45 protein-coding genes and 2 pseudogenes (1 of these 47 running past the window's edge) are annotated in these 57,671 nt (G+C 39.9%); 23 read left to right on the plus strand and 24 right to left on the minus strand.

Annotation, left to right across the window (positions count from 1 at the left end; all coding sequences use genetic code 11):
* Positions 1-55 precede the first annotated feature (55 nt).
* The 3 genes and pseudogenes from AC5JMK_RS08710 to AC5JMK_RS08720 all read left to right on the plus strand — a co-directional run.
* Positions 56-577 (plus strand): annotated as a pseudogene (locus tag AC5JMK_RS08710) (RNA-guided endonuclease InsQ/TnpB family protein); the annotation flags it as partial.
* Between the two features lie 232 nt (positions 578-809).
* Positions 810-1,013, plus strand: a complete 204-nt coding sequence (locus AC5JMK_RS08715; RefSeq protein ID WP_096676922.1) for a type II toxin-antitoxin system HicB family antitoxin — start codon at positions 810-812, stop codon at positions 1,011-1,013.
* Positions 1,010-1,219, plus strand: coding sequence for a type II toxin-antitoxin system HicA family toxin (locus AC5JMK_RS08720; RefSeq protein ID WP_096676923.1), 210 nt, complete (start codon positions 1,010-1,012; stop codon positions 1,217-1,219). The genes AC5JMK_RS08715 and AC5JMK_RS08720 overlap by 4 nt, the downstream gene beginning before the upstream one ends.
* Positions 1,220-1,237: 18 nt before the next feature.
* On the opposite strand, the gene menD is transcribed toward AC5JMK_RS08720, so the two are convergent.
* Positions 1,238-3,013: a 2-succinyl-5-enolpyruvyl-6-hydroxy-3-cyclohexene-1-carboxylic-acid synthase gene (gene menD / locus AC5JMK_RS08725; protein ID WP_495909896.1), complete on the minus strand. Its 1,776-nt coding sequence runs from the start codon at positions 3,011-3,013 to the stop codon at positions 1,238-1,240.
* 99 nt (positions 3,014-3,112) lie between these two features.
* On the opposite strand from menD, the gene folB reads away from it, so the two are divergent.
* From folB to AC5JMK_RS08745, 4 genes are all read left to right on the plus strand, one after another.
* Complete coding sequence (gene folB, locus AC5JMK_RS08730; protein WP_096676925.1) at positions 3,113-3,472, plus strand: dihydroneopterin aldolase; 360 nt, start codon at positions 3,113-3,115, stop codon at positions 3,470-3,472.
* A gap of 538 nt (positions 3,473-4,010) precedes the next feature.
* Positions 4,011-5,312, plus strand: a complete 1,302-nt coding sequence (locus AC5JMK_RS08735) for a diguanylate cyclase domain-containing protein (RefSeq protein ID WP_096676926.1) — start codon at positions 4,011-4,013, stop codon at positions 5,310-5,312.
* A gap of 201 nt (positions 5,313-5,513) precedes the next feature.
* The gene (locus AC5JMK_RS08740) at positions 5,514-6,797 is read left to right on the plus strand and encodes an ABC transporter substrate-binding protein (RefSeq protein WP_096676927.1); all 1,284 of its coding nucleotides are present in this window, start codon (positions 5,514-5,516) and stop codon (positions 6,795-6,797) included.
* 247 nt (positions 6,798-7,044) lie between these two features.
* On the plus strand, positions 7,045-7,944 hold the full coding sequence (locus tag AC5JMK_RS08745; RefSeq protein ID WP_096676929.1) for a carbohydrate ABC transporter permease: 900 nt from the start codon (positions 7,045-7,047) through the stop codon (positions 7,942-7,944).
* A gap of 253 nt (positions 7,945-8,197) precedes the next feature.
* On the opposite strand, the gene mnmE is transcribed toward AC5JMK_RS08745, so the two are convergent.
* Positions 8,198-9,580 carry a tRNA uridine-5-carboxymethylaminomethyl(34) synthesis GTPase MnmE gene (gene mnmE / locus AC5JMK_RS08750; protein ID WP_096676930.1) on the minus strand — a complete coding sequence of 461 codons (1,383 nt, stop codon included), beginning with the start codon at positions 9,578-9,580 and terminating at the stop codon, positions 8,198-8,200.
* A gap of 500 nt (positions 9,581-10,080) precedes the next feature.
* Between mnmE and AC5JMK_RS08755 the strand changes: the two genes are divergently transcribed.
* Complete coding sequence (locus AC5JMK_RS08755; RefSeq protein WP_495909897.1) at positions 10,081-10,272, plus strand: hypothetical protein; 192 nt, start codon at positions 10,081-10,083, stop codon at positions 10,270-10,272.
* A gap of 158 nt (positions 10,273-10,430) precedes the next feature.
* Here the strand turns inward: AC5JMK_RS08755 and AC5JMK_RS08760 are convergent, their stop codons facing one another.
* Positions 10,431-11,159 carry a Uma2 family endonuclease gene (locus AC5JMK_RS08760; protein ID WP_495909898.1) on the minus strand — a complete coding sequence of 243 codons (729 nt, stop codon included), beginning with the start codon at positions 11,157-11,159 and terminating at the stop codon, positions 10,431-10,433.
* A 113-nt stretch (positions 11,160-11,272) separates the two neighbouring features.
* Here AC5JMK_RS08760 and AC5JMK_RS08765 point away from each other — a divergent pair, with 113 nt between their 5' ends.
* Positions 11,273-11,473 carry a hypothetical protein gene (locus AC5JMK_RS08765; RefSeq protein ID WP_096676933.1) on the plus strand — a complete coding sequence of 67 codons (201 nt, stop codon included), beginning with the start codon at positions 11,273-11,275 and terminating at the stop codon, positions 11,471-11,473.
* A gap of 88 nt (positions 11,474-11,561) precedes the next feature.
* A pseudogene (locus tag AC5JMK_RS08770) lies at positions 11,562-12,044 on the plus strand (MEKHLA domain-containing protein).
* Positions 12,045-12,068: 24 nt separating this feature from the next.
* Here the strand turns inward: AC5JMK_RS08770 and AC5JMK_RS08775 are convergent.
* The 4 genes from AC5JMK_RS08775 to AC5JMK_RS08790 form a co-directional block, all read right to left on the minus strand.
* Positions 12,069-14,246, minus strand: coding sequence for a GumC family protein (locus tag AC5JMK_RS08775; RefSeq protein ID WP_495909899.1), 2,178 nt, complete (start codon positions 14,244-14,246; stop codon positions 12,069-12,071).
* A 218-nt stretch (positions 14,247-14,464) separates the two neighbouring features.
* Positions 14,465-15,760, minus strand: a complete 1,296-nt coding sequence (locus AC5JMK_RS08780) for a polysaccharide biosynthesis/export family protein (RefSeq protein WP_495909900.1) — start codon at positions 15,758-15,760, stop codon at positions 14,465-14,467.
* 187 nt (positions 15,761-15,947) lie between these two features.
* Positions 15,948-16,709 (minus strand): LuxR C-terminal-related transcriptional regulator, encoded by a 762-nt coding sequence (locus AC5JMK_RS08785; RefSeq protein ID WP_096676938.1) that lies wholly within the window; start codon positions 16,707-16,709, stop codon positions 15,948-15,950.
* Positions 16,710-16,910: 201 nt separating this feature from the next.
* Positions 16,911-17,615 (minus strand): cyanoexosortase B system-associated protein, encoded by a 705-nt coding sequence (locus AC5JMK_RS08790; RefSeq protein ID WP_096676939.1) that lies wholly within the window; start codon positions 17,613-17,615, stop codon positions 16,911-16,913.
* Positions 17,616-17,779: 164 nt separating this feature from the next.
* Here AC5JMK_RS08790 and AC5JMK_RS08795 point away from each other — a divergent pair, with 164 nt between their 5' ends.
* From AC5JMK_RS08795 to hetI, 4 genes are read left to right on the plus strand one after another with little or no spacing between them, the layout of a single operon-like run.
* Positions 17,780-17,956: a DUF6888 family protein gene (locus AC5JMK_RS08795; protein ID WP_096676940.1), complete on the plus strand. Its 177-nt coding sequence runs from the start codon at positions 17,780-17,782 to the stop codon at positions 17,954-17,956.
* On the plus strand, positions 17,953-18,222 hold the full coding sequence (locus AC5JMK_RS08800; RefSeq protein WP_096676941.1) for a DUF6887 family protein: 270 nt from the start codon (positions 17,953-17,955) through the stop codon (positions 18,220-18,222). The genes AC5JMK_RS08795 and AC5JMK_RS08800 overlap by 4 nt, the downstream gene beginning before the upstream one ends.
* A complete protein-coding gene (locus tag AC5JMK_RS08805) occupies positions 18,219-18,470 on the plus strand; it encodes a type II toxin-antitoxin system RelE family toxin (RefSeq protein ID WP_495909901.1) in 252 nt (83 codons plus the stop codon). Before AC5JMK_RS08800 ends, AC5JMK_RS08805 begins: the two co-directional genes overlap by 4 nt.
* A 40-nt stretch (positions 18,471-18,510) precedes the next feature.
* Positions 18,511-19,233 (plus strand): 4'-phosphopantetheinyl transferase HetI, encoded by a 723-nt coding sequence (hetI, locus tag AC5JMK_RS08810; RefSeq protein WP_495909914.1) that lies wholly within the window; start codon positions 18,511-18,513, stop codon positions 19,231-19,233.
* A 16-nt stretch (positions 19,234-19,249) separates the two neighbouring features.
* Here the strand turns inward: hetI and AC5JMK_RS08815 are convergent, their stop codons facing one another.
* From AC5JMK_RS08815 to AC5JMK_RS08835, 5 genes are all read right to left on the minus strand, one after another.
* Positions 19,250-19,864: an ATP-dependent Clp protease proteolytic subunit gene (locus AC5JMK_RS08815; protein ID WP_495909902.1), complete on the minus strand. Its 615-nt coding sequence runs from the start codon at positions 19,862-19,864 to the stop codon at positions 19,250-19,252.
* An 85-nt stretch (positions 19,865-19,949) separates the two neighbouring features.
* On the minus strand, positions 19,950-20,294 hold the full coding sequence (locus AC5JMK_RS08820) for a cupin domain-containing protein (RefSeq protein WP_495909903.1): 345 nt from the start codon (positions 20,292-20,294) through the stop codon (positions 19,950-19,952).
* 10 nt (positions 20,295-20,304) lie between these two features.
* Positions 20,305-21,168, minus strand: a complete 864-nt coding sequence (locus tag AC5JMK_RS08825; RefSeq protein WP_096676946.1) for a hypothetical protein — start codon at positions 21,166-21,168, stop codon at positions 20,305-20,307.
* Between the two features lie 25 nt (positions 21,169-21,193).
* Complete coding sequence (locus AC5JMK_RS08830; protein WP_096676947.1) at positions 21,194-21,751, minus strand: SRPBCC family protein; 558 nt, start codon at positions 21,749-21,751, stop codon at positions 21,194-21,196.
* Complete coding sequence (locus tag AC5JMK_RS08835) at positions 21,736-22,071, minus strand: ArsR/SmtB family transcription factor (protein ID WP_096676948.1); 336 nt, start codon at positions 22,069-22,071, stop codon at positions 21,736-21,738. The genes AC5JMK_RS08830 and AC5JMK_RS08835 overlap by 16 nt, the downstream gene beginning before the upstream one ends.
* 711 nt (positions 22,072-22,782) lie before the next feature.
* Here AC5JMK_RS08835 and AC5JMK_RS08840 point away from each other — a divergent pair.
* Both AC5JMK_RS08840 and AC5JMK_RS08845 read left to right on the plus strand, forming a co-directional pair.
* The gene (locus AC5JMK_RS08840) at positions 22,783-23,412 is read left to right on the plus strand and encodes an HPF/RaiA family ribosome-associated protein (RefSeq protein ID WP_096676950.1); all 630 of its coding nucleotides are present in this window, start codon (positions 22,783-22,785) and stop codon (positions 23,410-23,412) included.
* Positions 23,413-23,582: 170 nt separating this feature from the next.
* Positions 23,583-23,984: a hypothetical protein gene (locus tag AC5JMK_RS08845; RefSeq protein ID WP_096676951.1), complete on the plus strand. Its 402-nt coding sequence runs from the start codon at positions 23,583-23,585 to the stop codon at positions 23,982-23,984.
* Between the two features lie 96 nt (positions 23,985-24,080).
* Here AC5JMK_RS08845 and AC5JMK_RS08850 read toward each other — a convergent pair whose 3' ends face one another.
* From AC5JMK_RS08850 to AC5JMK_RS08890, 9 genes are all read right to left on the minus strand, one after another.
* Complete coding sequence (locus AC5JMK_RS08850) at positions 24,081-25,085, minus strand: NAD-dependent epimerase/dehydratase family protein (protein ID WP_096676952.1); 1,005 nt, start codon at positions 25,083-25,085, stop codon at positions 24,081-24,083.
* Positions 25,086-25,359: 274 nt separating this feature from the next.
* Entirely contained in the window at positions 25,360-26,865 is a 1,506-nt protein-coding gene (locus tag AC5JMK_RS08855) for a thioester reductase domain-containing protein (RefSeq protein WP_096679107.1), read from the minus strand.
* Positions 26,866-26,870: 5 nt separating this feature from the next.
* Positions 26,871-28,532, minus strand: coding sequence for a PfaD family polyunsaturated fatty acid/polyketide biosynthesis protein (locus tag AC5JMK_RS08860; RefSeq protein WP_096676953.1), 1,662 nt, complete (start codon positions 28,530-28,532; stop codon positions 26,871-26,873).
* Positions 28,533-28,696: 164 nt separating this feature from the next.
* Complete coding sequence (locus tag AC5JMK_RS08865) at positions 28,697-33,304, minus strand: PfaB family protein (RefSeq protein ID WP_495909904.1); 4,608 nt, start codon at positions 33,302-33,304, stop codon at positions 28,697-28,699.
* 209 nt (positions 33,305-33,513) lie between these two features.
* Positions 33,514-35,253, minus strand: a complete 1,740-nt coding sequence (locus AC5JMK_RS08870; RefSeq protein WP_096676955.1) for an SDR family NAD(P)-dependent oxidoreductase — start codon at positions 35,251-35,253, stop codon at positions 33,514-33,516.
* Between the two features lie 140 nt (positions 35,254-35,393).
* Positions 35,394-35,930, minus strand: coding sequence for a peptidase associated/transthyretin-like domain-containing protein (locus tag AC5JMK_RS08875; protein ID WP_096676956.1), 537 nt, complete (start codon positions 35,928-35,930; stop codon positions 35,394-35,396).
* A 104-nt stretch (positions 35,931-36,034) separates the two neighbouring features.
* A complete protein-coding gene (locus tag AC5JMK_RS08880) occupies positions 36,035-41,482 on the minus strand; it encodes a beta-ketoacyl synthase N-terminal-like domain-containing protein (RefSeq protein WP_495909905.1) in 5,448 nt (1,815 codons plus the stop codon).
* A 269-nt stretch (positions 41,483-41,751) separates the two neighbouring features.
* On the minus strand, positions 41,752-42,030 hold the full coding sequence (locus tag AC5JMK_RS08885) for a hypothetical protein (protein WP_096676958.1): 279 nt from the start codon (positions 42,028-42,030) through the stop codon (positions 41,752-41,754).
* A 771-nt stretch (positions 42,031-42,801) separates the two neighbouring features.
* Entirely contained in the window at positions 42,802-44,151 is a 1,350-nt protein-coding gene (locus tag AC5JMK_RS08890) for a ParB/RepB/Spo0J family partition protein (protein WP_096676959.1), read from the minus strand.
* Between the two features lie 841 nt (positions 44,152-44,992).
* Between AC5JMK_RS08890 and AC5JMK_RS08895 the strand changes: the two genes are divergently transcribed.
* From AC5JMK_RS08895 to AC5JMK_RS08920, 6 genes are all read left to right on the plus strand, one after another.
* Positions 44,993-46,192 carry an ABC exporter membrane fusion protein gene (locus tag AC5JMK_RS08895; RefSeq protein WP_096676960.1) on the plus strand — a complete coding sequence of 400 codons (1,200 nt, stop codon included), beginning with the start codon at positions 44,993-44,995 and terminating at the stop codon, positions 46,190-46,192.
* A gap of 88 nt (positions 46,193-46,280) precedes the next feature.
* On the plus strand, positions 46,281-47,459 hold the full coding sequence (gene devC, locus AC5JMK_RS08900) for an ABC transporter permease DevC (RefSeq protein WP_096676961.1): 1,179 nt from the start codon (positions 46,281-46,283) through the stop codon (positions 47,457-47,459).
* Positions 47,460-47,585: 126 nt separating this feature from the next.
* Positions 47,586-48,593: an NAD-dependent epimerase/dehydratase family protein gene (locus tag AC5JMK_RS08905; protein WP_096676962.1), complete on the plus strand. Its 1,008-nt coding sequence runs from the start codon at positions 47,586-47,588 to the stop codon at positions 48,591-48,593.
* A gap of 9 nt (positions 48,594-48,602) precedes the next feature.
* Entirely contained in the window at positions 48,603-49,073 is a 471-nt protein-coding gene (locus AC5JMK_RS08910) for a DUF2141 domain-containing protein (protein WP_495909906.1), read from the plus strand.
* 186 nt (positions 49,074-49,259) lie between these two features.
* Entirely contained in the window at positions 49,260-50,519 is a 1,260-nt protein-coding gene (locus tag AC5JMK_RS08915) for a glycosyltransferase family 2 protein (protein ID WP_495909907.1), read from the plus strand.
* A 134-nt stretch (positions 50,520-50,653) separates the two neighbouring features.
* Entirely contained in the window at positions 50,654-51,931 is a 1,278-nt protein-coding gene (locus AC5JMK_RS08920; RefSeq protein WP_096676965.1) for a glycosyltransferase, read from the plus strand.
* Between the two features lie 208 nt (positions 51,932-52,139).
* On the opposite strand, the gene AC5JMK_RS08925 is transcribed toward AC5JMK_RS08920, so the two are convergent.
* The 3 genes from AC5JMK_RS08925 to AC5JMK_RS08935 form a co-directional block, all read right to left on the minus strand.
* Complete coding sequence (locus tag AC5JMK_RS08925; RefSeq protein WP_096676966.1) at positions 52,140-53,693, minus strand: GMC oxidoreductase; 1,554 nt, start codon at positions 53,691-53,693, stop codon at positions 52,140-52,142.
* Positions 53,694-54,062: 369 nt separating this feature from the next.
* The gene (locus tag AC5JMK_RS08930) at positions 54,063-54,896 is read right to left on the minus strand and encodes an SDR family NAD(P)-dependent oxidoreductase (protein ID WP_495909908.1); all 834 of its coding nucleotides are present in this window, start codon (positions 54,894-54,896) and stop codon (positions 54,063-54,065) included.
* A 689-nt stretch (positions 54,897-55,585) separates the two neighbouring features.
* Positions 55,586-56,821 carry a tetratricopeptide repeat protein gene (locus AC5JMK_RS08935; RefSeq protein WP_096676967.1) on the minus strand — a complete coding sequence of 412 codons (1,236 nt, stop codon included), beginning with the start codon at positions 56,819-56,821 and terminating at the stop codon, positions 55,586-55,588.
* Between the two features lie 182 nt (positions 56,822-57,003).
* On the opposite strand from AC5JMK_RS08935, the gene AC5JMK_RS08940 reads away from it, so the two are divergent.
* Positions 57,004-57,671 carry the 5' portion of an SDR family NAD(P)-dependent oxidoreductase gene (locus AC5JMK_RS08940; protein ID WP_096676968.1) on the plus strand. Its footprint extends 82 nt past the window's final position, so the window shows 668 of its 750 coding nt (coding positions 1-668); the start codon lies at positions 57,004-57,006; the stop codon falls past the right edge of the window.

Below are 57,671 nucleotides of genomic sequence, written 5' to 3' on the forward strand. Positions count from 1 at the left end.
ATCGCTACACTCTTTATAAAATAAGCTTTTCCAGTTATTTTGTCGCCCCGTCAGAGCTAGGGTATACGAACAGGTTAGCAATGTCCGTCAAGACTACCTACACAAACTGTCTAGAAAGATAGTTGATAACAATCAAGTAGTTGTAGTCGAAAACTTAAACGTCAAGGGCATGGTACGTAACCACAAACTAGCTGCATCTATATCTGATACTGGATGGGGAGCCTTCGTCAACTTCTTGAGCTGCAAATTAGAGCGTAGTGGCGGGAAGTTGATAGAAATAAATCGATGGTTTCCTAGTTCCAAGCTTTGCTCTGATTGCCATTATCAAATCAACGAGTTACCGCTAGATATCAGGACTTGGACTTGTCCAAGTTGCGGGACACATCACGACAGAGATGGTAATGCTGCTATGAATATTAGAGCAGAAGGTATCAGAATGCTGTCCTCCTCTGGGACGGGGGAGGCTAACGCCAATGGAGAGGATGTAAGACCAATTCGCGGACGTAAATCCAAGATGAGGCATTCCTCCGTGAAGTTGGAAGCCCACACCATACCCAGTAGGGTTGGTGTTGGGTAGTTCACAAAACGTCTGTAACTCGGAAAGCGATCGCACTTAATAATCAATCTTGATTTCAACAATTCCTGTTGAGAGCAAAGAGTAGAGCTATTTTATTCAAAAACAATACCGCGATAAATTTCCGCCATTGGTAATTCAATTCCAACTGAAATGCGATAACGGTTTTGCTCCAAGGAGCTTTCCCTTGCGGGAGTAATGTTAGCATAATCCCAATAACTAACTCGATAGGTGTATGAAAATTAAAGCAATCATTCATCCAGCAGAAGAAGGGGGCTATTGGGCAGAGGTTCCTGCACTTCCCGGTTGTATTACTGAAGGAGATACGATAGAAGAGGTGATGGCTAATTTAAAGGACGCTATTGAAGGCTGGCTCGATGTTGCTAATAGTCGTCACGCAATTGACTCAACAGATCAGGTTGTCGAAATTGCTGTATGAAATCTATTTCTGGAAAGCGACTGTGCAAGATTGTGGAACAAAAAGGTTGGGTTTTGCGAAGAATTACTGGCAGTCATCATATCTATGAAAACCTCGAAGTAGAGCAAATTCTGTCAATTCCTGTTCATCGAAATCAAGATTTGAAAGTTGGAACCTTGAGAGCTTTGATGAAAATAGCCCAATTAACTGAGGAAGATATACTCTGATTTTGATGTTGAAGGATTTTAAAATTTGGCAAACTTACCCAAATTTTCCTGACGCCATTTGGTGTCTAGTTTGCGATTTGTTCGTAACTCTAACACCCTAATGCCATTGTTAGGTAGAGGATTTAATTCTGTTTGCAATTGTTTCCAGTTAGTAATCAATTCATATTCCACACCATAGGTAGCACATAATTGAGCAAAATCAATATCTTGGGGTGTGGCAAAAAATTCTTCAAATGGTGGTTCAAACTTGGCAATAGGCAACATTTCAAAAATGCCGCCACCATTATTGTTCACTAATACAATTGTTAAATGTCCAACGAATTTATTTCTAATTAAAAAGCCATTTGTATCGTGCAATAGTGCCAAATCTCCAGTTAACATAACGCTGCTTTGATGACGATGAGCAATTCCTAAAGCAGTAGATAATGTCCCATCTATACCATTTGCGCCTCGGTTAAAAAAGGGTTGTATACCAGAGTGATTGGGTTGCCAGAAATATTCTACATCTCGCACGGGCATACTATTGGCAATAAATAGAGGTGTTTCTGGCGGTAAACTTTGGGAAAGTAACCAAGCAATTTTACTTTCTAATAAATCGTCTATATTTTTAAAAGTATGATCAACTGTAGTTCTAACTTTTGCTTCGATTTGAGTCCATAATTCGAGATAAGAGGACACGGAGAGATGGGGATGCGGTGATATGGGGAATGAGTTAAATATTTCAGTCAGTTGTTCTACACTTAGACGTAGATGAACTGTCCTACCGTGGAGAGGATCAAGATTTTGGTCACTGGTGTCTATCACCCAACGCCTAGCAGCAGTGGTTTTTAACCAATTACGTAGTACTGGACTAGTGGACATTTCACCGATTTGAATTACTATTTCTGGTGTTAGCTGTTTTGCTAATTGCTGATTCCGCAATATCAGGTCATAAGTGGAAATAATGTGAGGATTAATACTAGCATGATTTCTGATTGGGGATAATCCTTCGGCTAAAACTGGAAATTGTAAGGTTTTAGCAAGTTGGGCGATCGCTTGACAATATTCCTGTTGCTGTTGTGGTTGGGCAACTCCAGCTATAATTATTCCACGTTCAGAGTTTTGCCAATCATCAAGGGGAAGAGATGGGGTGATAGAGAAATTGGCTGGCGGAGATAATTTTGTGACGTTAGCAAAAAATTCTTCTAGGTGAAATTGTGACTGTAAAGATGCAAAGTTTTGCGTCTCTACATTTGCGTCAGGAATCGGTGCGAGGGGGTCGCGAAACGGTATATTTAGGTGTACGGGGCCAGGAACAGGGTAGAGCGATCGCTCCCAAGCATAAATCATTGTTTGCCGTAGATAGGCTAGCATCTCCATATCTGCTACGGGTACAGCTAATTCTGTTTGCCAATTGGGGTAATTGCCATATAGTTTTAACTGGTCTATGGTTTGTCCAGAGTGACAATCTCGCAATTCTGGTGGTCTATCGGCGGTTAAAAGTAGCAACGGTACACGAGTTTGTTTCGCTTCAATGACTGCTGGATAAAAATTCGCCCCCGCAGTCCCCGAAGTACAAATGATAGCTGTGGGTAATCCTGTTGCTTTCGCCCTTCCCAACGCAAAAAAAGCTGCGGAACGTTCATCGAGAATCGAAATTATATCAATTTCTGGTGCTTGTTGGGCAAAAGCGACTGCTAATGGTGTAGAACGGGAACCAGGACAAATGACAGCAGTTGTTAACCCTAAGTGCTGCAATGTCTGTGTCAATACCGAAGTCCAAAGTTCATTTGTATTTCTGAAACCAATTAGCATGGAATTTTGTGGAATGGAGGATTGAGGATTAGGGATCGTGTGAGGAGAATAAATTATAACTATTAACCACTAATTACTAACAACCAAGCAACAACAATTATGGACTGTATTGATGTTACGGGAATTCGTGCTTATGGCTACACTGGATATCTAGCAGAGGAGCAGGTGCTAGGACAATGGTTTGAGGTGGATGTGAAGTTATGGTTGGATCTCACCTCAGCAGCCAAAACTGATGCGATCGCAGATACTGTAGACTACCGTCGGGTGATTAATTTGGTTCAACATCTGATTAAGACCTCAAAGTTTGCTTTGATTGAAAGATTGGTTGCTGTAATTGGAGATTCTATTTTGCAAGAGTGCGATCGCCTCACGCAAGTTCAAGTTACCCTCAGTAAACCTGCTGCACCCATCCCAGATTTTGGTGGCAAAATTAGTATTTGTGTGACTAGAACCAGGTAAATTTTTGTAGTGACAACCAACCATTAACTATTGATTCTTAACATTAAGATCATAAGATGATATTTATACCAAAATACGTCTTAATACAAATCCCCAATCTTAAGAAGTTGGGGATTTGTGTGTTTAAAATTTCGTAAATCAAATAGGATGGTTATATACTGCTAATACTTATAAATCTTAATTTACAAAAATTTTTCTTCCATATCATTATATAAACTTGATATCAAATGCATGGCTTGATTCTTTCTGGTTAATTAAAATTTAAAATAATGGTAACTTTATACATAAATAAAAAGAATAGTAACTATTTTAGTTAATTAAGACACGGTAATAAGTAGGTAGGTGTAATTAAAGATAAAATAAAACCTCACCCTGCCTCCGGCTTCCCTCTCCTTAGTAAGGAGAGGGATTGAGGGTGAGGTTTTATATTTAATTTGACCCACTTACTTATAGGAGGTTTATTATGATAGGATTGCGGTCTTCCAAGCTTATCTAATATCGACAATAAATTCGCTCCTATAGAACTGGTAATCCTAGCATGAACGCTCAAAAAATCCTAGTTATTGAGGACAAAGAAATTCTTGCTGTAGATATTATAAATAGTTTGAAAAAGCTAGGATATGATGTTCACACAATCGCTAATTCTGTCGAACCAGCTATACAAAAAATTGCAGATGTTCAACCACAATTAGTACTAATTGATATCTGTTTAGCAGGAGAAAAAGATGGTGTAGAAATAGTAGATATTATTCAAAATATTTTTAAAATATCAGTACTATACATAACAGATTTTTTAGACTCAAAAACATTAAATAAAAATAAATTTCAAGAGCCTTTTAGCTATATTGCTAAATCTTTTACTGAGAGAGATTTATATAATACAGTTGAAATGGCTCTTTATAAAGATAAAATTAAAAAACAGTTGCAACGGCAAAATCAAAGACTACTGACGGTGATTAATAGTATGGGCTGTGCAGTAGTGATGACAGATATTAATGCTTGTATCCAAATGATGAATCCCGTAGCAGAAATCCTTACTGGTTGGGAGCAAAAAGCAGCGTTTGGAAAATATTTGGGAGATGTTTTAAATTTAGTTGACAAAGACACTGGAGAAGAGATTGTTCATATTGCGATGCAAGCAATGAAAGCAGGTGTGGTTTTGCAACTACCAGAAAACTGTATTCTCGTAAATAGGGATGGAAGAAAAATTCCGATTGGGGATACTGTGTCACCGATTCGGGATGATATGGGCGTGATTACAGGTGCTGTGATAGTTTTTCAAGATATTACTGAACGCAAGCAAAAAGAAGCACAACTAGTTCGCAATGCTTTCTATGATGGATTGACAGCACTACCTAATCGAGTATTATTTTTGGATAGACTAAAACAAGCATCAGAACGTTGCAAAAGACGCCTGAATTATCATTTTGCCGTTTTGTTTTTAGATTTAGATAGTTTCAAAATTATTAACGATCGCTTTGGGCATGGGATGGGTGATGATTTATTAGTAGCGATCGCTCGACGTTTAGAGTCGTGCTTGCGTAGTGGTGACACTGTTGCGAGATTTGGTGGCGATGAATTTGCAGTGTTGTTAGAGGATATTAAAGACGTTAGCGACGCTATTAATATTGCTAAACGCATTCAAGAAACTTTAAGTTTACCTGTTCACCTCAATGAACATGAAATATTTACAACAGCTAGCATTGGGATTGCTTTAAGTTGCAATGGTTATGAAGAACCGACAAATCTATTGCGAGATGCAGATATAGCAATGTATCGCGCAAAGGGAAAAGGAGAAAATAATTATCTTGTTTTTGAGAAAAATTTTACAGATTTATAAATTACTTTTGATGTGGATTGAGAGACTCAGATCCCCGACTTCTTCAAGAAGTAGGGGATCTTGAATGCTTGAATACTATATTAACTAAATAATAAATAAAATTACGTTTTTTGATAATTCTCTACTAAGCACTTAACATTCAATTAAATTACCTGCTTTTTAAGAGTAAAGTAGATATCTGACCGTCAGCCAGCATAGCTAATGGTAAAAGTTCTAACAAAGTTTAAATGGTTAACAGTAATTTTTGTTTTGGTATTGTTGAGTGTTCTTTTCATATCTGTTCCTTCAGCTCAAACCAAACAAACAGTAGTCCTCAACTTGTTGATGACAGCACCTGATGCTCAACCTTGGAAAGAGGGGATCATCAAAGACTTTGAGAGTAAAAATCCTGGTATTCGCATCAATATTATTGAGGGACCAAACGCCACCAATTTACTTGAAGACCTGTATACTTCAGCCTTTATTTTGGGTGATTCTCCATACGACCTCATCAATATGGATGTAATTTGGACACCTAAATTTGCTGCGGCTGGGTGGCTGTTAGATTTAACAGATAAGGTTACAAAATCAGAATTGACAGCATTTTCACCCAGAGATGTAGAAGGAGGACGTTACAAAGGTAAATTGTATAGAATTCCCATGCGGAGTGATGTGGGAATGCTTTACTACCGAGAAGATTTACTCAAGCAAGCGGGGTTTAATCCACCAGAAACTTTTACGGATTTAATCAAGATTTCCCAAACTTTAAAACAGCAAGATCAGATAAATTGGGGATATCTTTGGCAAGGTCGTCAATATGAAGGTTTAGCGGCGATGTTTGTCGAAGTTCTCGAAGGTTTCGGCGGATTTTGGGTGAATCCTAATACCTTAGAAGTAGGATTAGATAGACCGCAAACCTTAAAAGCGATCGCCTTTCTCAAAGAAACAATTCAAACAGGTATTTCTCCACCTGGTGTCACCACATACCAAGAAGAAGAAACCAGACGCATTTTTCAAAGTGGACAAGCGGCTTTTTTACGTAGCTGGCCTTATGTTTGGCCTTTGGCTAATGCCAAGGATTCTCCGATTAAAGGTAAAATAGCTATCAAACCAATGGTTAGCACCTCTGGTGAAAATGCAGGAGCTTGCTTAGGTGGATGGGGTTTGGGAATTTCTAAAACCACCAAGCATCCCCAAGAAGCTTGGAAAGCAATTCAATACTTTACCAGTGAAGAAGCACAGCGTCAATTTGTTCTCAAAGCTGGTTTTGTACCCAGCAGACGTTCATTATTTACAGATCCGCAAATCGTCGCCACCTATCCCCACTATCCGCAATTATTAGAAGTAGTAGAACAAGCCGTCTTGCGTCCACCCATTGCCCAATATGCCCAAACATCAGATATTTTACAACGTTACCTGAGTGCAGCATTAACAAATCGCATGTCACCTGAAGCAGCGATGAAAGCAGCAGCACAGGAGACAAGACGGTTATTGGGAGATGTGTGATTCAGTTATCAGTTATCAAATTCTATAGCAGTTCTCGGTTGTGTCCAATACGTACCCCACCCCTTAATCCCCTCCCCGCAAGCGGGGAGGGGAGGTTTTGCGTCAGCAAAGCCGGGGTGGGGTTCCGACTGTATTGCAATCGAGTGAGAAGTGCTATATTACTAACTATTTCCTGTTCCCTGTTCCCTGTTCCCTATTCCCTTTTCCCTATTCCCCAATCCCCGTTCCCCGATCCCTCCATTGACAAATGACCAATTTAAGTAAAATCCGTAGTAGAGAACAGAGAACAGCGTGGCTTTTCTTATTGCCTGCGCTGCTGTTGTTGTTGTTAGTATTTGGTTATCCGATTCTGCGGGCTTTTTGGTTGAGTTTGTTTGCGAAGAATTTGGGAACTCAGCTAGAGGCGAATTTTGCTGGTTTGGATAATTATGTGCGGATGGCTGGAGATGGGCGTTTTTGGCAAAGTTTCTGGATTTCATCTGTATTTACAACTGCATCGGTGATTTTTGAGTTGCTGTTAGGGTTGGGAATTGCTTTGGTTCTCAATCAACGATTTTTTGGACGAGGTGCGGTACGAACGATCGCGATCATACCTTGGGCTTTGCCTACTGCTTTGATAGGTTTGGCGTGGGCGTGGATTTTTAATGACCAATTTGGGGTGGTAAATGATATCTTGCTGAGGTTGGGTGTGATTCAAACTGGTATAAATTGGCTGGGAGAACCAACCCTAGCAATGGTTGCAGTCGTATTTGCAGATGTGTGGAAGACTACACCATTTATTAGTATTTTGTTGCTGGCTGGTTTGCAGTCAATTTCCTCAGATTTATATGAAGCTCATGCAATTGATGGGGCTAAACCTTGGCAAAGTTTCTATCAAATTACCTTACCACTGTTGATGCCGCAAATTTTGATCGCCATGTTGTTTCGGTTTGCCCAAGCTTTCGGGATTTTTGATTTAATTGCTGTGATGACTGGCGGTGGGCCTGGTGGTGCTACGGAAGTTGTGTCTTTATATATCTATTCGACAATCATGCGCTACTTAGATTTCGGTTATGGAGCGGCGCTGGTAGTAGTGACATTTTTATTATTGATTGCAGCTGTCGCGATCGCAAGTTGGTTGTTGAAAAAATCTCGTTTAACGGTGTGAGGGATTGGGGAACAGGGATTGGGGATTGGGGGGAGCATCCCAAATGTTCAAAAAACTTGAGAATTCAAACCTCTTAATTATGAGGATTTCCCTGTTAAGAGGATGTTTGAAAAGTCATGATTGATGTATCAAATATTTTTTACCCCACCCTAACCCTCCCCTTGTAAAGCATCTGTACCGCCTCGGAATAAATTCCGAGGCGGGATACTTTTCAAACAACCTCTAAGAGTTCCCCGTTAACAATTTATTTTTATTATTTACCAATACAAAACCGACTAAAAATCCTATCCAAGACAGATTCTGTTACTTCTTCTCCTGTAATTTCACTTAAAGCATAAATTGCTCCGCGTAGGTCAATTGTCCAAAAATCAAGAGGTAATTGTTCAGCGATCGTTGTTTGCACTTGTTCTAATGATGTTTTAGCTTTTACAAGTGCAGCGGCTTGTCTTTGATTAATTGCCAAATCCATGTCAGCAGCTTGGATTTTCCCGGCTTGTACTTGCTCTAAAATCGCAGTTTCTAGAGCTTCAATTCCTTGATTTTGGGCTACTGCTGTTTTCACGACTTGGTTAATTTCTCTGGGATACTCTACTGTTTCTGCTGATGCTAGGTCAATTTTATTAATCACTAAAATTAAGGGACGATGTTTTACCTGTGCGTAAATTTCTTGGTCGTCTGCTGTCCATCCTCCTGAAGCATCAATGGTGAGCAGAACTAAATCAGCAGCTTGAGCAGCACTGCGGGAACGCTCGACACCGATTTTTTCCACTTGGTCTTCTGTGGCTCGAATACCTGCCGTATCTAAAACCTGTACAGGAATTCCACCTACAACTAATTGTGATTCCACAACATCACGAGTTGTACCAGGTAAATCGGTGACAATGGCGCGATCGCTTCTACTCCAAGCGTTCAACAAACTTGATTTTCCTACATTCGGACGCCCAACAATCGCGACTTTTAGACCTGTGCGTAACAGTTCACCCTGATCAGCAGTTGTCAGTAACTTAGTTATTTGTGTTGAAATTTTCTCAATTTCTGATATAGTACTTTTATAATCCAAAGGTGCCAAATCTTCTTCAAAATCAATCCGCGCTTCAATTTCCGCTAAGATATCCAAACATTGACCGCGTAATAACCTAATTGGTTGAGCTAATTTGCCTTGTAAACCAGCTAAAGCAGTTTGTGCTGCTTGGGGCGATCGCGCTCCGACCAGATCAGCTATACTTTCAGCTTGAGTTAAATCTAACCGTCCGTTTAAAAACGCCCGTAAGGTAAATTCTCCAGGCTGTGCGAGTCTAGCGCCATTTTCCAAACATAATTGCAACACCTGTTGTACTGCCATAATTCCTCCGTGACAATGGAACTCAACAACATCTTCACGGGTATAGGAACGAGGCGCTTGCATAATCAGTAGTAGTGCTTCATCCACTAATTGTCGTGTTTGGGGATGACGGATATAACCATAGAGAATGTGGTGACTTTCCCAAACTTGAAGCCCAGGTGCATGAAAAAGAGTTTTGGCAATGGGTATTGCTTCTAAACCAGATACACGCACAATTCCAACGCTACCTTGTTGGGGAACAATAGCAGTTGCGATCGCAGCAATGGTTCCAGTTGTGGCAAAAGTTTCCGACATCGGCGCCTTTTTCAGGAATGATGATTGAATCTATAAGTTGATTGTAGTGAGTTTATGTAGTCGCCCGTCTTGGAAATGGGGATTGGGGATGCACTCATAATAGACCTCTTGCAAAAGTCGAATGAACCCCCCTCAATCCCCCCGTGAACGGGCTGCGGTGTACACAGAAGTCTTATAAAGTTGCCTAGTAGCGTTTTGATCCCCCCTAAATCCCCGCGCTGGCGCGGGGATTTAGGGGGATCAGAGGATTTATGTGTACACCGCAGGTGAACGGGGGGAAGATTTAGTTCCCTAAGCGTTTACGCTTAGGGTGGGGTAAAAATATTTTTGCAAGAGGTCTAATCATCCAAAATCCTGTTATAGGATGAGTTTGCACAACGCTCATGATTTTAGAAATGTTACATCAATGTTTCGAGAAGCAGTCACAAGGTTAAGATTTATGAGAATAGTTCAAGTATTCTTGCCTAACAGCAATTACTAGTCTAATTAAGGAGGTCAGCGTGGAAGAGGGTAAAACAAACAATCCCCAAGCCAGCGACAAAGAGAATATTAAAGATAAAAAATCTTATGTAGAGGAAGCTTCTAAGTTTATCGAAGAAACTTCTTTAGACAAGATGCATGAGATTGCTGAAGCTGCAAGACTCAAAAAACTAATGGAACCACCAAAATGGGTATTTCCAGAAGATCCATAATCATGAATTTTTAAAACACAATTTTACGATCTGCACCCCCGAATTCGGGGGATTTTAAATTTTTGATTTCAAACTGAAGTTAAGTTTTACTGACGCGATCGCACCCAATTGCAAACCGCAGTATTATCATTCGGCATTTCTAGCAGATAAATCTTAAATTACAAAGAATCTGGGTCTACACCTAATTCTCGCAGTTTTGCCGCCAAGCGATCGCTTCTTTGTTTTTCTTGTTCTGCGCGTTGCATTTCTTGTTCAGCACGTTGCATTTCCTGTTCCGCAACTTCTTCTGGTGTGGGAACTAGTTCACCTGCTGATGTAAAAAAGCGTAATTTTTCCTCATAGACTCCCAAGAATAAATCTAGCTGTTGACTCCATAACCAGCCTTGAGGATTTGATTCAATGGGTTGATAAGTTCCACCAACCAAAATAAATCCAGCAAATTCTAAATTATTCGGATCAAACCAAAAATATTCAGGTGTGCGAAAGATATCTTGATAAATCTGTTTTTTTAAACCTTTATCAGTCGCTGCTGTTGAACTTGAGAGTAGTTCAATAATTAAGTTCGGATATTTTCCGTCTTCTTCCCAAACCACCCAGCTTTTACGCGGTTTGCGTTCAGTCCCCAGCACCATGAAAAAATCAGGTCCCCGGAAGTCTTCAGATTTGCGTTGACGGGGACTATAGTAGACGGTGAGATTTCCAGCACAGTAAAAGTCGGTGCGGTTTCGCCACCATAATTCTAAGCATTGAAGCAGCAGAATTATTTGCCGCAGATGTAAATCAGATTCCAAAGGCGGTTCATCACTGTCTAAATCACCAGGAGGAAATATAATAACATCTTCTGGCGCTTCTAATTCTAGGGCTTCTATCTCTTTGGCAACAGACATGGCTGCAAGTATATAGGTGATATAAGTTTAGGGTAGCAGTTGTAGCAGATGCGATCGCTGATCTCTCAAAAACTGCTGGGGTTGATAATCAAATAACTTTGTATGCCTAAGTTATGCCCAAACAACCGAAAATTAAAATTAATGACCGCATTCGCCGCCGCACTGATGACGGTCATGTTTACTACGGTGTATGTATTAAACTGACTGAGAAGGGTATTCGTTGCAAGTGGGATAAATTGCCAGAAGAGTATACAACCGTATTGTTGTACAAAAATTATGGGGAATTTTGGGAGAAGTATCTTGCACCTAACTAATATCCCGCCAAGAAATAAATTTCTTGGCTAATAGCACAAGTCCGTTGAAAACGGACTCAAAGACTTAAGTAAATCAAGATAAATATCTATGACCAATAACAATAATATCCAACATCCTTACCAGCAAGAGGCTGTGATTCGCCACAGCTTACGTATATTACGTAGTTTTGAGTATTGAACAGGACGTTCTCTACTAGATGTTAATGGTTCTGCACAAGAAATAGCCCAAGCACTATTTGCAGCACCTTTTGCTTTAGTTTCTCATGGTACTGAATCAGATCCAATTTTTAACTACGGGAATCAAAGAGCCTTGGAATTATGGGAGCTTTCGTGGCAGGATTTTACTAAAATGCCTTCACGGAAAACGGCTGAAGAGGTTGTACAAGAGGAACGTAGTCGATTGTTAGCGAAAACGACAACTAAAGGCTTTAGTAATTTTTCTGGTGTTCGGATTACCAGCACTGGTAAACGTTTTTCGATTAAAGATGGTATTTTGTGGAATTTATTGGATGAGAATGATCGCTATTGCGGTCAAGCTGCTGTTTATTCTAATTATGAATTGATCCTCTAAGAAGAAAAATACTTTATATAACACCTAATTTTGCATAGTCCCAGCAGATACTTCTGCTTTTTCTTTTGATTCTTCCGCAGATGAAGAGACTGATTTTGCAAGTTGAGGTTGAGGAACGAAGATATCAGCACCGTTAATCACCGCTCCCACTAATCCTAATTCTGATTCCACCAATTCATCTATAACTTCACCGAGCATGTTTTCTTGTGTATAGTGTGGTCGAGTGACTAGGATGATACCATCGCTATAAGGTTGAATTAATAAGGCGTCGTTAGATAAACTGATGGAGTTGGTGTCTATAATTACTAAATCATAGCGCTCACGGGCATCTTCGATTAAACGCCGAAATTCACTCGATTCAAGGATGGCGGCAGGTTGATGTACAGCCCCGGCACTAGGAACAATGTATAAATTTTCGACATCAGGAACTAAGCGGATACACTCGCTCAAGCTGCCGTAATAGCGCAGAGGTTCAATATTTGCCTTGGGGTCAATACTCACTTTCAGCGATGGACTACGAGAAGGCGATCGCAAATCTGTTTCAATAATTAAAGTACGTTTGCCAGCACGAGCGGAAGCTATACCCAAGTTGTAAGCACTTGTGGTTTTACCTTCGCTGCTGCTCACACTAGTAACTAATATGACTTTTAAATTCTTGCTGCTGAAGCGACGTAAATTACTACGCAACTTCTCATAGTATTCTAAATACGGGGAATAAACAGAAAGTATGGTTGGTACTTCGTCTGGTGATAAGTCATCTACTGGCATTAAAGGTAACTCACCCAATAATGCGACTTCTCGCTGTTTGAGATGATTGCGAATATCCTCTTTGGTTTTAAAAGTACCTTCGAGTGAGCCTAATAAAAATATCACCCCACCACCAACGATTAATCCGAAAACACCACCAAGCGCCAGAGTAGCTGGTACACTCTTCGGAGGTTTAACATCAGCAGTCACTAAAGGAACTCTAGCTATACTCAGACTACTCACGGTTTCTGCTTCTGCTGCTTGAGCATCAATCAGTTTCGCTTGCATTTTGTCGTAGATGGCTTTTTTGAGTGCAACTTCTTGTTCTAAACGCGATCGCTCTAGTTGCTTATTAGGTATCAAAGCATATGCTTGTCGCAGTCGTTCTTCGTCTTGTGACAAAGAAACTAGCTGCTGTCGTAATGTTTCGTACTGAGTTTGTAAAGTTACTAATTGATTGGCAAGTTGCTGACGAGCGGGGTCTAAATTACTTTGGGAACGAATATCTGTAACTAAACCAGCAAGAGGAGCCGTCGCACCTCCACCACCGACAACTTCAACGGCTCGTTGTTGTATCAATTGTTCATAAGCATCTTTTTGACGCTGCAATTGTACCATCTGCGGTAATTCGGGACGCGCACCTTGTTTGGCGAGGACTCCCATTTGGCTTTCGACTTGATAGATTTGCGATCGCAAGCTGGCAATAATTGGATCAGCACTTAAAGCTGATGAAACATAAGCTTGGTTAACATTCAACCCCAATTTTTTTTGTAAACTGCCAACTTGAGCATCGACTCCAGTTAGCGTCAATTTAATTTGTCGTTGCTGATTTTGACTGCTGGTAATTGCACTCAACAAACTACCATTTTCCGCAGCTATTAATGCTGGACCTTCAATGCGATCGTATTGTTCTAGTTTTTTCTCCGCTAATTGCAAATCTTGTTTAATTTGTGGAGAGCGTTCGTTGATTTTCTTGATAATTGCGTTTAATCGCGTGGTATTGATCTCACCACTCAACTTAATCATGGCTTCCATCAATAGCTGTACTGTTTGTTTAGCACGTTTTTCGTTAGAGTCTTGATATTTAATTTCAATGAGTGTGGATGCTGGTGCTTCTCCTGGCTTACTTTTTTCCGGTACAGTCAGAGCAATATTTTTACCAATTTGTTTTGGTTTGACATTGACTTTCGTTGCCACAGCCTCAATGATTTGATCTGAGAGCAAAATTTCTTGAGTTAATTCTTGACCTTGCTGCTGAATTTCACCCCCAGTCACAGAAAATAAAACCGGAGGACTAGAGTAAGTAAGTGCAGCATCTGCAATATAACTAGCTGGTCGTTCTGGTTGTATGGCTACCACCGTTGAACCAACTACAACTAAAGTGAAACTGGCTAAACCAATCCACTTATACTTCTCAAAAGCTATTAAGTAGCGCTTAACAATCGGTGGGGTCATTCGATTTTGGATAGGGAATCGGGGATCGGGGAATCGGGGATCTGGGAAAGGGGAAAGGGGAATCGGGGAAAGGGAACAAAGAGGATACACAAATGTGCTTGGTGTGGGAAGACAACAGAGAAATATTTCCCCCTTGTTCCCGATCCCCGTACTCTGTGAGAAGCCGCTTGCGCGTCTACGCGTAGCGTCTCCTCTGGAGAATCCCCGATCCCCTTTCCCTACTTTCCTCCACCACCGATGAAACTATCGAAGAAGTTGAGGAAATTCTGAAAACTGAAGAAGGGTTGGGTAATGGTAGATATTAGGTTCGTAATTTTACCGATGAGGTTTCGACCAATCACGATAACATCATTATCTTGAAGTGGCACGTTTTGAGTTGTATCTCCAGCTAAAGCCTTTTTACCGTTTAATCTCTGAGTGATGGCTTTACCTCGTTCTGGATCGAAGCGAACTAGGGCAATGTCCCGGATGTTAGTAAAATTAGGGTTGACTCCTGACAAAACATCTACAAAGTTACTACCATTCGACAATGTTTGCGTTACGATTCCGCCAGTGGCGTAGTTTAATACTCTGACTCGAATTTGAGGTTGAGCTAAAGAAGAACGAGCAACAAGATTGCGATCGTAATTATCATCATTAGCTAAGTCACGACGCATGACAACGATCGCATCTCCATCTTGCAAACGGAAGTTAGGTGCAGTGTCGCCATTGAGTACAGGACTATACAAGTCAATATTTTTGGTAATAATTGAACCATCAATTAATTTACGCCGTAGTTGCACTTGTCGCAAATCTGCCATCGTAGTAGAACCACCTGCTAATAACAAAGCATCAGCGATCCGAGGTGTTGGCGAATTCATGGGATAAATTCCGGGTTTTGGTACTTCACCACTAATAGTGATTTGTACTGTTCGCGGTGATGCTAATGATACAGTAATAACTTGATTTGGTGTAATGCGATCGCGTAGTAAGCGAATTTTTTCTTGAGCTTCTTCCAAACTCAAGCCTTTTAAAGATACTGTTCCCAATTGAGGCAAAACAACATTACCTTCAGGGTTGATTGTGACTGAAAAATTTAACTCCGGGCGCTGCGACACCAGAGATAAAGTCACTCTTGGATCAATGACATAGGTATTAAATAAAGAGCGAATCTGATTTTGTGCCTCTGCTAAAGTTAAATTTTGCAGTGATACAGTTCCCAATAGAGGAACAATGACCTTTCCTTCGGGATTGACAACAGCTTGAAAACCTAAATCAGGAAAACGCTCAATCACAACGCCAATAACATCTCCTGGCCCTAGACGATAGGGGCCAAAAGGGCGTTGAATTTGGATGGTAATTGTATCTCCTGACCCCAAAATATAACGGTCAATATTATTAACACCCAACTGAGTAAATTCACTGTCCGTCACAGAAGCAGGAAATGGCGCTTGAGCAACAGCAGGTATTGAAGCCGTTACGAATAAAATACTGACTGGAACACTCAAACAGTAAACTATGCTGAATGCACGCATATCAACAAATAGAAGTTATAAACAATTTAATTTAAGCTGTGAAGCCATTTTCAGACTGCAAAGCTGCAAGCGGCTATTTTAACTTAAGATACACGTAATGGTAAGTGTAATAATTTTTCTTTAAAATTCAAGAAGCAAATTTAAGATATGAATATTATCTCAATGTGCAAATTCAATGCCTAACAGTTTAGTAGGAGTTCAGCACCGAGTTAAATGAATCTGGGTTTGCTCCCGATGAATGAAGCCTTATACCTGAAAGCTGTGCAACCATCTCTGCACGGGACGAAACCTCAAGCTTACGGAACATTCGCTTTAAAGCTTGCTTCACAGAATTTTCAGTAATCCAAAGTTGATTGCCAATTTCTGCGTTAGTTCGCCCCAACGCCACTAATTCTGCAATTTGCAACTCACGAGGCGTTAAACGTTTGGCTTTGCCGTCCCGAAAGAAATCGCTGTTGAACAGTTGGTGCTGCGAATTTTCTGCAAAAATGCCTTGTGAACCCACTGTTGCCACCCAAACCGATAAGTGCAAGCAGATGGCACTTAAATCGACTAGATTTTCGCTATCAAAGGCAGGCATTGCCTTTTCACGTGTACAACCAACTACGCCCAGAATTTGACCATGATTGATGATCGGTCCCGCCATTACATGCCAGTGATCCGGACGAGGACAGATTAATTTCCAAGCCTTGGGGGTTGTTACTAATGCTTCATGAACCGGAGCATGGCGCTCCGCTAAATAACGCACCACGGGATTATGCTCAATTGAGAGTGCAATTTTCAGGATTTTCTGAAGATTGCGATCATTTAAGGGCAGTTGATCAAAGAAAAAAATCGCCCATCGTTTTGCTCCAAAATATTCACCAATTTTTGGCGCAACTTGCGATCGCAGATCGGATTTGCTACAGGTTTGGCGAATAGCTTCAAACAGATCTAAGGAACTTGTCATTAAGTGAAGGGGTCTAAAGTGTACTCGCTCGACGTCTAGAAGCATGAAGGCGCTCAACCTAATATTAGCGTTAATCTCTACCATCACTTGACATGACCCTCAATTCGGAAATTGATCGCACTCCTACCCACTAGATGCAGATCGATTCGGTTGTTTAAACAAAGTCGGGAGAATTGTCCCAATCCCTGATCCCCGATCCCTTCATAATTTATTTGTCATTAAAGTATCTTGCACTGTTTTACCAAGAGACTTAACCTCAGACCACACTGTATCAATCTTTCCTAAAGGCTCCATCGGTATAAGGATACTGACAGCAACCCAAGCAGCACGTTGCTTTTGTAATTGAGCTATCTGATCTGCCAACAACCACTGCAAAGTTGATGGATCGCCACCATCGCGCCAAGCGTACCATTGCAGAACCGCAAAAGTTTGCTCTGTTGTTGCGGCACGAAAGAACCTAGCTTTTACCTTTGCTTGTGGCTGCTTGACAGTAAATTCGACTACGCGACTTTGAGCAATATCCCACTGTCCCCAACGTGAACGACCCCAACCATTAATCTCTGTCCATTCTACTTGTGGCTGCTTTTTTGGCCCATTTTGTGGTAATAACAATAACACAGCTTCGGTTTCGGTTTTGGAATCTTGTTTTTTAATTAACTGCAAAGACCACTTTTGTTCGCCAATGGGTTGTTCTGCTTGTTCAATCGTTTGCCAACCAGGAAGAGCCAATCCAGTTTGGCGTATCTGTTTTAACTTTTTGAGATTAGTGATAGGTGGTGGTTCTTGCCATTGCCAGTTACCTTTGAGATATCCCGGAACCGCTCCTATTACCAGTATCAGTAACAATAACAATAGCGTTACAACCTGAGCAAAGTAACGCTCTTTGAAGAGTTTGGCAGAAATCATCGGTAAAATACGTAGAGCATGAAAAAATTTTAGACTCAGATTTACCGAAATGAGTTCAGTAATATTATTGACTGATCTCCTCACCCTACCTTCAGTACTCTTGGAAGAGCGATCGCTCTACTAAACCTTGAAATCAAATAATCAAGGATGGACAATAAGACTAAATGAAACCAACTGTCGAACAAGCAATTGAATTATTCAAGGTGTGTCAGGATTTAACTCAGATGTACCTGCCGATTTATTTAGTGAGATTAGATGAACGGACAACACGTATTTACATTCTGGCAGGACAAGAATTTGAAGTAGAGATATTTCAAAACGGAAGAGTGAGATACTTATGAGTAAGCCAAATTTTCAGGCAATGACTAAACAAGAGTTAAGAGCTTATGTTTTGGCACATCGAGACGACCAAGAAGCTTTTTATGCATTAGCAGACAAACTTAGAGAACAGCCAGGAGTTGAAATCACCTCAACAAAGCAATTGCATGAGCTAGTTGAGGCAAAGTTAGATGATGCTGATGCAAGAGATGCTTATGCAGCACTAGAAGAGGTTGCTATTCTTGGAGCAACGCCCCTTGAGGAACTCAAAAAGGAGCTAGGGATATGAGCTATCAAGTAGCACTAGCACCATCAGCTGTGCAGGAAATTACAAAATTAGATTCTCAATTACAACGACAGCTAGCGCACAAACTAGAACAACTAGCATTTAACCCACGTCCAGAAGATGCTCTAATACTGAAGGGGACAGAAAATTTATATAGAATTCGCTTGGGCGAATACCGAGTTATTTACCATATTGAGGAGCAATCTTTGCTAGTAACGGTGATCAAAATTGCACATCCAAAAGACTACTAGATCCAAAATCTAAAATTGAATGACGGACGAAATATCTAAGATGGGGTCTGAGACTAATCATTTGTGGCTAACCGCACCGACAAATTTAACCTTGTTACCTGATGATGTGCATGTTTGGCGAATCTCGCTAGAGCGACCAAAATCAGAAATGCAAGCTTTACAAACAACTCTTTCTAGTGACGAAATTGCTCGCGCTCAAAGGTTTTACTTTGAACAACATCGACAGCGTTTTATTGCAGGTCGGGGTATCCTCCGCACAATCTTGGGTCGCTACTTGGATGTGGAACCGCAGGCGGTACAATTTACCTATGAAGTGCGGGGAAAGCCATTATTAGCTGATAGCTTTGCTGATGGTGGATTGTCATTTAACTTGTCTCACTCAGAAGATTTGGCTCTATGTGGTGTCAGTAGAAATCGCAAAATTGGTATAGATGTAGAACACATGCGGTCAGTCAGTGATGTCGAAGCTCTTGCGGAAAGATTCTTTGCACCTAGAGAATATGAAGTAGTGCGATCGCTCCCCCTAAACCAACAACAACAAGTGTTTTTTCGCTACTGGACTTGTAAAGAAGCTTATTTAAAAGCAATAGGAGTAGGAATAGTTCAGTTGGAAAAAGTAGAGATTTCTTTGACTCTAGAACAACCAGCAAAACTCATCACTGACCAAGAGTGGAGTTTAATTGAACTCGCACCTGGTAAGAATTACCTTGGTGCAGTCGCAATAGCAGGTCAAAGTTTAGATTTAAAGTACTGGCAGTATTAAAAATGTTAGTGCTTATTTATAATTGGAAATAAGCTGGTGTTTTTTGGATGATGTTGTCAACTAAACCGTAAGCTTTTGCTTCTTCAGCACTCATAACAAAATCTCTTTCAGAATCAAGTTTAATTATCTGTTCTGGTTGACCAGTGTTAGCAGCTATTATCCTATTCATGGATTCTCTGAGGTACACAATTTCTCTAGCTGCTACCTCAATTTCAGTTGCTTTTCCCTCAGCGTTTCCTGATGGTTGGCGAATGGTTATTCGCGCATTAGGAAGAGTGTATCTTTTACCTTTAGTACCAGAACAAAGTAAGAATACTGCTGTAGCAGCAGCAGTACCAATGCATACAGTACATATGTCTGTACGAAGCTGAGTCATAGTGTCATATATAGTCAATGCCGCTGTTAAGGAACCTCCAGAACTATTGATATACAATGTAATATCTTTATCTGGATCTTTTGCATCAAGGAATAGCATTTGTGCCACGATTAAATTAGCTATTTCTTCTGTTAATTCTCCACGCAAAAATATAATTCTTTCGGCAAGCAATCGGGAATAAATATCAAACTGTATTTCTCCTTGCTGGGATGGTTGAATAATTGTTGCAAAGCCAATTTGAAAAGAAGAGTTCATGGCTACTATCTCCAAAAGGTAAGATTTAATTTTTAACTAACCGCACTAGGATGCAGAGAATGTGGACTAAGAGTATGACTATTTGCTAGGTTGATGCTTCCTCAAAGATTCCCATTGCTCCAAGGCGAATGGTAATGATTTCTACGTCTGTAATTGCTTTGTGGGGGCCATTTTTGGTATTGGCTGGTGTAAACCAAAATGCTCCCGATGTACATTCCCGTCCACCAGTTTCGATTATTCCTTTGAGGACATAGACATATTCATCACAAGGATGGTAATGAATGGGAATTACTGTGTTAGCAGTCATCCGTAATTTATGAATTGAGCCTTGCGCTACTGGTTCAGCTAGTGGGAGTATTTGTGTTCCCGGAAATTGCTCAATTTCTAGCCATTGTTTATTGTTTGTAGAAATAAAACTTTGTTCAACCATATTTGATTGCCTAAATATAAAATTTATCCGACCATAGTTTGTAATCCTGCCAAGCTTGTGTTGTATCCAGCTCTGGCATATGCTTTTCCACGAGGGTAAATGTTTCCTCTATCAATTCACCAAGGTGGTTAACCGCTAACTGAGGTTCTTCATAAAAAATCTGCTTGAGACGAAATGAAAGATTATTGGGAGCGATCGCCATTTTATTGATGAACTTATCTATCCCTTTAAATGGAACAGAATCTACAGGATGGTAGAAGCAATTTAAACCCAACAGCACCCCAATGATGTTCTTCACTCCCTTCAATAATTCCTCATGAAGAAAAAGCACATCATTTCTTTCTATTCCATAAAGTTGTAGCACCCACAAACCGCGAAAATGCAAATGCTTTTTCACCATTGCTTGAGCTAATTTTTCAGGATAGTTTGCTAACTTTGTCTGCCATTGTTTAATTAGTTCAGTATTATGCAACGGCAGCATATCAACAATACCAGCTAGCACATTCAGCAGAGGATCGTCAGGGTTGCATTGCTCCAGCATCTTGTCTATGTCACTGTCACAACACTCGATAGTGATATGACCAAAATCGCACTTAGCACCTTGAACAAAATATTGTTCAACTATGTATCCTGCTTGGCGATCGCTAGCATAAAGTCTATAGTCTGATCCTTGATTGTGTTCATACGCTGTTTTCAGTTCTTCATCTGATGGTAGTTCCCAGTAATAAATACTCATGTCAATATCTGAGTAGGTATCAGCTTGTCCACGAGCAACAGAACCAGCAACACCGATAGCCCTAACTTTCGGATTAACTAGGTAGCTGGCTGCGTTTCTTCGCGCCAAAGCAAGCAGTTGTTTGCTGGCGTCGTTCATTTTTCTCTCCCTGTTAATCTGCTATTTAATTGTTACTGGCAAAACTAACTAAGACTTGTGGTATTCTTTCACTTAGCCTGAAGTCCCAGCCTCCATCAAGGAAGGAACTGAGAATTACACTATCTAACGCTTCATACCTGCCAACAGGTATTGGCGATAACACAGTACTGTGAGCAGTTAGTCCTGTAGACTCATGCATAAATCGACCTTGCCACGGTTGGGAAAGGCGCATTGGTTCATTTATTCGAGTTGCTTGTTGACTCAATCCTTTATGCTCAAGTTGCAGTTGAGTACCTCCATCCACAGGTTTTAACGTCCAAGTCACAATTGAAGGGCGATGCATCATACTATCCTGCCAAGTGAAGGAAAGACGCTTTGGCTCATCGAGTTCAATTACCTCACAATCAATGTTTTCACTTAGTCCTGGTATTGATGAGTACAGAAATCGGAATTTGTGTCCCACACGTGGCTCAAAGTCGTTTTCCATCAGCCATGCAGCAAGAGTGTGGCGGTTGGTGAGTACCTGCCAAACTTGTTGGGGGGGATAGGGATAGAAAACTTTCTTCTTCAAGTCTCGGAGCATTGATTTTCCTCCAAATAGTTGCCAAGGGCATCTAGTTTTTCTTGCCAGAACTGCTCGTAATCAGCGATCCACTCAGATATCTGCTTCAGTGGCTCCGGGTTCAGCCGATACAGGCGCTGTCGCCCTGCTTTCCGCATTTTTACTAAGCCTGCTTCGCAAAGAATCTGTAAGTGCTGAGAAATAGCTGGTAAGCTCATCGCAAATGGTTCAGCCAGTTGTTTTACTGGTTGCTCGCCACTACGTAACAGATCCAATAGCGCCCTGCGTGTGGGATCTGCGATCGCCACAAACACATCAGCACTAGCAGCAGGTCTACTCATCAGACATACTCGGTAAGTGGGAAACTCAGATGTTGTCTAAGTCTTAGGCGCTTTAGCCCAGAGTCTACCCTTCGGGAACGCCAAAGGCGAACAGACATGGGTCGTTGACTTAGATTAACCTTATATTTAAGCAAATGCTTAACTATATTAATTATATATAAGCAATTGCTTAAATGTCAACTACCCCAGTAGATATTCAGGAATTGGTAAAATTGGGAACTACTGTATACAACTAAGCAACCTGTGAGAAAAAGCTCAAATAAACTCTTTCGTTGAGCAGATATCTAAATTTAACATCACCTTCCATTAGCTAGAGGCAAAAGAATTGTGAGCTTTCTAGGATCAGTGAATACATTCATCACTGAACTACTAATACCAATTTTCTGTGAAGCTGCACATTATTTTAACCCCTCCCAACCTCTGTCCCCCCTCTTGGCAAGCAGAGACAGGGTGGTTTCATACAAGCAGAGAAAAATTAAAATCTTCTTTTAAAGCCTCTCCCCTTATTAAGGGGAGAGGTTTGGAGAGGGGTAAAAATCTATGCTTCAAAACGAGAAATACAGACTTCCATATTTTTCTTTTTTTGTATGAAACCACCCTGCCCTCTTGGCAAGCAGAGGGGGGTTGCCGCAGGCGATGGGGTTCTTTATATGCGTCTTCATAAAGAAATGGTATAACCACTTTGTTACGCAGTACGTTCATAAAATAGATATGAAGATTCCACCAGAAATTACTTATCGCAACGTAGAAAAAACAAATGCCATTGATGCTCTAATTAATGAAAAAATAACCAAGCTGGAACAAGTTTGCAACTACCTGAGTAGCTGCCATATTGTAATTGAAAAAGTTCACGATCGCCCGCGTTCTGGCTCACCGCATCGAGTGCGAATTGATATGACAATACCCCCTGGTCATGAACTTGTGGCAGAAAGTAATCCACCGGATGTTAACCAATATCCACCTTTAGAGGCGGTAATCCGAGATGCTTTTCAAGCGGCTATTCGCCAGCTACGAGACTTGACTGAACAACAGCGTGAAAGTGACAAAGCCAAAACTAACGATAGCGCCGAACAGACAACTGCACTTGTCACTAAGCTATTTTCACAACAGGGTTATGGCTTTATTAAAACCTTAGATGGTGAGGAAGTCTACTTTCACCGTAACAGCGTACTTCATGATGAGTTTGATCGCTTAGAAATTGGTACAGGTGTGCATTGCTTTGTAGAACTTGGTGAAGAAGGGCCTCAAGCCAGTACGGTAAAGATTGTTGATAAACCTGGTGTTAGTGCTGGTAAAGCAGGACAGACGATTGTTGAACCGCCATTGGGATGGCAGCAGTAATAAATTTAACAACAAATTAAACTAAAACACCATAAATCCCGGCGCTGAACAGGAAGTATTTAGCGTCGGGATTTATGATTTAAAGTTTAAAAACGCATTTCTTATTCAAATCATCCGAAAAACTAAAAACCTAATTTGTAGATGAGAGTAATCAAACATCAGGAGCCATTGTGAACAGTATTACTCACAAACAAAGCAAATCTTTGTCTTTTGCGTTAGGGATCGCTTGTGGTGCAGCTTCATTAGTCGGCGGAACATTAGGTATATCTTCATCTGCTAATGCTGCTCAACCAACATTATTTTCATGTAGTGCGAAGAATGTCATTGTTGAGGTTAAACGTTTAAACAATGGCACGCTTCGTTATGAAGCTTATAATATTCCTACTAATCTTAAACGCCCGGATCTCGTAATGAATAATGGTACAATTCGGCGTGGTCAGAATGGAGAAACTTTGTACAGCTTTAGAAATAATGTTTTCCAATATGTTGCGGTTAAGGATAGTGGTTACGGTAAAGTATTAGTTTATAAAAATGCTAAACTCATTGGCACAAATTATTGTGGAGACCTTTAAGAGTTGTGGAATTTAGCAATTTAATTTAATAGACAAAGGAAGGGAGACAAGGAGGAGATATTTCATAGTCCTTGATCCAAATAATTAGTACTTCCTTTAGTTATTTGATGTTTGGATGTCTGTATTTTCCAGCCATTCTCTTATATATTCCATACCTTTTTCTAGAGTTATTTTTGGCTGATATCCTAGCTGGGTTTGTGCTTTTTTGATCGAATAAGCATGAGGACTGGTGGAAAAGTCTACAGCTGCTGGTAAAATAACAGGCTTTAAACCCAAAATTCTCATTCTTAACAACTCCAATAAAATCAAAAACTTAACAATTGGTGCTGGTAGAGAAAAGGGTGCTGGTACATTTCCAACTTCAGCTAAACGCGTGTAGTATTCTTTCCAAGAAGTTTCCTGTCCATCAGAAAGATTGAAAGCTTCTCCATACGCTTCTTTTTCGATAGCAAGGAAAATTCCATCAATTAAATTATCTATATATAAATGGTTCATAACTCCCCTTCCCGCATCAGGTATGACAAATCTTTTTTGGCGCATCAGCGAAAGGGGACGAACAACCCAAGGATTACTCCTTGGACCATAAACAGCCGTCGGTCTAATAATAATTACACCAAAATTTGGTGGTGCATTTAGTTTTAAGATTTCTTGTTCACTTTCTATTTTTGTCAAAGAGTAAGGATTATTTTCGCTACGGAATGGGCCTTCTTCTGTAACTTGATTAGGATAGATAAAGCCGTATACTATGACGCTTGAGAGATGAACAAAAATCTTGACTCCAGCATTCATAGCTGCTTTGGCGATGTTGAGAGTACCACCAACATTGACATTACGAAACTCCTCTAGAGATCCCCCTTCTTTGACGAGGGCGGCTGTGTGTAGCACAATGTCTACTCCTTGACAAGCTTCTTGTACTACAATTGGATCGCAGATACAACCAACAAACACTTTTGCGCCTAGACTCTGGGCTATTTTAGCGTTATTGGGATCATTTTCTATTCCTCGAACATACATTCCTTGTGCGATCGCTAATTCGGTAGTGCGTAAGCCAATAAATCCACCTATTCCTGTGATCAGGATGGTTTTATTTTTAAGGTTCATAAGCTTCTTATTTAGCTAAACACAAAAAGCCGCTTAAGCGGTCTGGAAAAATTAAGTTATACCTGATGTGGTTAACTATAGCGGTTCTCATTTGAATCAAATACACCGCCATGAACAATTTAGAGACGTTACATGTAACGTCTGGGCGCAGCGTATTGCACACAACCGAGAAGCGCTATATGACAAAATTATTGTTGGGAAATCGACCACAGATGCACACAGATAAACACGATAGACACCGATAGATTATCCGTATGCATTTGTAGATATAGTTCTAAACTACATTTAGGAAACCATTTTGCAGCAAGTAGGTAGAGTAGGTCATAAACAGTTGTGTATCCATCGCTGGACAAACAATACCACTACCAGCTAGTGCATTTAGTGTTGCTTCACAATTAATGATTGGTCTTCTACTTTGCAGGTACAAATCGGGAATAGTGATTTGTTCTTCTGACCAACGTTCTAATAAGAAAGGTCTGAGGGTATATAAAGGATTCTCTGCTGAAGAGATATCATTAATTAATTTTGTTTGCCATTCTTGATAAGGAATTGGTTGAATAGCAAAACCAAGAGAATCCATCCATGCAAGTAAATCAGAGAAAGGAACAGGTGCAGGATGCTGTAAGTGAAATGCTTTTCCTAAAGATGCTTCTTGTTTTGAGAGATAAACAATAGATTTGCTGACATAATCAACAGGTGATGCATCCAACCGATAATCTACATCAGGGAAGTATCCCATCTGGATACAACCTTTAATTACCAAGTTGATAAAATCATCTGTATTACAAACACCTGTTTGGCTATCTCCTGCAATTAAAGGTGGTCTGTGGATAGTTACAGGAAGTCCGCGATCGTGAGCAATTGTGACTAGTTTTTCTGCTACCCATTTTGTTTGTGAGTAACCCAGAAAAATACCTTGCCAATGCTCAAAGCTATCGTCTTCTTTGACAATTTTACCAGCATAGAATGGTGATTCAAATACAGCCACACTAGAAACATAATGTACTGGCTTGACTTTAAAAAGACACGCCAAACGTAATACTTCTTGTGTACCTAAAACATTTGGTGTTTTGAGTGCAGAATAAGGATAAACATAATTGAGTGTTGCAGCACTATGATAAATACTATCAAGATTAGCAGCTAACATTTCAAAGGCTTCTTTGCTAATTCCTAATAGCGGCTGAGATAAATCACCAATTACTGGTATAATTCGAGGACGGAATATTTCATTCCAAAGTCCATAACTTTGCAAGTTTTTCGTGAGTTTTTGCTTACCTGCTTCTGGATGAGCAGCACGTACTAAACAATAAATATCAGCATTGGTTTGCTGTAGCAATTCGTAGATTAAAAAAGCTCCTAAAAATCCTGTTCCACCTGTAATAAACACATTATTTGGTTCACTTGTGAACACAAAAGAACCAGATGCAGGATGAATATTAGGATCAAGAACAACTTCAGCACTTAAATCCAAAACAGGAGCGACATTTTTAACTGCAACAGTTTCTTGTATATCTGATGCTAATTCTTGTGATTCTTCGGCTAAACGTTGAGAAAGTAAAGCAATAGTTGGGTAATGCCATAATAATGTCGGAGCTATTTTAAATCCGAGCATTTTTTCGGCTTTTGTGACAATTAACATCGCCTGAGTAGAATCCAAACCATAAGTATCTAATGGTTGTTCGGTATCAACTTGCTCTGCTTCTACTTGGAGAGTTTCGGCAAGATTAGATAACAACCAAGCTTGAATTTCTGCTGCTGATAAAGATTTTTTTGTTGTCATCATATTTAGACTTCCAATGTAGAATTCACAGGTATGTACTGGCTGTAGTAATTTGGAATTTGCAGCCCTTGAGTTTTCAAACTTTGAATTCGGTATAAATAGGTAGAACCGATCATTAGATGATTAGCAACATCCACGACGCGGCGATGATTTGGATCTGCTAGATAAGAACCACGTACCCAGTCATTAAAGCTACCTATTGCTGGGCCACACCAAATTTGATAATCAACTTCTCGACCTTTTTCTCCAGCATGAGACCAGCGAGAAGATAATCCTAAATACCAACGGAAAATTAGCGCCATTTTCAATTTAGGATTATTCACAGCTTTCCCCAATTTCTCTGGATTTTTCTGGGATAAATAAGAAGCTGTTTCTTCCCAAACTTGAGCAAGTGGCTTACGAAAAACTTGTTTTTCTAGTTTCTCTCTTTCTTGAGTCGGAATCTCATCAATTGAGTTATAATTTCTGTATATTTCATATAACTTTTGAGCGCGGAGAGGAAACATTGTACCGCGTTTGAGAACTTGCAGTTTTACCCCCATTTCAAACATATCTGCGGCTGGGGCCATCATCACATCAGCCATATCTGCTTGTGCTAACAATTGTTTGGTATGCTGACAACTTCCTGCTTCAATACATGATTGGTTAATTGAACCTGTCACCACATATGCAGCACCCATCATAAAAGCAGCTAAAGCAGATTGTGGTGTAGCAATTCCACCTGCAATTCCGACTCGGATAGGTTTTTCATATTTATATTGTGCCTGAATTTCATCCCGCAAAGACACAATCGAAGGTAGCAAGCAAACCAGTGGACGATTATCAGTATGACCACCAGAATCTGCTTCTGCTGTAATATCATCAGCAAGGGGAATTTTAGCTGCTAAATTTGCTTGTAATTCACTAATTAATCCTTGTGTAACCAATTCTTGCAGCATTTTTTGCGGCGCTGGTTGCATAAATTTAGTTGCAACTTCACGGCGGGAAATTTTAGCAATGATTTTGTTTTTTATTTCAATTTCATTAGCTGAATTGACACCCAATCCTGCGGCACGGTAATAAACTATGTTGGGAGTAATATCTAAAAAAGCCGAAGCTTCTATAGTTCTTACGCCATAATTGAGATATAAATCTACAGCACCGCGTTCTAGTGCAGGCTCATTAGGACTATGAATTAAATTAAAAGCGTAAGGCCCATTGGGTAAGGCGTATTGGATGCGGTTAATAGCTATTTCCAAGCGATTTGGCGGTAAACCACCTGCACCAAAGGAAGCCAAAATTCCCTCTTTTCCTAAAGCAATGATCATTTCTTCTGAGGCGATTCCACCAGCCATTGCACCAGTGGTATAGGCATATTTCACACCATGAAAAGCGAGAAAATTGGGGTCTCCTAATTGTTGTAATCTGATCGGTGGAATCACCATCAACAGTTCAATTTGTCCTGTTTTCCCATTATCAAGCGGAGACAAATAACCGTCGTTGGTGACACCAATTTTATTGTCAAGTTTAACGATATAACAAGGTTGATCTAATGCCAGGAGTTTTTCTTTGATTGTAGTAGGATCAAAAGCTACGCAATCTAAGGAACCTTTCCATACTTGATTAAAGTTGTAAGGAGAACCATAAAATTCAAGACCATTTTCTAGTACCACATCTATTGTTTTCACCGTAGTGATTCCTCAAGATAATTATTAGGAGTTGATTTATATTGCAATCCTAGTTGAAAGTATTTTTGAATTAATCGCAGAGTACGCAGAGGAACGAGGAGAGAAGGAGTTGTTATATGGCTTACGCATTCTCCTATTCCTCTGTCTGTCTTCTCTGCGGTTTTTTACTCACTCAGTAAATTTTCAACACAAGCGATTTGTAATTGAATCAGTTCGCTGATTTGCTGGCTAAATTCCTGACGAGATTGTAAGAAAGCGTCATGGGTTTTATGAACTTGGAAATTATTGGTGTTTAGTTGTTGGTAATGAGATTGATTGAGGAGGGTAATGGGTTGGATAATGATCTCAGGATTTGCTGTTGACTCAACAAATTGTACTTCTGCTTTTGGCTCTAAGCTGTTATCCATGATATTTTGTAGCGGCATTTTTTCCGGTTGAGTCGCAGGAGGATTGATGGGTTGAGGTTTTTTGGTAGTTATGGAGATGTTGCGGAAGAGTTGTTTGTTTTCTTCTGTTAAAATTTTGTCAGTTATGCTTTGTCCACCCAGGGTGACTTTTTTGAGTGTGAGTTTGGATTTTTTACTAGTTTCTGTTATCTGGGTGTAGAGTGGTAACAGGTCAACAGAAACTTGATGGCTGACGAGTTTTGCTAAAGCTCTGACAATACCAGAATGATCGTCTAAACCTCTGCGATTCAGGGATATGGTAATGTGTTGTTTGCTGTCGAGAATTTTATCTATCCAGCGTGAACAAATATTACCTGCACCAGTTTCGATAAAGATTCTCGCGCCATCATCATAGACTCGGTTGACTAGGCGGGGAAAATCTAGTTGTTGGGATAAACCTGTGGCGATACTGTTGGCGATCACACTACTTTCTATTCTCACTGGACCATACTCAGCAGCAGAGTAGAGGGTAACATCTGGTAGGTTTTTCTGGATGGGTAGGGTGTTGACTCTGGCGATTTCACTATACTCGGAACCCATCGCCTCACAATGGATCACGTGATCGAAGGGGGCGCGGAAAGCGTTACAGCCTAATATTTGAATGATTCTTTCACAAGCTGCTGGTTGACCGGCGATGACAACTTCTTCTGGTGTGTTGATTTGGGTTAAGAAGACGCGCTTCTCATATTTGAGGTATTCTCTGACTTGCGATGGGGTTGTCATGAGAACATAGTTAGCCCAGAAATTATTATCCTGAGTTGGTGGTAATTGCCAATACTGGCGAACGGCTGTTTTTGCACCAGATAATCTGTCGGCGAATAGGGATGAGTCGTGGAGAGCGCGGATTCCTTGGGTGAAGTTATCCCAGACACCCGTTGCAGACATCATACTGGTTTCACCCAAGCTGTAACCAAAGACAAATTCGGGTTTGACTTGGAATTGATCGCGAATGATTTGGGTGATGAATCTGGTAAACAGCATGTCTACATCGAAAATGGCTAGAGGATCATCGAGAAATTGCTGTTCTTTGGTTTCAAGTTGGCGAGATGAAAGTTTATTTAAGCTTCGGGGAAAGACGATGGGGGAGATATCGGCGACAAGGTTTTGTAGTTCTTTAATGGCGATGTCGTCGAGGATATTCGGGAATAGACGGAACAGATTACGCCCAATACCTAGATAAGAGTTGACTGCTGCTGGATAGACATAAGCAATTCCCCCACGTTTACCCAATGGTTTGGCTGTGAAGTAACTACCTAGTGGTGTTTGCCAATCTTGTTGTTTGGTAAAGGCGTTATCTATACCTTTTCTGGCGGCTGCAATTTCTCTGGTGAGTTCGTTTTGGTTGTGTGCCAGAATTACTAGGATGTAGTTTGCACTTAAATCTAGTTTATAGTTGGCAAAAGCTAAATTAGCAGCGTTGGCGAGAGAAGTACCGTTGCTGACGGTGTTTTCCAGGGCGTCAAGTTGGGTAAGTAAATCTGTGCGATCGCGTCCAGTGATTGGGAATAAATAAAAGGGTGTTTGCTGCAAAAATTTGCTGCTGCGTTCTTGTTGTTCTGGTTCTTCTGATAAGATGGCATGAGCATAACTGCCATCTATTCCTATACTATTGATAGCAGCAATTCTTTTTGTCGCTTGTTTGTCGAGAAACCAAGGTCTTGATTCTGTTGCAACGTAGAAGGGAGTGTGGGGAGAATTCACTCCCGCTTGTACCTGATCTTTAACTCCACTCCAATTTGGTGTACCTGGAATATATCTATAGTAAAGACACAAAGCAGTCTTGATTAAACTAGCAATTCCTGATGCAGTGTATGTATGACCAATATTAGCTTTAACACTGCCAATTGCATAGTTTAAATCATTTGCACTTCCTGGATAAGCCCTAAGTAAACCTGTGATTTCGGCTTCGTCTTCTTGTTTATTACCACTACCGTAAACTTCTAAATAGTTAACGTCAGATGGTTTGATACCCGCCATTAACAAAGCTTGTTGGCTAACTTGGTGAACGGCTTGAGAATTACTCTCACCCAGACGATCTTGCACAAAACTGATTGCATCAACGGCTGCGTAAATGCGATCGCGCTCTTTTTTGGCAGTTTCATGCAGTTTTAAAACTACTGCACCTGCACCTTCTCCAACCATCCAGCCATTGACTTTTTGATCATAACTGAGGGTATTTGCACCAGAATTAATTGCTGTTCTTTGATTACGCAATAATACATTTTCCATCCCACCAGCTAAATCAATTGCACCCACAAGTACAGCATCTGCTTCCCCGGTTATGAGTAAATGTTGGGCAACTTCCAAAACTTTGAAAGTGGAATTTTCACCCGCCGTTATGGTAAATGCAGGCGCTGTGAAATCCCACAGCGAAGAAATGCGACTCGCCATAATATTGGCGATGTAACTTACATATTCGCTGCTTTCAACGGGATGGTGAATACCATCTTTAACAATAGTTTCTAACTGCTTAACTTTATCGGTTGGTAGAGAAATTTCTCCGGCAATTAAACCTTCTTTAATCTGCCAATCTAAATTCCATCTTTGCTGTAAATGATGTGCAGAAAATTCTGTTTCTGCGGCAATTATTACTGATACATTTGCACCTTCTTTAATGCCTGCATCTTTTAAGGCACGTTCGGCAACTTTCAATAATAATAATTGTTGTTGATTGAGTTTTTCTAGTTCGTTCGGTGGAATTTTGCTGGAAACTGTATCGATTTCAAAATCTGTAATGTACGCGCCTAATGGTGGTTTACCGTCAGCTAAACCGTATTTTTTCAGTAACTCTGCTTGGTTTTCTATTCCGTACCATCTCTGGGGTGGTAGAGGAATAAAATGTTGTTTACCTTCGTAAATACTGCGTTCAAAAGCATCTAAACCATCGCAGCCACCAAAAAAGGCATCCATGCCGATAATAGCGAGTTTAGCGGGGTGCAGAGATTTTTCTGGTGTGACTGATTCTGTTGTATTTCCTTCTTCCAAAATCATATGGGCATTAGTTCCACCCAAACCAAACGCACTGATAGCAGCGCGTTTTATCGGTTGATTTTCCGGCCAATTGCTGGTGTTGGTAACAATGCGTTGCGGTGAGACAACATTGTTGTCTGTACCCATCGGTTCTGTAATATTGATTGTGCCTGGAATTACGCCATTAGACATGCTCATCAGCACTTTCATTAAGCTAACGCTGCCAGCAGCTGTCAGCAAGTGACCAACGTTAGATTTTACAGAACCGAGTAAAGGTGTGGCTTGATATTTACCAAAGAATGATTCTATAGATTGAAATTCGGTAGTATCGCCTAACAATGTGCCAGTCGCATGGCATTCCATGTAATCTATATTGTTAGGATTGATTTGTGCTTCTTGGTAGGCGCGTTCAAAAGCCAAGGTTTGTCCTTTGGAATTGGGGCTGAGTAAGTGTTTACCCCGACCATCATTAGAAAGACCGTTACCCGTAATGGTAGCATAAATGCGATCGCCATCTCTAACAGCATCACTATATCGCTTCAGCACCACCATCCCCACACCTTCCGCAGTCAGCATCCCCCGCGATAATTTATCTAAGGGACGGCTGATATCATCGTTTTCGGGATATCCTTGAATACCAGAAAACAACATTCTAATAAATAGCGGATCTGCACAGCTGATACCACCTGCTAACATCAAATCAGCTTTATTTGTCCACAGATAATGCGATGCTAACTTGATAGAATATTGTGGTGATGAACAAGCAGCATCTAAACAAAAGTGAATATTTGATAATGAGAAAGCTTGGGCGATGATTGCTGCTGGTAAGCCTGAGATCATCGCATTGTAAAATGAGGCTTGAGCAGATGAATTTAAAGTAGCTAAATCGAAGTCTTGCTGTTGTAATAGTTCTCTGATCGCTGGTGTAAGAATTTGTTGATAAATTGGTGCGAATAATTGATTAGATGCTTTGGTAGGGAGAGAGAGTGTACCTAATATGACTCCGCATTGAGAGAGAATAGATTCTTGATTTAGATAACCGCTATGTTGTAAAGCTTGTTTGGCAACAAGCAGTGACCATTTAAAGGTATTATCTAGTTTTTCTAGTAATTCGGCTGGTAGTTTATAGCCTGTAGGATCAAATTGAAAATCACGGATGAATCCACCTTTGAGTGAGTAGATTTTATCTGCTTTTCCTTTACTTGGTTCGTAAAATGTTTGGGGATTGACTCCGATTTCTTGGGAGGTGAGAGATGATGTCGAATCTTTTTTTTTAATCAGGTCTTGCCAAAATTCTTCTGGATTTTTGGCATTGGGAAATAGGCATGAAAATCCAATAATTGCTATTTTTTCCACGGGGGAACTCCTAAGTCTTAATGCTTTAAACGCAGAGTGTTACAGAGGGTATGCAGGGTTTTTATGAGTGAATATTTAATATCAAGTTCGGCTAATTGCTTACAATAAACTGCTAGGCTGTTGGTCATTTATTTTTCCCATTACCAATTACCAATTACCAGCCTATGCGACAGTATAAGTAATAAAAGCAAACATGATATAATTGGTGTTTAGGATTTTGGCTGCATTAATTTTGCTGGGAAAATTATACCTTTACCTCCGAGAAGTTGGGAGTAAATTTTTCCTTGTTTGTCGTGTACGAAGAAGTCAGCAATAACACCTGTTTGGGTTTTACTTTTGACTTCACAGGAGACGTAGAAAGATTGGTTATAAGGAGTTTTGGCAAATTGTTCGTATTTTTCTTGTTGTCCTGGTAAGCAAATTTCTTGATGGTAATGGTTTAGCCAAATCCACAAAGGATGGGTGCTTAGATCGGTTGTGAATCCATTGATCCAATATGCTGGAAATTGTCCTTGTTTGGTTTTGTCGATTTCTTGCCAACAACATTCGACGGTTATTTTTTCGGAGTTAATATTTATGATTCTTCTAAGTTGTTGAAATGCTGGACCATGAAATAATGCTGATTCTCCTGTTTGATAAAAGTCTTTACCTGTGGTGGTAATGATATTATCTTCTGTGAGGTTCAGTTTCTCATAAATAGGGGCTGGCGGAATATCACGCAGGAGTTTAACTTGTGTGCTGAAATGATATATGGTTTTACCTTCGGGATTTTTACTCCAGATTTTGCACAATATATTTACTTCGTGATTATCAATATTTTTGGATGTTTCTTGTAAGTCGAGAATGTATTCATCAGCTAGGGTTTCATTAAAGGTGATTCCTTTAAAAATACGGAAATCTGTGCTACTGAATGCTTTATAGCCTGGATATAATTTTTCACAGACATCAGACATCCATGAAACTGCACAGGTAGCTGGTAAAACCGGATTCCCAGCGATGACATGATCCTGTAAAAAGGGATTTGCTGCAAGTGTCAGTTTGCGACGGATACGATAGGTGTGGAGTTCAGTATCTAAAGGCGCAGCTGGTGTAGGCATGGGGCTACCAATCACAACTTGTGTGGTATTGTGATTAGCATTATGCAGTTCTCTAACTAACATTTGTGTCCCAGCTTCTATTGGGATAATATCAATACCCCGACGCGCAAATTCTTTTTTCAATTGTGGTGTCACCATCCCACTATCCCAACCTCCCCAGTTAATTGCAACAACGTGAGATTGGGGATATTGTTGTTTGAATAAATGGGCTGATTTGTTAAGAATTTCGTTAGCGATCGCATAATCAGATTGTCCGATGTTACCGTAAAAACCAGTTACGGAAGAAAACAAAACTAAATGCTCAATCTGATTGGGTTTGACACAAGCTAAAATATTTTCTAGTCCTTGAACTTTGGCTGTATAAACTTTTTCAAAGTCTTGTTCGGTTTTCTTTTCGATTAATTTATCGGCTAAATTACCAGCACCGTGAATGATACCTGTAATTTCACCTATGCGTTCAACAGTCGCTGTAAGTTTTTGATTTAAAGCTGAAGTATCGGTGACATCTACACTAATATATTCAGCTTGTCCACCTGCTTGTTGAATTGCTGCTAATGTTTCTTGAATTTCTCGACTCGATGCTAGTTGATTATATAATTTCTGCACACTCATGGGTGTGGGCTTCTCTCCAGTGGAAAGAAGATATTCCATGATGCGTTTTTTTAATGTTGCTTCATCAAAACAATTTTGAGCAAAATCAGGTTCTGTTTCTAAAACTTCCGAACGTCCCAGCAAAATAAATTTACAAGGATGCTGCTGTGCTAATCTAATTGTACACTTAGCCGTAATTCCTTTAGCCCCACCACTAACCAAAAAAACAGATGTAGGGCGAATCTGAGTTGCTGTAATCATAATTTATCCTCTCGCAGAGACTAACTAACTACAAAATATGAATGATTAGTAAAATTTGCTTCTTAACTACTCACCAATAAACAAACTAGTAATACTGCTCAAGCATCTGTTTGTATCGGTTTTATAAAAAAATCGAAATACTAGTAGTTATAATTAACTGGATTACGTTGATTTGTAGGAGATTTTTGAGGCGGATTTTTGAAAGCGATCGCCATTATTAAAAACATCACCATCATGACAGCAATTATTATTGGTAAAGGAACAAAACTGTTTTCTTGAGATTCTGAATTAGAACTTGCACTTAATTTATTCCTAGTAGAGGAACTAGAACCTGAGCTTGATTTACTAGTAGAACTAGAACTAGATTTAATATTAGAAGATGAACTCAAATTAGAATTAGGATCAACTAATCGAATATCACCAAGGTCTTTTTGTTTTGGTGATAATTTTATTGAAGAGTTATAATTTTTGTAGCCATTGGCTTGAATAGATAATTGTGCCTGCAAATAATTGCTGTTATTAAAGTTAATTTTTAGTCGATATATCCCTTCCAAATCTGTGTAGGTAATCACTGAATTACCTGCATATGTTAGTAAAACTTTCGCCCTACTAATGGGGGCTTGTTTTTTTTGGTCAACAACGCGACCGAGAAAAGTAATTGTTTGATGCTTGGACATATCTTCTGTCGCATATGAGAAATGGAAGTAGATTTTGAAGATGGGGAGACAAGGGAGAAATGATCTCAAACTTTCTCCCTTCTATGTCTTTATGTCCCTGTTTCCTATTTATCAAGTACGCTAACCAAGGTTACTCTTCCTTGTGAACCATAGGCTACTTCAGTAAGATAACGATTGGGGTCGTGAAGTTCAGCAAATATGTGTTGTGCTGAAGTTTCGGCGTTAAGATCAGGACTAAGGTCTATTGCCCGACAATATACTTTTGGCCATTCCCAAATCATGGTTTTGGTTAATCCAAATAAACCTGCACCGATCGCCCCAAAGTTGATTTTGTGTTCAACTCCAAAAGCCCCATCTAGACGTGCTACGGTACAGAAACAACTGCGTCCGTAACTGGCTGCTGCATTGAGGGATTTTTTCAGGTGTTTCGCCATGAAGAAGACTTGCTTAATCATCGCTTTTTCTTCTGGGAAATAAGCAATCTTATCGTTGTGGGTAGCCTGAAAGACTGGGTGAATGTGAATAAATGCGCCAACGTTACCGTAATTAGTGGCGATCGCTGCTAGTTGCTGTTGTAGATGTTCCTCTGTTGAGTCTTGTAAAATAACACGATTCACACCTGCTGGTAAGGGCGATTTTTCGGGAACTAGGGACGGAGGTAAGTTTAAAATTACTACTTTCCATCCCCGTTGGCTGAGTAATTCTGCAACTTTGGTAGTAGTCAGGGAACCATCGTCGGTAATTAAGGCGATGTGTCCCTCTGGTATGGGAAATTCCCAAAAGTCGGGAGGTGGGAGAATTTGCAGCTTGGCTGGACGACGTTGGACGTTGGGTACTAACTCATCTGGCTGGTTAACAGGTTCATGTTGCTGCTTTTTTTTTTCAGCTCCAGCTAGTTTCTGGAGGTACTCAACTATTTGACCGATGGTGCGTAGTTCTGCTAATTCTTCCACATTACTCGGTTTTGGTAGGTCGGGGTACTGTTCTTGTAACGCCCCCATAATTTCTACCCGTTTAATCGAGTCAATCCCCAAGTCTGCTTCCATATCCATGTCGAGTTCTAGCATTTCGACTGGATAACCTGTTTTTTCGCTAGTAATATTTAACAGGGTTTCAGCTAAGTTACTTAAGTCAATCTCTATTGCGGGAGTCGCTGTTTCAGTAACACTGATGATTGGTTCGGCGACTGCAACACTTGTGCGAACTGCGAAAGAGTCATTACTGAATTCAGGTACAGCTTCTGAAGACACTTCTGAAGACGCGGAGAGAGGGAGATGCGGTGACTCTTCAGAAGACTCGGTGAGCGGAAGACGCAAAGACGCGGAGAGTATTTCACCTGTATTCTCCGTGTCCCCCTTCTCCTCTACCAACGCGGGGGTAAAAACTAACGATTGTAGATACTGGACGATTTGACCAATGGTACGTAGTTCCGCCAGTTCTTCTACATTACTTGGCTTGGGTAAGTCGGGGTATTTTTCTTGCAATGCACCCATGATTTCTACTCGTTTGATCGAGTCAATCCCTAAGTCTGCTTCCATGTCCATATCGAGTTCTAACATCTCGATGGGATAACCAGTTTTTTCACTGGTAATGGCTAGCAGGGTTTGATCTAACTCAGATAAATCAATAGTTGGTGCTGATGTTGCTGGTGGTAGTGGTTCTTGAGTAATTACTGGTTGCGGTGGTGCGCTGATGGTCGGAGGAATTTCTGGTTTTACGGTTGTTGTACCGTTTGGAATTACAGTTTCAGTTACAGCTTGGGGCTTACTTTCTGATATCTTGACACTAGCTGGAACTGAACTTTCTTCTTTAACAGCAGGAGTTTGAGTTTCTTGGATTTTAGTAACGGGGGGAACAGGAATTTCTACTTTAGCAGGTACACTTACCTGAGCAGAAATTACTGGTTGAGTAGTTCCACCCTCGCTGATGAGTTGAGAGTATTCTTGCTGAACGAGTTGGAAGAAGTTTTTGGTGTATTCTATCTGATCTTTGAGATATTGTTGATGAATGCGTAGGGTTTCACCTTGTTGGGCGTGAAACTGCATCATGCTACGGTCTAAGCTTTCAATGATGCTTGGTTTTAGCTGGGCTGCATCTGGTGAATGTTTACCGTTAGCAAGCAGAGAATTCTGCTGCTGCATGAGTTGGAAAAAGGTTTTGGCATATTCTATCTGATGGTTCAGATAGTGGGAATGAACTTGTAAATTCTCGCCTTGATTTTGTTGAAATTGTGTCAGGACGTACTCTAAGCTTTCTAAAACTCTTTGGTAATTTACAAGTTTATCTGGGATTTCTGGCATTTTTGACTCCAGAACTGACTTAGGTGAGAGGGGGGAAGTGTGGGGAGTGTGAGAGGTGGAGATTAGAGATTGGGAATTACTGTTGCTTTTTACCCCTTCTGTTTTAACCTTTTGAACTGTGTCTTGTAGCAAGTGGGGTTGTTTGCTGTGTCCGTTAGTACCGTTAGTACCCTTAGTACCGTTAGTTTGTGGCAATGCGATCGCACTTGTGGGAGCAAAATTAGAATTATGTGGCAATTTCACTGTTTGCCCATTCTGCAATGCTTGCTCAAATGCCATTTTCGTTTTGTCTGATACGTAGTTACTACCGCATAATTTCACGTTCAAACCTTTGTTTTTCGGCGCTTCGGCAATTACTGGCGGTAGTTGGTAAGGGTCGAGGTTTTTCAGAGACATACCTGCAACCCGCAGTTGTACGGCGGCTTCGCGGACAGAACGATCGCTATTCTTTTGGGCGCTGGGGTTGAGTGCGATCGCCATATGGGGGCGATCGCCTAAGATATCTTTAATTAAGTTGGTAAGAATATTTCTCGGCCCAAATTCTACGAAGCAGTAACCCCCAGCAGCATAAATATTTTCGATTTCCTGCTTGAATAGTACAGAGTTAGAAAGGTGGGTTTCGAGGGTTTTTTGAATGACTGCTGGTTCTTGGGGATATTCCTTACCTGTGACGTTGGTGAAAACAGGGATTTGGGGAATTTGGAAGTTGGCATTTTTGATTGCGATCGCAAAGGATTTTTGAGCAAAAGCAATTAGCGGTGTGTGGAAAGCTGCGGATACTGGTAAAGAAACGGCTGCATATCCTTGTTTTTGCAGTGCATCCTTGACTTGGGTGATCGCGTTGGTCGGGCCTGCTAATACGACTTGGCGGGGTGAATTGAAGTTGGCGATCGCTACCTGGGGATAATTCCTGATTACAGCTTCTACCTTACTCAGGTCTTCTTTGACCGCCAGCATCGCTCCTGTATCATAATTGGGATCTTGGGGCGCTGCCATTGCCTGTCCTCGTGCTTTCACAAGCAAGCAATAATCTGCATCACTCAACACTCCCGCCGCCCACAATGCTGTTAGTTCACCAAAACTGTGTCCGGCGATAAAATCTGCCTTAAATCCAGATTTTTGCAGGATTTTATACATCCCTGCGCTCAACATCCCAATTGCTGGTTGAGCATATTGTGTCCTTTGTAATGCTGCAACTTGAGCATTCTTTTCAGTCTCTTCAAATACGGGATGGGGAAAAACTATCTCAGATAGTGGCTGCAAGTTATCTTTGCATAACAAGCTATCCATGTAGCCATACAGATTCCGCATTTCCGGGAAATTCATGACTAATTCCCGACCCATATTCAAGTATTGCGAACCCTGCCCTGAAAATAAAGCTACTACCTTTCCGGCTAATTCCATACCAGAAGCACGGTAGTAAACACCTTGGGGATGTTCCCAGGATGTCGCAGTGGGTTTGTTTTTCAGCAAGTCGATACAAATTTGCAGTAACTTGCAAGCTTCAGCGCTATTCTCAGCGACAAAACCAACCCTAGCAGCACTCTGGGGAATTTCTTTGATTTTGCAAGCTTCGAGCAATTCTATATAATTCTTATTACCTGTCTCAGACTGCAATTGAACTAAAGTTTCCTGACAGCTGCTTAATAACTCCGCCGGAGTTTGAGCAAACAGGACTACTTCACTAGGTGCAGTGTGCAAGCGGTAAGCTTGGTTGTGTTCGCCTTCGTATTCTTCCAGAACGACATGGTAATTTGTACCACCAAAGCCAAAGGAACTGACACCCGCGCGTCTTGGCGCTTCTCCTTGTGAGCGAATCCAGGGTCTTGTTTCTGTATTTAAATAGAAGGGAGAATTCTTGATCTGAAGTTTGGGGTTGGGTTCAGTGACGTTTATTGTAGCTGGTAGGATCTTGTGATGGAGTGCCAAAACAGTTTTGATCAAACTCGCCGCACCAGCCGCCGCTTTTGTATGTCCGATCTGGGATTTGACTGTACCAAGGGCGATGTGATGTCTTTTAGAGCTATGTTCTCCGAAAAATTCTCGTAAAGATCCGAATTCGGTTGGATCACCCGCCATAGTCCCTGTACCGTGGGCTTCAATCAGGGAAACAGTTTCGGGTGTAAAGCCTGCATCTTCGTAGGCGCGGCGCAATGCTTGTACCTGTCCGGCTTGGCGAGGGGCGTAAATACTTTTATAACGTCCATCGCTGGATGTACCGATACCCTTGATGACTGCATAGATTTTATCGTTGTCTCGAACCGCATCTTCTAAGCGTTTGAGAACAACCATACCGATACCTTCACCCAACATCATGCCATCAGACTGGGTATCGAAGGGTCTAACGACGCCGCTAGGAGTTACCGCCGGTGTTTTGCTAAAACTGATATAAGCTGTGATCGAGTTGTCAGTGTCAACGCCACCAGTCAGCATCATGTCACAACGATGCTCGACTAATTCACTAACTGCCATTTTCAAGGCTGCGAAGGAACTAGCACAAGCAGCGTCAACTGTACAATTTATTCCGCCTAAATTCAAACGGTTAGCAATCCGTCCAGAGATGACGTTCGCTAACATTCCGGGGAAGGCGTTTTCATCCCACTTGACATAAGCGCTTTTGATTTTCTCAATGATTTTTTGGGTATCTTCATCAGATAAGCCGCTACTTTTGAGGGCTTTTTCCCAAATTGGATATTGCAAACGCGAAGCCAGGGGAATCCCTAATTTTAGGGCTGCTGATCCTAAGATGACACCGACAGTCTCGCGACTAAATTCCCGGTTTTCGCTGTAACCAGCATCTTCCATCGCCTGTTTGGCAATTAGCAAACCCAACAGTTGTGAGACATCTGTAACTTCTAAAATATTTGGTGGAATCCCAAAATCCATGGGGTTAAAATCAATATGAGGTAGAAATCCGCCTTTTTTGCAATAAGTTTTGTCTTGTGGTGTTCTGGGGTTTGGATCGTAGTAATCTTCCACACTCCAATGGGTGGGTGGAATGTCGGTTATACAGTCAAGTTTATTAACAATATTTTGCCAATATTCCCGCAAGTTTTTCGCTTGGGGGAATAAAGAAGCCATACCAATAATAGCAATAGGATTATGCTGCAATTTTCTGTTTATTTTTTCGATTCCCATAGACTTATCCGACATCCTTTTTTTGACCTCAAGAAACCTCACCACTGCCTTTTCACAATTGTTTATCTGTTCTTCCAATTGCGCTAAGGCAATCTCAATTGAATGAGCAGACATAGAAAATGATTAATTTTGGTAATGTGGATGATATAACTGCTACAGTTTCTGTAGCGAATTAATGCAGCAGTTATCTTATGCACAAGGGCTAAATACTTGTATTGACATCAGCACCTAATAGGCAAATGTCACCCTGGCAATTTTGGATTTTGGATTTTGGATTAATAGTTTTTGGAACTTCAATTCTAAAACCGCAAATCGCAAATCTCAAATCGGTTCACTCGATGAAAATAATTTTGCTTGTGTCTGTTACAATTAGATCAAAAATATTACACAACGCTTGACTCATGAGATTGTGGTAATAAGTCGATGACGTTGTTGTAACTAGTAAAGTAGTCTTGCAGTGCGTTAGCTGCCTGACCCGTAAACTCTATCCATTCGTAATTATGGAGATTGGGGGAGATGCTTTCACACTGGAATATTGAAAACTTAGGAGTAACTAACAGAACAGAAACGCTTTTTACTTCTGAGCCAGTTTGATTATCTAGCTTAACTGCGGCAATGTAGCTGGTGTTAAGAATAACATTCTGAATCTTGATAAATGCCATAGCAGTTTCGACTTCCAAGATAATATATTCTATGAATTATGTCAAACAATGTTTGACAAATTCGCTACCGAAAAATATCTCCTTTCATTTGAATTCATAAGCAATTAGAAAAATAATTGAACTAACTAGAAGGTAGAAAGCTAAAGGTGCTTTTTGATTGAATTCCAATAGTTAGCATTTTACGTTTAATACTGTTCGCTTACTGAATCATTAATGATGGCATAGGGACTTTTTTTAGTGCGTAGTTATGTACTCTCAATTAATTATTCACTAACTAATAAGCCTTGTTGCCTAAAAGAACGACAATTAATACCAAGATTAGCATAGCCAGCATTAACTGGATTGTTCGTAGGAGGCAATTTTAGAAAAAATATAATTACAAACTTGAACAATTATTAAAAAGTAGCATTTCTTACTATTACCTCAAGTGAAAAAGTAGAAAAGGGAACTCTTAACTGAGAATAGGAAGTGTACTAACTTTTCTCCAAATCAAATAGCAATCCTATATTTCGTAATTATATTAATAAATACTCTCAATCAATTATTAATTTTGGAATTAAATTAACAATGTCATCAAAAAAATTGTGCAATAAGTAAACATCAGTATATTTTTCATGACAAGCTGATGATTCAGCTATTAATGATGCTGATTTTTTAATAAAACTAAACTAGACATATTAAGAGGTTATTAAAGTCAATATTTATTTACATTTTGTTGTTAGTCATTGGTCATTAGTCATTCTCCCTTATCCCCCAAATCTCCTTCCCTCATTACCCCATCCCCACAGCGATGTTGGCTTTTTTCCCAGTCCACTTTTCCCAACGGATAATTTCGCGACTGACTAATTCTGGGTTATGATCTCCGATAAAGCAGATACGCCCCATCTTTTCACTAGCACTCAAAATTTCACCATTTCCCATAAATGGAGCAATGACAAATTGATCTTGATGACTTGTATAAAAGTTGATCAGGTAATTAATTATTCCCTCTATACCTTCAATATGAATTGGTGTTTGCGGTTTAGGTATAGATTGATGAGAAAAAATGCCAATATACAGGTTACTAATAATTAATTCATACTGATAAGGCATCCGAGTCTGGCTGCAAAACTCATAAATTTGATCTTGGGAACGTAATACTGCAACAATTCTTGCTTCATCAACCAAGTAATCATGGTTCCAAGTGGGCGATAGAGTGGCGATCGCCAAAGCTGCATTCGATGGTAATAGTTGTCTAAAATCTTTACTACTGGTATCACCACAATAAACTAAATGCCTACCCAGCACTAATTCATCACCAAATTTGACTTGCGGTTCTTTGAAAATAACGGTTGTTTTGGGATCTGGCTGTTCTAAACGATTTGGCACTTTTTTAACAGCTGACTTTGCTTGTTTTTGAGCGATCGCACTTTTGAAGGCTAATAACTGTAACTCCTTTTGCTTGGCTCGTGATTCTGCTGCTAATTGTGCTTGTCGTTCAGCTTCTTGTTCTTCTCCCTTGGCTTTGGCTAATTGTGCAGCTTCTTCAGCTTGTTCTGCTAAAGTACGTTCAGCAGTAGCTGTTCTGGCTATTTCTAACTGAGCCGTAGTACTTTTGGTTAATGGTGTTTCTTTAATGAGCTGTTTTACTTCCGGATGAATAGCCTTAGCTATCTGTAAGCCTTGCTGCAAAGTACGTTCAGAGAAACCTGTTTTTTTGGCGATATCCTTGGTAGTCTTGGCAGGTGGTGAAATGGTTGCACTACCTTTGAGAGTATATTGGTTATCTCCTGCTTTTGCTCTGAGTCCCATCCGTTGAAGAATTTGCTCCCGTTCCAGCCAAAGTTCATTACGTTCGAGAGGTTCTAACTCATTGCGGATCAAATTTTCGTCTATTTCCGCTAGACGAGATTGTTCAGCATCTTCATAATTAACAACATTGCACTCAATTTCTTCTAAACCCAGCATCTGACAAGCCGTCAAACGGTGCAATCCAGCAACTAAGTTGTAATGTTGATCTAAGGTGATTGGGTTTAAAAGACCATTTGCTTGAATAGATTCTTTTAAATCCTTAACTTTCTCGCCATTTAATGGACGACGATTCACACCAATTTTAATTTTGTCTATAGATATCTTAGGCATAATTACTGTTTTTCTAAGTCGTCAGTCAGAATACCCGCAAGACGATAAACCCGATTTTATTTCACCAGTGCGATCAAAAACATTAATTTTATGAAAACTCTGATGAAAATGTCTTAATGCTTTACGGCCATTCGATTTGAGATTGATTCCACAAATAAATTTGCTTGCTCTTACTTTTTTTCCTACAGCCTTATTGAAGCCAATGCTCTTAAAAAAGTTCCCCATAGCGATAGGAGGTGTGGGGAGTGTGGGGAGTGAAAAAGTGAGAAAGAATAATAAATAATAAATAAATGACTAGTCCTCATCCCCAATCCCTTATCCCAAATCCCTATTACCTCTTCGCCCCCAATCCCCGATCTCCAATCCCCTGCTTGACAACATTAAAGTTTTTTGCCATATTGGAAGGCGAGTTTTTGGATATCCATATCATTGCCGCTTCGTTTTAATCTCAGATTCTTTTTCGACGTAAAAGTTTTCCAAATTAGTAGTGTTATTGTTCAGGGCCTACTTTACCAGATATCTACCAAGAGTAAAATTGAGAAAATTTTGGTGTAAGGCTGCTGTTGATTGTGCAATCAATTACATTTAATTAGGTCGGCACAAATGAAGCTAATTGACGAGGGTCGTCATTTGTCATTTGTCATTAGTAAGGATTTCTATTAATCAGTGAACAGTTAGAAAAACAGGTGTAATTCCCAGAATCGATTAATAACTGATAACTGATAACTGTAATTTCTCGCAGTCATTGTTAGTCTTTTATTGTTTGTTGTTTGGTATTTCAAGCACCAACAACTAAGAATCAACTATCAACAATCAACTATCAATATCAACCAACAAAAATATGACAGCAGACAAGAAAAACTTGTTCTTCGCAAAACCTTTAACTAGGTGGGGAATTTTTTTGGCGGTTTCCATTGCTTTTGCTACGGGCTTAGTGTCTTTCTTCAGTTTGTTATTGCTTCGCTCCCAAGTTCAAAACGAACCACAAAAGCCTGTGAAAGCTGCGCCTGCAAGAGTTGCTGTGACTGCTTTAGGGCGGATTGTACCTGATGGCGAAATCACTCAATTGTCTGCTCCAAGTTCACTAACTGGCGTACGAGTAGAAAAGCTGTTGGTAAAAGAAGGAGATCAAGTCAAAGCAGGTCAAGTAGTGGCGTTGTTGGAAGGATACACGCGTACTCTTGTGGCTGTACAACAAGCCTTAGACAGCGTGACAGTGGCTCAAGCTAAACTAGCACAGGTGAAAGCTGGCGCAAAAACAGGCGATATTGATGCTCAAAAAGCAGCGATCGCTCAGGTAGAATGGCAATTACAAGGAGAGATCGCCACTCAGCAAGCAGCGATCGCCAGTCTCCAAGCCCAAGTACAAAATGCCGAAACCGAAAACAACCGCTATCAACAACTATATAGAGAAGGTGCAATTTCCGCATCAACAGCAGAGAGCAAAGCGTTGCAACTGAAGACCTTGCAACAGCAACTAACTGAAGGTCAAGCAGCCCTTACACGCACTGTTGATACTCTCCAACAACAACTCAGAGAATCTAAAGCCAAACTAGGAAGTATAAAAGAGGTGCGTCCCACAGATGTGCGCCTAGCACAAGCCGAACTCAAGAGTGCGATGTCTGCTGTGAAACAAGCACAAGCCCAGCATGAATTAACTTACGTAAAATCTCCAGTCAGTGGTAAAGTTTTGAAAACTCATGCCAAATCAGGAGAAGTAGTCGCCACTAACGGTATTGTAGAGATTGGTAAAATTTCTCAAATGTACGCGATCGCAGAAGTTTACCAAACAGATATTCAAAAAGTACGTATAGGTCAAAAAGCGATCATTACTAGCACCGCCTTTCCTGGCAAAAAATTACAAGGAACCGTGAGCGAAATCGGTTTACTCGTTGACAGACAAAATATTTTAAGTGTCAACCCTGGTGCAGATACAGATCGCAGAGTCGTTGAAGTCAAAATCCGCCTCGATAACCCAGCAGATAGCCAACAAATCTCAGGTTTAACCAACTTACAAGTAGATGTAGCTATTAAAATTTAGCCACCCACAAAACAAAGTAGTTAGGCTAGTTTTTTACTACTAATTACTAACCACTAACTACCAATTACCAATTACCAATTACCAAATCATGGTGTTTAAAATTCCTCTGGCATGGTTGCAACTAGTCAGAAACAAAATTCGTTCTCTAGTAGCTGTAGCTGGCATTGGTTTTATTGTAATTTTGATGTTTATGCAACTTGGATTTCAAGATGCTCTCTACTCCAGTGCTACCCAGGTGCATCGCAATCTCCGAGGCGATTTATTTTTAGTCAGCGCTCAATACAAATCTTTGACTGCAATTCAAAGCTTCTTTCGGACTAGATTGTATCAAGCTTTGGGGTTTGATGGTGTAGAATCAGTTAGTCCTATATATTTGGGATTTGCTAAATTTAAGAACCCCGAAAACGGCGAGAAATATTCAATCTATGTGATTGGTTTTGAACCAGGAAGACCAATCATGAATATGCCAGAGGTTGAGAAGAATATAGATAAAATTAAAATTCCTGATGTCGTACTTTTTGACCGCAATTCTCGCCCAGAATTTGGGCCAGTTGCCAAGAAATTTGTTCAGGAAAATACCGAACAAATACTAGAAATATTTCCCTTTGATTCCTTAAGAGGTTATAGAGTTAGATTAGGTGGTTTATTTAGTTTAGGGCCATCTTTTGGTGTGGATGGAAACTTGATAGTCAGTGACACAACTTTCTTAAGGATATTTCCTGACAGCCGTCCTTCAGAAATGATCGATGTCGGTGTGATTTCTCTACAACCAGGTGCTAATCCTCAAAAAGTAATAGCAGAATTGCGAGCTAATTTACCCAACGACGTGAAACTTTTTACTCACCAAGAGTTTATTGATTTTGAGAAAGAATATTGGGCTACGAGAACACCCATTGGTTTCATACTCAATCTCATGCTTTCAATGGCTTCAGTTGTTGGTGTGGTAATTGTTTATCAAATTCTTTACAGTAATATCTCCACTCAACTCGTCGCTTATGCAACCTTAAAAGCCATAGGTTATGAAAACAATTACTTATTAAATGTTGTGTTTCAACAGGCTTTTATATTGTCAGTTTTAGGTTATATTCCAGGGTTTTTTCTATCTATATTCATATATGATTTCGCTATGGAAGCCACTAAACTACCCATCATGATGACTCCTCAAAATGCAGTAATTGTTTTCATCTCAACAATATTAATGTGTATGACCTCTGGTGCATTAGCTATCAATAAACTGCGCTCCACAGACCCCGCAGATATTTTTTAGTCATTAGTAGAGACGCAATTATACTCTTACGAGAAGCCGCTCTTACGAGCGTCTACACGTCTATACAATAGTCATTGGTAATTGGTATTTCATCCCTCACACTCCTCAAATAATTTGTATCCAAATATGAACTTGCAAAATAAAACTATCCTCATCACTGGAATTGGCGAATTTATCGGTTTGCGTACTGCTCAATTAGCGATCGCCAACGGGATGAAAGTCTGTGGAATGCAAAGTACCACAGATAAAGCCAAAAAAGCACAGAATTTAGGCACAAAAGTCATCATTGGCAATATCACCGATTCTACTACTGCCGAATTAGCTTGTCAGGGAGTAGATATAGTTGTACATACAGATGAAATTGCCAAAGAAGGTGGTTCTCTAGAAGAATTTCGCAAAGTCAATGTTGATGGAACTATCAACATTGCTAAAGCAGCTAAAAATGCTGGTGTTAAAACCTTTGTTTATATCTCCAGTGGATTAGTTTATGGCTTTAATTATCCTAAACACATCACAGAAGAAGGACCACTTTCAGGAGATAATAATCCCTATTGTCAGACAAAAATAGAAGCTGAAAAAGCACTTTTACAACTGAATAATCCACCAGATTTTGGCATCATTATTCTTAGAGCAGGTGATGTTTACGGGCCAGGTAGTATTCCTTGGATAGTCCGACCATTAATCATGATGCGGCAAAAATTATTTGCCTATGCTGGTGATGGAATGGGAATCATCAATCACGTATATATTGATAACCTAGTTACAGCTATATTTTTAGCAATAGAAAAAGAAACCTACGGCGAAACTTTCAACATCACCGACGGACAAGAAACTACTTGGAAGGAATATTTTACTTGCTTGGCAGAAATGTCAGGTTTGCCAGCACCTTTTTCACTACCAAAAGACGAACTCAAACTATTTCTTAAGCTGCGCTACCAAGGACAAAAGCTCTTTCGTAAACAAGCTGATATCTTACCAGAAGCCGTAGATTTTATGACTCGTCCCTATGCTTATTCAATTGAAAAAGCACGCACAAATTTAAGCTATGAACCCAAAGTTAATTTAGAGGAAGGAATGCGTTTAACGCAGGAATGGGTGAAAAAAACAGACCTCAAGAAAATTGTGAATGGTTAGGTGAAAATAATGCTAACGAGAGCTTCTAAATTTTTGACATTTCTACTTCTGAGTTTGGTAAGTATAGGTTTGTCTAATACAGTGCAGGCAGAACCTACAACCACACTAACTGTAGTAGTAAATGGTATCAAACACCAAAAAGGTCAGATTTGTCTGAAAGTATATGCGAGTGAAAAAGGATTTCCTATGAGTGAGACTAGTGGTGTAAAAAGCGGCTGTACCAAAATCACAGGAAGTTCCGTAAAGAAAGAATTTATTGGTTTAAAACCAGGAAAGTATGCAGTTGCTGTTGTTGATGATCAAAACGGAGATTATAAACTCAATCAAGATTTTTTAGGCATTCCACAAGAAGGTTTTGGAGTTTCTAATAACCCAACCGTATCAATCATAACTGGCACACCAAAATTCAATAAAGCAAGTTTCCCATTACAAAAAAATACAACCATCAACATTGAAATGAAATATGGATTAGAGCAATAATAATTTTTTTGTTATATATCTTGTACTTGACTATAAGTATGCCTAGAAATAAAGTTCCAGGCTTCTAGTAAAAGTCATCTCAATATGACTGAGTAATTCGATGAAGTGGCTCTTAGCTAAGAAATAAATTTCTTGGCGTTCAAAAAAATCTCTCTATCTCTCACTCCTCACACACACTCCTCACCAATGAAAGAATTGGCGATATCTCTGTCTAGAATGTTGCTAAGTTGGTTGGCAATTCAAACATTTGTGACTTTAGCTTTTTTATGGACATTAAGAACGCATCGCAGAAATTCCTTACCAGATGAACAGCTTCCGAAAACAGCAGTTATTATTTGTTTGCGGGGAAGCGATCCGTTTCTACCCAATTGTTTAGAATCACTTCTGCAACAAAACTATCCACAATATGATTTAAAGATAATTATCGATCATCGTGAAGATCCAGCTTGGAAAATTGCTACCGAAACTATAGCCTCACTTGATGCAACTAATGTCCAAATTAGCCCTTTGAGTATCAGACGATATAACTGTAGCCTCAAATGCAGTTCTATTGTCCAAGCTGTCTCAGAATTGGATGAATCCTACAAAGTAGTTGCATTTGTAGATGCTGATGCGATAGTTCATCCCAACTGGTTACGCGAATTAGTTAGCCCTCTAGCCGATCCGAAAGTAGGAGCGACTACTGGTAATCGCTGGTACTTACCCACAGGTAAATATTGGGGTTCACTGGTGCGGTATTTCTGGAATTCCTCTGCTGTTGTGCAGATGAGTTTGTACCGCATTCCTTGGGGGGGTAGTTTAGCACTCAAAACAGAAGTGATTCACGAAACCGAACTACTAGAGAGATGGGCAAGAGCCTATACTGACGATACTATGATCCGCAGAGTTCTGGCAAATTATGGATTTCAGGTAAAGTTTGTACCATCTCTGTTGATTCTCAATCGTGAAGAGTGTGATTTACCGAGATTATTTGACTGGACAAAGCGTCAGATGTTGTCTTCGCGCCTTTATCATCCCCAGTGGTGGGCGGTAATTGCTGATGCATTGCAAACAGTACTACTTCCGAATCTGCTGTTGGTGTTGTCTGTAGCAGCGTTATGGATGCAACAATGGGATGCTGCGGCTTTAGCTTTCATTAGCTATGGTAGCTATATAGTGGCATTGTTGTTACTGGCGATCGCCCTAGAAATCGGAGTCAGACCGATAATTCGCGACAACACAACAATCAAAACCAAATTGTCACCAGCCACGGTAGTCAAAATGTTAATTGGCATACCCCTAACACACTGGTTTTATGGGTTTGCACTTACATTATCTTTTTGGATGTCAAAAGTTACCTGGCGCGGCGTCACCTACCAAATCAAAGGGCCTTGGCACATTCGTCTGATTGAATATCGCCCCTATCAAATCTTAGACCAACCCATTGACAGCAAAGTATCTTTGTAAACATCTAAACTCAAATAAATCAAGCAGTCAGCTTCAACAGACTTGAGCGATGAGACTGCGATTTCAATTGCAGGCGGGTTTTTTAAACATTTAGGATGCTTCCCCCATCTCCTCATCTCCACAAATCCTTAACTATGAAAAAACAACCTCTTCGCATAGCGTTAATTACAGGATTGTATGCGCCATTTTTGACAGGGGTTTCCATCGCAGTACACCAACGAGTGCGCTGGTTACTACAACAGGGACACGAAGTATTTCTCATCCATCCAGAAATCAACGATCAATATCCAGAAGAAGTTGGTAATCGTCCGATGGAGGGACTCAAAGAACTCCAAACTTTTCCCAAATTTTCTTCCTATGCATTTCCCACTCAACCCTTGATCTTTTATAAATCTCTTCCCCAACCATTACATAATCGTCATTGGAGCGATACCAAATTACTGGAGAACTATAAACCAGACATTGTGATTGTTGAAGAAGCACCACAAATGCGAGGCTTTTATTCACTTTATTTGCAAGGTTACGGTCGTCCTGTAGGTATTGAATACGCTAAGAAAACTGGCACACCAATCATATCGCTATTCCACACTGATATCGTTGCTTATATTCGCTATTACATGGGCAATCAATTTTTTAGCTTTATTCGTCCCATGTTACCCATGTTAATCAAGCAATTCAGCGAAGCTTACGACCATAACTTTTTTTCTTCACGCGAACAACTTGAAAAATATCAAAGCTTGAAATCCCAACGCAGCGAATATCTACCCTATCAAGGTATAGATTGCCAAAAATTTAATCCTGCCAATATCTCCTACAACCCCATTCCCAACGATAATCGTCCCACACTTTTGTTTGTTGGACGCATTGCTCCCGAAAAGAGTGTTATTCAACTTTTAGATATATACCCAATCGTCGCTGCCAAAATCCCTGATGTACATCTAGTTATTGTTGGTAGTGGTCCCCAACAAGAAGAAATCCGTCAACGTGCAGCTCAATTTGGCAAAGGTGTAACCGTCTGGGGAGAATCTCATGGTACAGAACTATTGGGATGGTATGCACGAGCCGATGTTTTTGTCAATGCATCTGTTACCGAAAACTTCTGCACTTCCACCAACGAAGCTTTAGCATCGGGAACTCCTGTAATTGCAGTCAAAGCACCCTCAACCTCAGAACAAGTAGTTCCTGGTCGCAATGGCTTTTTAGCTCAACCAAATAGTCCTTGGGATTTTGCAAATAAAGTAATTAGAATTCTCGAAAATCCCGAACTTAAAGAAGAAATGTCTCTCCACGCTCGTTTTTCTGTTCTTGAATATGATTGGTCTGTATGTATGCAAAAGTTTGAACAGAGACTACATCAAATAGTGGAAAAATCAAACAATTTAGCAGCAACACCTATTCCCGCTTTGGAATGAATTCCAAAGCTTATAGCGAAAGTCTTCTTTAGAAGACTTATCAAGAATTTTAGTCCACTTAAGTGGACTTGAGCTATTAGCCAGAGAATTTATTCTCTGGCGGTAAATTAGGAAAGTGCAATCTCGTAATGCCTGTAAAATAGTTGGTAAGTTTTCTTTAAATTTTTCTATAGCCTGCCGAAAATCTTTAACTTCCGGACGAACATAATTAATAAAAGTGGTGATTTATCCTTTCTAACAGGTGTTCTCCCACTCGCAATGCATTTGCCATAATTGTCAATGACGGATTCACAGCAGAACTAGAAGGGAAAAAGCTACCATCAACAACATAAAGATTATCGACATCGTGGGTACGACAATTAAGATCGAGTACAGACTTTCTGGGATGTTCGCCAAAACGACAAGTACCACATTGATGTCCAACTTCTTTCACAGTTAAATTTTGAGGAAAGACAACTGAAACATGTCCTTTGTGAGATGGTAGTTTCATTGATTGTAAAACTGAAACCCAGCGTTTCATCAAACGATTAAAGCCTTGTTCATTATTCTTGGTATAATCAACAATAATTTGCTCTCCTTTAAGATAAACACGGTTGTTAGGATTTGGTAAATCTTCAGTGATCAGTAACCAAGAAACAGAATGGTTTGCTACTGCTTCTGCAATAAATTTAGGTGTCAAAGGTGGTGCATAAGCAGCAACTTTATTTGTGGTGAGATTACCTAGCAATTGAATGCTTCCCATAGGAAAGGGAAAACCTTTTTCACCCCAATAAAAATCATTGACAGCTATTGTTTTGTGAAAAACTGTAGGATTAAATTTTGTAGATAAAGCCATGACTACTCCAAATTTATGAGCCATGTAATTTCGCCCTACCAGATGAGAACTATTGGCTAATCCATTTGGATGTCGATCATTAGCAGACTGAAGTAATAATACTGCTGAATTGACAGCACCACAAGCCAGAACAACAATATCTGCCGAAAAAATATGCCGTTTTCCTGCGATTTCTGCTACTACTCCGGTAACTTCTCGACCAGATGCACTTGTGTGTAGACGTAGAACTTTGGCTTGAGTAATTAAAGTCACGTTTGGATTAGCTATAGCTGGACGCACACAGTTAATATCAGCATCAGATTTTGCATTCACAAAACATGGAAAACCATCACAAGTATCACAACGAATACAAGTACTTAAAAAACGATTAGTTTCATTTAATTTAATCCCAAGTGGTAAATAAAATGGATGTAAGCCTTTGTTTTTTAAACCATCATTAATTTCTTTAATATATGGTTCGTGGCTGATAGGAAGAAAAGGGTAATCTTCACTAATTTGAGGTTCAGTAGGATCTAAATTTCGCTGACCATGTACTTCATATAGTTTTTCTGCTTCCGTATAGTATGGTGCAAAATCTTGATATCTTAATGGCCATTCCGGAGAGATACCGTCTCGATGAAAAACTTTATTAAAGTCTTGTTCACGAAATCTAAATAATGCTCCACCATAAAATTTAGTGTTACCACCAACATAATAGTGTGTGACTGGACGAATTACTTGACCATGTTTGTCGTACCAAACTTCTTGGGGACGATAACATTTTTTTTGAAAAATTAGCCGAGAATCCCAATTTGCTTTTTCTTGAGGTACGAAAGAACCTCTTTCTAGCAGCAAAATTTTCTTTCCACTTGGTGCTAATTTATATGCTAGTGTTCCTCCACCAGCACCCGTACCAATGATGATTACATCATAATGACAATCAGCCATTTTTTCTCCGTTGGTTGAGTTTGTGGTCATGCACCAGGTGTGAGGAAAAAAGAATGATACTAAATACAAAACATCACGACGAGTATAAATAGCAGCTATATAAATGGCAAGCTGCTATTTATCTTTTTCAATGGTTATCTATTAAGGTAAGTAAAATTATCAAAAATCAAATCATGATATTTTTTAGTGATGATTATTGCAGTTTTAATGTAACAAATATAATTTTTATGCAATTTTTATCGAATACATTTATTAACTTGTTGAAAACTTGATATCAAATATAAGTTAAAGTTTGTAGTAAGATGTTTAGGGCTAATTTAAGCACTAAACATCTTACTACAAACAATTTGAAGTTAATCTAAAAGATTACTACTGATGTGAACGTCTTTCGGCTAGCATTTGATTTTCTGCACAGGTTTGATTTAGATTGGTCAAACCAATCCAACGGTAAATCGCATCTCCAAATTCTGGAAAAAGTTGTACATTAGAAAATAGAAGCCTTGTTAGTAAGCCATCAAGTATTACTTCTGCTTTGTTGTTTTTGATGGCATCTATAACTGCGATCGCAACAGTTTTTGGTTCAGAAACACGTGCTAATTTCGGTGCTGGTAAACCAAATTTCAAAAACATCCCCGCTTTTGTGTATCCCGGACAAATTACAGATACCCCTATATTAGTATCAACTAATTCTTGACGCATCGCATCTGTCCACATAATTAAACCAGCTTTACTGGCAGAATAAATACTATTGTAAGGCGCTCCCTTTTTCCCAGAGCCTGAAGAAATATTGACAATGTTACCATGATTACGCTCTAACATACTCGGCAATACTAACCGAGCTAGCTCCATTCCTGCTAATAAATTAGTTCCCAGTATTGATTGGATATCTTTGAGAGAGTAATTTTGAAAAGGTCGATACTTTTCAATCGCAGCATTATTAATCAAAATATCAATTCGACCCGCCATTTGATTAATTTGCTGTACAAGTAATGGTAATTCTTCCAATTGGCTGATATCAAAAGGAACGCTGATGTATCTACCACCTGTAGCTTCGATGTCAGCACGAATTTTTTCTAACTTTTCTTGGGAACGAGAAACACCAACTACAGTTGCTTTTTCTTTTGCTAGCGCGCGAGCAATAAATACTCCGATTCCACCCGCAGCGCCAGTCAAAACTACTGTCTTACCTGCAAGATTTTTCATGATTAGATTAGTTGATAATTGTTGATTGTTGGTTGTTGATTGTTGGTTGTTCTCATCCAAACAACAAGTAACCATGAACAAACAGTAAATTCATGGTCTGTTACTAATAGCTAAAGATTAAAGACGAAAAACAACCTCTGCTCTACTTCACTTTAGTAGAACATTCATAATTACTAATTATCTACACTCTGAGAGCAAATACAATTAATAACCAATCTAGCGTCTTCTTACGCTTAATTCCCCTAAACGCTCTCAGCATACTCTATTAACTTGACACTTTTCTAGCTATTAATTGCCAATTTAATTTAATTAAAACACAAGTCTCATTATTTTTAACATTTTTGAATTATCAAACATTCCATACAATAGATTATAAAAGTATAAATCTAAAGGTTTATATAGCATTCCTAGATTGTTCGTAAAAGACAAGAACCCCGACTTCTTATAAAAGTCGGGGTTCTGAGCTTTGCGATTTTTACAAATCATATAGGATTGCTATATAATTTTAATTGCTGAAAATAATCATTAATTCATGACAAAAGCCGAGAAAAAATAAACTAGCAAACCTAGTAACTAGATTCCAGTAAGGTTACATTACTTCACATAGTTTGTTTTTTTCAAATCATTCTACTTATTAAACAACATCGGCAAAAAGAGATAGTTTTTAGGTATAGCTACGCGTCTCTACTTTATTGTGGGTTTTGTCCAGAAAGTTTTTGAATTTGTCCAGAAAAGTAATCTTCCTCGTACTTTAATTGTTGTGCTACTTCCAACCCTTTTTGAAAAGCTTGTAGTGCTTGCGGATAGTCTTTACGTTCCAAGTGCATTTTGCCGATTTGATCGTAAGCATTCATTAAACCATAAAAATTGGAAGCTAATTGTTGAGTCTGTACAAGAATTTCACTAGCTTGCAATGCTTCTTGTATTTGTCCTTGAGAACGGTAGAGTGTGATTAATTTTTGCAAAGCTTCACCTGCACGTACGTACTGTTGTGATTGCCAAGCAATTGTGTAAGCTTGTTGATAGTTATTAAAAGCTTCTTGAAGAAGATTAGGATTTTTCTTAGCTAGAGATTCATAATCTGAACCGATCGCTAGTTTTAAAGCTGGTAGTTGAGTTGGATTATTCTGTCTTTGATATATTTGTGCGAGTCGATTCTGTATTTCTATTGCTTGCTGGGGTTGTTTCCCGTGTTCATAAATATAAGCTAATCTTTGTAAGTATACTAACTCGTTGACACTATCACCCTTAGCAGTAGCTAGTTTTAACAACTCCTGATACGTATCTGCTGCTTTGCTGTAATCAAACCAACTCAAATGCACTTGTGCGATCGCCTGTAAAATTTCTACCTCTTTGGCTGTATTTTGCTGTTGTCGCACCGCAGTTAGAACTTGCTGATACGCTTCCACGGCATTTTCAGGCGATCGCACTTGTTGATAAGCTTGTCCTAGTGCTTGGAGTAACTCTAAATCAGGAGTTTTTTGTGATTGTGCTTGTTTTTGAATGGCTTGCAATCGCTGAGTAATGTATCGTATCTGTGGACGATTGCTTTTTTGATAGGCTACAGCACCCACTCTTCCTAGTGCTTGCACCTCTTTGAGAGAACCCAAATAGCGACGCAACCGCAGTTCTCGGTTCCAGATATCAAATGCTCCCAACTCATCACCAGCTTGTAGTTTTGCGGTAGCTTGTTGATTCAACTTATCCAATTCTGTCTCCAGCTTTTGCTGTTCAATCACAGATAACGGCTGTTTGTCTTTGTCTGGATTCCGTGGCAACAGTGGATCAGGTGTGGTAATCTCTAACGGTGATGGCGGAAACTCATCTGGTGGTTGAGGCTTTTTAGTAGCCGCCATAGTCAAGGAAGCACCAAGTAACCACAAAGCAGTAGTAGCAGTAATTGTCACACTTAAGCATTTGAACATAATTGTTGGTTGTTGGTCAATATTAAGAGGGAAAAGGGAATAAAGAACTCGTCAATTGTCAAATTAGGTATACTGACGATAGTCATTCAAAAATTCTCCTGCAAATTCAACAACTTTGCTTTTTTTGAAAAACCATAGACTGACTTTAGCCAAAAAGCATTTGTTCTGCGAGGGTGAACATCATGACAGGTAAATTAGAAGGCAAAGTTGCAATTGTTACCGGGGCTTCTGCTGGTATTGGTGAAGCAACTGCGATCGCTCTTGCATTAGAAGGTGCAAAAGTGGTTTTGGCTGCTCGACGTGGCGATCGCTTAGAGAAGCTAACACGACGTATTGGTGATAGTGGTGGTGAAGCACTACCCATAATTACTGATGTGACAGACGAAAACCAAGTTCAGAATCTTGTTCAAAAGACCAATGCAGAATTCGGTCGGATCGATATCCTCGTTAACAATGCAGGTGTCGCCTTTTCAGGGCCGATTGATGGTGCTAAAACTTCAGATTGGCGGCGCATGATTGATATCAATATTGTGGGACTGTTGTACGCAACTCACGCGGTGTTACCAATCCTCAAAACTCAGGGTACAGGACATATCGTCAATATTTCATCCGTCGCAGGTCGGACAGCCAGAGAAGATATTGCTGTATATAATGCGACCAAATGGGCTGTGAATGGTTTTTCAGAAGCTTTACGCAAAGAAGTCTACAAACATAATATCCGTGTAACTATCATCGAACCTGGTTTAGTAAATACAGAAATAAATCAAGACGTTAGTGATCCTGTTGTCAAAAAACGCAGCGAAGAACGCCGTCAATCAGTTACACCTCTAGAAAGCGAGGATATCGCAGC

This window comes from Pelatocladus sp., from assembly GCF_059505505.1.

Excerpts from the sequence above, each read along its gene's own strand:
- AC5JMK_RS08715 (WP_096676922.1), top strand. The coding sequence starts at position 810 with ATGAAAATTAAAGCAATCATTCATCCAGCAGAAGAAGGGGGCTATTGG.
- AC5JMK_RS08720 (WP_096676923.1), top strand. The coding sequence starts at position 1,010 with ATGAAATCTATTTCTGGAAAGCGACTGTGCAAGATTGTGGAACAAAAA.
- menD (WP_495909896.1), bottom strand. The coding sequence starts at position 3,013 with ATGCTAATTGGTTTCAGAAATACAAATGAACTTTGGACTTCGGTATTG.
- folB (WP_096676925.1), top strand. The coding sequence starts at position 3,113 with ATGGACTGTATTGATGTTACGGGAATTCGTGCTTATGGCTACACTGGA.
- AC5JMK_RS08735 (WP_096676926.1), top strand. The coding sequence starts at position 4,011 with ATGAACGCTCAAAAAATCCTAGTTATTGAGGACAAAGAAATTCTTGCT.
- AC5JMK_RS08740 (WP_096676927.1), top strand. The coding sequence starts at position 5,514 with ATGGTAAAAGTTCTAACAAAGTTTAAATGGTTAACAGTAATTTTTGTT.
- AC5JMK_RS08745 (WP_096676929.1), top strand. The coding sequence starts at position 7,045 with ATGACCAATTTAAGTAAAATCCGTAGTAGAGAACAGAGAACAGCGTGG.
- mnmE (WP_096676930.1), bottom strand. The coding sequence starts at position 9,580 with ATGTCGGAAACTTTTGCCACAACTGGAACCATTGCTGCGATCGCAACT.
- AC5JMK_RS08760 (WP_495909898.1), bottom strand. The coding sequence starts at position 11,159 with ATGTCTGTTGCCAAAGAGATAGAAGCCCTAGAATTAGAAGCGCCAGAA.
- AC5JMK_RS08765 (WP_096676933.1), top strand. The coding sequence starts at position 11,273 with ATGCCCAAACAACCGAAAATTAAAATTAATGACCGCATTCGCCGCCGC.
- AC5JMK_RS08775 (WP_495909899.1), bottom strand. The coding sequence starts at position 14,246 with ATGACCCCACCGATTGTTAAGCGCTACTTAATAGCTTTTGAGAAGTAT.
- AC5JMK_RS08780 (WP_495909900.1), bottom strand. The coding sequence starts at position 15,760 with ATGCGTGCATTCAGCATAGTTTACTGTTTGAGTGTTCCAGTCAGTATT.
- AC5JMK_RS08785 (WP_096676938.1), bottom strand. The coding sequence starts at position 16,709 with ATGACAAGTTCCTTAGATCTGTTTGAAGCTATTCGCCAAACCTGTAGC.
- AC5JMK_RS08790 (WP_096676939.1), bottom strand. The coding sequence starts at position 17,615 with ATGATTTCTGCCAAACTCTTCAAAGAGCGTTACTTTGCTCAGGTTGTA.
- AC5JMK_RS08795 (WP_096676940.1), top strand. The coding sequence starts at position 17,780 with ATGAAACCAACTGTCGAACAAGCAATTGAATTATTCAAGGTGTGTCAG.
- AC5JMK_RS08800 (WP_096676941.1), top strand. The coding sequence starts at position 17,953 with ATGAGTAAGCCAAATTTTCAGGCAATGACTAAACAAGAGTTAAGAGCT.
- AC5JMK_RS08805 (WP_495909901.1), top strand. The coding sequence starts at position 18,219 with ATGAGCTATCAAGTAGCACTAGCACCATCAGCTGTGCAGGAAATTACA.
- hetI (WP_495909914.1), top strand. The coding sequence starts at position 18,511 with ATGGGGTCTGAGACTAATCATTTGTGGCTAACCGCACCGACAAATTTA.
- AC5JMK_RS08815 (WP_495909902.1), bottom strand. The coding sequence starts at position 19,864 with ATGAACTCTTCTTTTCAAATTGGCTTTGCAACAATTATTCAACCATCC.
- AC5JMK_RS08820 (WP_495909903.1), bottom strand. The coding sequence starts at position 20,294 with ATGGTTGAACAAAGTTTTATTTCTACAAACAATAAACAATGGCTAGAA.
- AC5JMK_RS08825 (WP_096676946.1), bottom strand. The coding sequence starts at position 21,168 with ATGAACGACGCCAGCAAACAACTGCTTGCTTTGGCGCGAAGAAACGCA.
- AC5JMK_RS08830 (WP_096676947.1), bottom strand. The coding sequence starts at position 21,751 with ATGCTCCGAGACTTGAAGAAGAAAGTTTTCTATCCCTATCCCCCCCAA.
- AC5JMK_RS08835 (WP_096676948.1), bottom strand. The coding sequence starts at position 22,071 with ATGAGTAGACCTGCTGCTAGTGCTGATGTGTTTGTGGCGATCGCAGAT.
- AC5JMK_RS08840 (WP_096676950.1), top strand. The coding sequence starts at position 22,783 with ATGAAGATTCCACCAGAAATTACTTATCGCAACGTAGAAAAAACAAAT.
- AC5JMK_RS08850 (WP_096676952.1), bottom strand. The coding sequence starts at position 25,085 with ATGAACCTTAAAAATAAAACCATCCTGATCACAGGAATAGGTGGATTT.
- AC5JMK_RS08855 (WP_096679107.1), bottom strand. The coding sequence starts at position 26,865 with ATGACAACAAAAAAATCTTTATCAGCAGCAGAAATTCAAGCTTGGTTG.
- AC5JMK_RS08870 (WP_096676955.1), bottom strand. The coding sequence starts at position 35,253 with ATGATTACAGCAACTCAGATTCGCCCTACATCTGTTTTTTTGGTTAGT.
- AC5JMK_RS08875 (WP_096676956.1), bottom strand. The coding sequence starts at position 35,930 with ATGTCCAAGCATCAAACAATTACTTTTCTCGGTCGCGTTGTTGACCAA.
- AC5JMK_RS08880 (WP_495909905.1), bottom strand. The coding sequence starts at position 41,482 with ATGTCTGCTCATTCAATTGAGATTGCCTTAGCGCAATTGGAAGAACAG.
- AC5JMK_RS08885 (WP_096676958.1), bottom strand. The coding sequence starts at position 42,030 with ATGGCATTTATCAAGATTCAGAATGTTATTCTTAACACCAGCTACATT.
- AC5JMK_RS08890 (WP_096676959.1), bottom strand. The coding sequence starts at position 44,151 with ATGCCTAAGATATCTATAGACAAAATTAAAATTGGTGTGAATCGTCGT.
- AC5JMK_RS08895 (WP_096676960.1), top strand. The coding sequence starts at position 44,993 with ATGACAGCAGACAAGAAAAACTTGTTCTTCGCAAAACCTTTAACTAGG.
- devC (WP_096676961.1), top strand. The coding sequence starts at position 46,281 with ATGGTGTTTAAAATTCCTCTGGCATGGTTGCAACTAGTCAGAAACAAA.
- AC5JMK_RS08905 (WP_096676962.1), top strand. The coding sequence starts at position 47,586 with ATGAACTTGCAAAATAAAACTATCCTCATCACTGGAATTGGCGAATTT.
- AC5JMK_RS08910 (WP_495909906.1), top strand. The coding sequence starts at position 48,603 with ATGCTAACGAGAGCTTCTAAATTTTTGACATTTCTACTTCTGAGTTTG.
- AC5JMK_RS08915 (WP_495909907.1), top strand. The coding sequence starts at position 49,260 with ATGAAAGAATTGGCGATATCTCTGTCTAGAATGTTGCTAAGTTGGTTG.
- AC5JMK_RS08920 (WP_096676965.1), top strand. The coding sequence starts at position 50,654 with ATGAAAAAACAACCTCTTCGCATAGCGTTAATTACAGGATTGTATGCG.
- AC5JMK_RS08925 (WP_096676966.1), bottom strand. The coding sequence starts at position 53,693 with ATGGCTGATTGTCATTATGATGTAATCATCATTGGTACGGGTGCTGGT.
- AC5JMK_RS08930 (WP_495909908.1), bottom strand. The coding sequence starts at position 54,896 with ATGAAAAATCTTGCAGGTAAGACAGTAGTTTTGACTGGCGCTGCGGGT.
- AC5JMK_RS08935 (WP_096676967.1), bottom strand. The coding sequence starts at position 56,821 with ATGTTCAAATGCTTAAGTGTGACAATTACTGCTACTACTGCTTTGTGG.